Genomic DNA, 54,823 nt, shown 5'->3' on the forward strand with positions numbered 1-54,823 from the left:
GCTATGGCATTGGTGTTGAAACCTTCCGGACCCGCGGTTTCCAGAATGCGAGCCGCAGCCTCGACAATCGCCTCCACCATAGCGGTCGAGCGGGCCTGACGCGGGTATTTTCTGGGGTCGATCTCGGTCATGAAAGGCGAGTACGCAAGGCTATCATCGTGTCTTAACTTACTCCGTATGTAAGGTTAAGCAACAGGAGCCTCTGATGACGACCATTCCCAATCCCTTCAGCATTTTTGTTCTTCTCAAAACCCGGCCGGGCTGGCTCTCCCTAAGCCGGCCGCAGCGCAATGCGATTGCGCAGGCGGCTTTTTCATCGGCACTGGATCAGACAGATGTGCGTGTGCGTCTGTTCGATGCCGAAGCCTTTTGCGGGTTTTGCACCGACATCGCCCTGTTTGAAACAGAGGATATGAAAGCATTTTATGGCGTGATGGAACGGTTGCGCGACAGTCCTTTCTTTGCCGTGCCCTATTTCGATGTGGTGCAGATTCTGCCGTCGATTGAAAACGGTTTTAAAGCGTTTGAAGCTTCGGCTTATTCTTTGACAAAGACGTAATCGGTTTCCTGAAGCAGGATGGAGCCGGGGCGGAGAATGGCAGAGGGAAAACCCTTCTGGTTGATGGCGTCCGGCCAGATCTGCGTTTCCAGACAAAGCCCGGCAAAAGCGCCATAATGGCGGCCTTCAAGTCCTGCTGCGGCAAGGGAAAGCTTGGCGCCGGCGTAAAACTGCACGCCGGGCTCGGTGGTCAGCACCGTCATGCTGACACCGGATTTCATGCTCTTGAGCCGTGCCACCGGTCGTTTGGCAACGCGGTCTTTCGACAGGCAGAAATTATGGTCGAAACCGACCTGTACACCGTCTTCCAGCCGCCGCAAGACACCGCTTTCGCGAAAATCAAAGGGGGTTCCGGAAACAGGGCGTTGTTCTCCTGTCGGGATAAGATCGTCATCGACCGGCAGATAGGTCTCGGCGGCGATCATCAATTCGTGATCGAGAATATCCGGGCTGTCGTCGAGATTGAAGTAAGAGTGCTGGCAGAGATTGGCAAGCGTCGGCTGATCGGTGATGCTTTCATAGGTGACGGACAGGGTGCCGCCCGGTTTCAGCCAATAGGTAACCTGCGCCTCGAGCGTGCCAGGATAGCCGCCTCTGCCGTCGGGATCGGTGATGGTCAGTGTCACCCGGTCGTCGGCAAGATCGGTGATCGTCCAGTTGCGCTTGCCCATCCCGTCGCTGCCGCCATGCAGATGGCTGACGCCGCGCTCATTGCATTCCAGCTGGTAGTCGACGCCGTCAAGCGTGAAACGGCCGCCGGCGATACGGTTGGCGCAACGTCCCGGTGTGGCGCCGAAATAGGGCGAATGCATCGGATAGGAGGGGAAGGTATCGAAGCCCAGAACCAGCGGCGGTGCATGACCTTGCAACCGCAGATCCTGAATGACCGCGCCCCAGGTGAGAATGAAGGCCGTCAGGCCACCGCCATGAATCTGTACCCGCTCAACGGTCTCGCCGCTGGCCGTCGTGCCGAAAATCTCCCGCTGCATTCACCTCTCCTCTGCAATCAGCACGCTCATGTCCGTGACGTATGTGTCGTTTATGCGCGATCCTTGCCGATTTCATCCAGCTCATAGGCCGTTGTCTGGTACATTTCGTTGATCCAGTTGCCGAAGAGAAGATGAGCATGGCTGCGCCAGCGATTTTGCGGTGTGAGACTGTCGTCATTATGGGGAAAATAGTCATGCGGCATGCGGATGGGAAGACCGGCATTGATGTCGCGGAAATATTCATCCGCCAGCGAGGTTGAATCATATTCGACATGGTTGAACATGTAGAGCCGATTGGCAAAGGTCTCCTGCACGAGACAGACACCCATGGCATCCGATTCCATCAGGATGTTCAACTCCGGCACTTTTTCGATGTCGGCGCGGCGCACTTCCGTCCAGCGTGACACCGGCACCTGAAAATCATCGGAAAACCCGTTGAGATAGATGGAGGATGGCGCAAGATTGCGGTGACGATAAACGCCGAATGCCTTTTCGGACAGCGGATGTTTCGGCACCTTGTGGAAATGATAGATCGCCGCCATCGCACCCCAGCAGACATTCATCGTCGAATGGACATGGGTGGTCGTCCAGTCGAAGATCGCGCAGAGTTCATCCCAATAGGTGACCTCTTCGTAATTCAGCGTTTCCACCGGCGCGCCGGTGATGATGAAACCGTCGAACTTGCGCTCCTTCACCTCTTCCCAGGTTTGATAGAAGGACAGAAGATGCTCTTCCGAAGTGTTTTTCGCCTTGTGGCCGCCAATCCGGACCAGAGACAGTTCCACCTGAAGTGGTGACGCGCCGATCAGCCGGGCAAACTGCACTTCGGTCTTGATTTTGTTTGGCATGAGATTGAGCAGGCCGATTTGCAGCGGGCGAATATCCTGGCGCACCGCCACCGTTTCCGTCATCACGCGCACGCCCTCGCTGACAAGGGTTTCAAAAGCAGGCAGCGTATCGGGGATCTTGATCGGCATGGTTTATCGACTTTCCTGTTCTGAACCGACCGGTTCATGCGAACCGGATCTGTTTACGCAAAACACACCCGGCAGCTTGCTTCGCACCGGCCTCGGAAAGTCTTCAACTTGCCTCGGTCCTTTAGCGATTTATTTAACGTGGCTGCAAGCCGACCGGCCAAATCACCACAAAGACAATTGTGATTACGCCAGCTTCCGCCGCATTTCAACCGAAAACCTTGCGGCGGCGCAGCAAAGACGCAGGTTGAGACTTCTGCCCCTATGCTCTTGAATTTGTCAGGTTAATCCTTAGATAATCTTTCGCCGGAAGTTTTGCGCATCCTTTGCGCCTGTTTTGTTTCCGGCTTTCGCTCTCATTGGAAAGCGACATCGACCGTATTCGGGGTCTGCGCGTCTAGCGACCTGCCTGAAGAGGCCCTGAATTTCCTTGTTTTCGTTTGTCTTTCGGGATGGTCTGTCCCGTTTTTTCCCGACAAACCTCAAACCGGGGCGGTTCTCATCCTTTTGTCGAAACCGAGGAGATGACATGCAGGTTATCGTAAGAGACAACAATGTCGATCAGGCGCTTCGGGCGCTGAAGAAGAAGCTGCAACGGGAAGGGGTTTTCCGTGAAATGAAGGCGCGCGCCGCCTATGAGAAACCCTCGGAGCGGCGCACCCGTGAAAAAGCAGAGGCCGTGCGCCGCATGCGCAAGCTGGCGCGCAAGAAAGCCCAGCGTGAGGGCCTGTTGCCAAAACCGGGCAGGGCGCGCTGATTAAGAACACGTCGCGTTTCAACCTCTGTTGCACAGGCTCTTTGATGCAGCAGAGTGATCTCTTCAGGTATTCATTGCGTGATTGGTGAATACCTGCGGAGATCGGCTTTTGCTTTTTGCCCGCAATGCGCTATGGCAAAGCCATGACAGTTTCTGATTTTACCATTCTTCTCGGCGGCCCGATCGAGCCGACGGAGCGGCTCAAAACTGCGGTTGACGCCAGCCGCAGCATAGCCGCCGATGGCGGTATGCGCCATGCTGCCATGCTGTCGCTCAAACCGGAATTATGGGTGGGTGATTTCGACAGTTCCGCCGATCTGCCGCTCGATGCCGCGCCCGATGTGCCTCGCCAGCCCTATCCGGCGCAGAAAAACCTGACCGATGGGGAGATCGCCATCGAGGAAGCGTTGAAGCGCGGCGCGAGCCGGCTCATTCTTGTCGGCGCTCTGGCCGGTGAACGCTCCGATCATGCGCTGATGCATCTTTTAATTGCGCTTTCCCTGTCGAGACAAGGCATTCATGTTGCGTTGAGTTCGGGTTGGGAGGAGGCCTGGCCGCTGGTCCCGGGCAGGTCTCTCACGCTTGATCTGCCGCAGGGATCGCTGTTTTCCGTGCTCGGTTTTTCGGCCCTGACCGGGCTTTCCATTCAGGGTGCGCGTTACCCACTCGACGGTTTCGATCTGCCTTTCGGCTCGTCGCGCACGATTTCCAATGTGGCGGAAGGGCCTGTGACCGTCTCGTTGATGAGCGGTGACGCGATCCTTCTGGCCCGTCCCTATGATTTTACCGGAGCTTGAGCCCCATGGCCCCGCCCATTCTGAAACTTGATGACATCGTCCTGTCCTTTGGCGGCACGCCGCTGCTCAATGGCGCAAACCTGCAGGTGGAACCGGGCGACCGCATCTGCCTTGTCGGGCGCAACGGGTCCGGCAAGTCGACCTTGATGAAGATTGCTGCAGGGCTTGTGGAGGCGCAGTCCGGCGAGGTGTTCCGCCATCCGTCCTCCACCATCCGCTATCTGGAACAGGCTCCGGATTTTGCCGGATTTGCCACGGTGCAGGCCTATGCCGAAGCGGGGCTTGGACCGGGAGACGATCCCTATCGCGTCACCTATCTGCTCTCGCATCTCGGCCTGACTGGTCAGGAAGACCCGCAAAGCCTTTCCGGCGGTGAAGCCCGCCGGGCTGCTCTGGCGCGGGTTCTGGCGCCCGAGCCGGATATTCTGATGTTGGACGAGCCGACCAACCATCTTGATCTGCCGACCATCGAATGGCTGGAAGGCGAATTGCAGAAGACCCGCAGTGCGCTGGTGCTGATTTCCCACGACCGTCGCTTTCTCGAAAAGATTTCAACCGCCACCGTCTGGCTTGATCGTGGGACGTCGCGGCGGCTCGATCGCGGTTTTGCCCATTTCGAGGAATGGCGCGACAAGGTGCTGGAAGAAGAAGAAGTGGCCCAGCACAAGCTTGGACGTGCCATCGAGCGGGAAGAACACTGGCTGCGTTATGGCGTGACGGCAAGGCGCAAGCGCAATATGCGCCGTCTGGGGCAATTGCAGCAGATGCGCGCCGATTATCGTGGCCATAAAGGGCCTCAGGGCACGATTTCGGCAACCGTCAGCGAGGGCAGGGACAGCGGCAAGCTGGTGATTGAGGCGGAGAAGATCACCAAATCCTATGGTGAGCGCGCCATCGTGCAGCCGTTTTCTCTGCGCGTGCATCGCGGCGATTGCATCGGCCTGATCGGCCCGAACGGCGCGGGCAAGACCACGTTGCTGAAGATGCTGACTGGCCAGCTAGATCCCGATGACGGCACGATCAAGCTCGGCACCAATCTGGAGATCGCCGTGCTCGACCAGAAGCGCGAGGATCTGAACCCGGATGACAGCCTTGCCCATTATCTGACCGACGGACGCGGCGAAAACCTGCTGGTCAATGGCGAGCAGAAGCATGTGACCGGCTATATGAAGGATTTCCTCTTTCAGCCGGAACAGGCGCGCACGCCGATCCGCAATCTGTCCGGCGGTGAGCGGGCGCGGCTGATGCTGGCCCGCATCATGGCGAAACCCTCCAACCTTTTGATCCTCGACGAACCGACCAACGATCTCGACATCGAAACGCTCGATCTGTTGCAGGAAATCGTGTCTGGTTATTCCGGCACGGTCATTCTCGTCAGCCACGACCGTGATTTTCTCGACCGCACCGTGACCTCGACCATTGCGCCCGCCAATCCGGATGCGCCTGACGGTCGCTGGATCGAATATGCGGGCGGCTATTCCGACATGCTTGCCCAGCGCAAGGGTGCCGAAGACGAACGCAAGCGGGCGGAAAAGGCCGAAAAAGCCAAGGCGACAGACGCAGCGCCGAGCCAGAAAACGGCCGGAAATCCGGGCAAGGGCAAATTGTCCTTCAAACAGAAATTTGCCCTGGAAAACCTGCCGAAGGAGATGGAAAAGGCTGAAAAGGAAATCGCTGCCCGTGAGGCGAAAATGGCCGATCCCATGCTCTTTACCAAGGATGCCGCGACCTTTCACCGGCTGGCTGGTGAGCTTGAGGCGCTGCGTGCCGATCTTTCGCGGATGGAAGAGGAGTGGCTTGAGCTTGAAATGCTGCGCGAGGCGCTGGAAGGATAGAACGTCGGCTCGATTCCGGTGTCTATCCGATGCTCTGGTGCACGAGAGCATGAAACAAGTGAACAGGTCTGCCCTACTGCATAATTCCTTAAATCGGGTGCGATTGAAGGCGAAAATGATGCAGTACATATAAAGAGCTACAGCGAACCTTTGTGCGTCATATATAGCGCACGGTGCTGCAGGCGCCTCTCAACCGTCAGAACCGGTTGGATTGACGGCGGGCCGTATCGCGTCCGGCTGTTGCTTCCATCCATGATACCGCGACAATGGTGATTGCGGCGATCACGGCGGCACTCATACCCAGCACAATGCCCATATCCAGAACAATCATTGTCTGTTCCTTTCAGTGCTTCAGCTCTGTCGGATCATTCATGCAGGCGCATCTTGCGCGAAGCTGAACTGTCTCGATGGAATACTGAAAGACAAGAATAAATTTTTATTTTGACGCATCTGCCGTTCCTCATCACTTCGTCGTTAACGATCGGTCAAGAAATTAACCATAAAGATTGTTGGACACGTCGGAATGGGACCTTTCCGTTCTCATGGGCATGATGCCACACCGTCGTACCGGCCGGACCGGTATCATCACGACGATGCGGCTTTTACAACGCGTTAACAGTTGCGCAAAACCCGCCATCGACGATGTTTCAATTCAACTTGACGTAGTGAGTGGTTCTTCGTTTGACGAGAGCTGAGCATTTCCAGGGAAATTGGGGTGCCAGTTTCCTGTCCGCAAATGCAAAGCAAGCTTGAGGCATTTCAGGCGAACAGGACCCTCATTACTCCGGTGCATAGCGGCAATGGTTTTTGCCATGGATGTGCACTCTGCTTCTTTTGTGGATCGTTTTCCAAACCCGGCTTACGCCTCAGTCTGGATCGATGCACGGAGAATTGAACTGGCGGGGATCGGCATTGGAGCGGCAGGACGCGGCAGAAAGAGCAGCAGCAGCACAGGCAGGCAGCCTGCGTGGCAGGTTGCAGTTTGCTGGGCTCGACGCTGATGTCTGCGCGGAGCTTCGCAGCTGTCGCCCGGCCCTTGAAGGGGCACTTGCGGAGGGGCTTCGCGATCTTTTTCACCGGCTGCAGACCACGCCCGAGGCCATGCGCCAGTTTTCCAGCGAAAGACAGATTGATCGGCTGCATGATCTGATGCAGTCCCATTGGGAGGTGCTGACGGACGCCCGCTTCGATGCTCTTTATGCCGAGCGGGTGAAGGTCATGGCCGACACGCAAAGCCGGATCGGGCTTGAGCCGCGCTGGCAGATTGCCGGACATGGCGTGGTGCTCGAGCATCTGGTGGGCAGTGTCTTCGCCGACCTCGCCAGCCGGGGTTTCATGCCCTCCTCGCGCAAACGCGCCGAGCAGATGGAGCGGTTGATCCGCGGCCTGATCCGGCTTGTCATGGTGGATGTCGAGATTGCCGTTTCTCTCCGTTTCAATGAATTGCGTCTTCGTCATCAACGGGACCTGACTGCGCTGCGTGAAAAAGAGCGTCAGATGGCCCGCGATCTCTATTCCGGCACGGTTGAGGCGCTTTTGCAGGGCGATCTGTCTGTGCGGCTCGACGAGGATGTGATCGAAGATTATCGCAATCTGGCGGTGCACTTCAATGCGGCGCTGGACGGTATTGCCAGCGCCCTGTCAGTGGTGGGCGATGCACAGACACGGCTTGAGGCAACGGGCTGCGAGCTGCACCATCAGGGAGAGACGGTAAGCCAGCAGGCCGATGAACTCACTCTGGCGCTTGCCGAAGCCGGTGAGCGCCTGCGGCAGGTGACGCAAGCCGTCCATGCAAGCGCCGGCAAGACGGAGGCCACCCAGGCCGCTGTCGTGCGGACCGCCAGGGCGGTCGAGGAAAGCGGTCTTGTGGCGGGAAGGGCGATTGAGGCCATGGCCGATATCGAAACCTCGGCCGAACAGATCGGCGAGATCATCGGTACCATCGATGAAATCGCCTTTCAGACCAATCTTCTCGCCTTGAATGCCGGGATCGAGGCAGCCCGCGCCGGTGAGGCTGGCAAGGGCTTTGCTGTCGTCGCGCAGGAAGTGCGCTTGCTGGCGCAGAAATCGGCAGATGCGGCCCGCCAGATCAAGATGCTGGTGACGACGACAAAGGATCAGGTCGAGGCAGGGGTCGAGATCGTCAACGGCACGCAGCAAAAGATTACCGGCATCATAGCTGAGGTGGGTCATATCGATCAGGCGTTGCGCGGTCTGGCGATTGAAACGGCGGAACAGAAAGAGGCGCTTGACGGACTGGTCAGGGATTTTGCCCAGCAGGATGAACGGTGTGCAACGATTGCCACCGGCACACGCCGCATCGCGGGCGGCAGCGCCGATCTGCACACTGTTATTCTCGAGCTTGGTGACACGGTCCGGCAATTCACGCTGGAGCGGTCGACGAGGAAGACGGCTACCAACTCCGGGGCGGGTCTTCAGCCGCAGCAACAGGCTGAGATGATGCAACCAAGCATTTCCCTTCCGATTGTTCCGGAAGAAGGCATGGAAAGTGATTTTTTACTGCCAAAACAAGCGGGAGGCTTCGGTTTGTGAGCGGTTTGTTTACGAAGCTCTTATACAACGAAAAATGGCCGCGCGTAAAAAATGGTTTTCCGAGCCGGAGTAAAACCAGTTTTTTAACCGGGTTACATTAATAGGGACTGCGAAAGAAACACAGTAGGGAAAGAGCCTATGCCGACCAAGAATGGTGCATCTAACGAGCTGACGCTCGCTTCGGTGCTGGATTTGAATGAAGCATCTCAGCTGAAGGACAAGCTTTTGTCCCTGCGGGGCGGTGCTGTTGAAATCGATGCATCCGGAGTTGAGCGCATGGGCGCCCTTTGCGCCCAGGTTCTGGTCTCGGGTGCGCGTACCTGGGAAGAAGACAAGCAGTCCTTTTCCATCTCGAAGGCGTCTGACGCCTTTACCAAAACGCTACAGCTTATGGGCTTGAATAAAGATCAACTGATCGCGACGGAGATCCGGCAATGAAGAAAAAAGTGCTTACCGTGGATGATTCCAGAACCATCCGCAACATGTTGCTCGTGACGCTGAACAATGCGGGTTTCGAGACCATCCAGGCAGAAGATGGTGTCGAAGGTCTCGAGGTTCTCGAGGAATGCAATCCTGATGTCATCGTCACCGATATCAATATGCCGCGCCTCGATGGTTTCGGTTTCATCGAAGGTGTTCGCAAGAACGAGAAATACCGTGCCGTGCCGATCCTGGTGCTGACCACGGAGAGCGATGCGGAAAAGAAAAACCGCGCGCGCCAGGCCGGTGCGACCGGCTGGATCGTCAAGCCTTTCGATCCCACCAAGCTGATTGACGCGATTGAACGTGTAACTGCTTAAAAAACAGGGTCTCCTGCGATGGATATGAACGAAATCAAAGAGATCTTTTTCCAGGAATGCGAGGAACAGCTCGCCGAACTGGAATCGGGTCTTCTGAAAATGAACGATGGGGATCGTGATCCCGAGACGGTCAATGCCGTGTTCCGTGCCGTTCACTCCATCAAGGGAGGTGCCGGCGCATTCGGTCTCGACGATCTGGTTTCCTTTGCCCACGTCTTCGAGACGACCCTTGATTGCGTTCGATCCAATAAGCTGGAGCCGACACAGGATGTCCTTAAGGTCATGCTCCGCTCGGCTGATGTGCTGGCGGACCTGACCAATGCCGCCCGCGATGGCGGTAGTGTCGATGAGAGCCGTTCCAGCGGCCTTGTCAAGGAGCTGGAAGCGCTTGCCAATGGTGAGATGCCTGCTCCTTCTTCAACGGCAGCTGCCCCTGCGCCCAAGGCTGCCAAATCCGCCGCACCGGTTGCCAAGCCTGTCGCCAGCGCCCCGGCGGCGGGAAAGCCTGCGCCGACCGATGACAGCGGTTTTCAGCCCATTCCTTTCTCCTTTGAGGAATTTCCCGAAGAGGAAGAAGCGGTCATCATTCCGCCGACACTTGAGGTTCTGTTCAAGCCCCGCCGGGATCTTTACGCCAAGGGCAATGATGCCGCCCTTTTGCTGCGCGATCTGTCGCGCATCGGTGAGATGAGCCTGAACTGCAATATCGATTCCGTTCCCACGCTTGATGCCATGGATCCGGAAGATGCTTATTTCTCCTGGAAGATCGTCATCAAGACGGAAAAGGGCGAGGAAGGTGTTCGCACTGTTTTCGAATTTGCCGAATGGGATTGCGATCTCGAGGTGAAGCTTGTGGAAGAAACACCGGCGGAAGGCGCTGAAGAGCTGCCGATGGTGCCGGTTCCCTTCGATCTGTCCATTCTCGATGACGATGTCAGTGAAGCCTCGGAAGACGAGGTTGACAGTGAGGCATCGCTTGTTTCCGAGGCGGTCGAGGCGGCACAAACGGCCTCGAAAGTTGTCAATATGGCGGAGAAGGCAGCCAAGGATAAGAAGGAATCGCCTGCCGCCGCTGCAGCTGCCGCCGCTGCCGCCGCACAAAACCAGGCCAACAATGCCGCTGGCCAGACGATCCGCGTCGATCTTGACCGCGTCGATCGCCTGATCAACCTGGTGGGCGAGCTGGTCATCAATCAGGCCATGCTGTCGCAGAGCGTTATCGAGAACGATAACAACGGTACGTCATCGATCAATATGGGGCTGGAAGAGCTGCAGCAGCTTACCCGCGAAATCCAGGACTCGGTCATGGCCATTCGCGCCCAGCCGGTCAAGCCTGTCTTCCAGCGCATGTCGCGCATCGTGCGCGAAGTGGCCGACATGGTCGGCAAATCCATCCGTCTGGTGACGGAAGGAGAAAATACCGAAGTTGACAAGACTGTTATCGACAAGCTGGCCGAGCCGCTCACCCACATGATCCGCAATGCCGTTGACCACGGGATTGAAACGCCGGAGAAGCGGGCAGCCGCCGGCAAGAACCCGGAAGGCACGGTCAAGCTGACGGCAAAGCACCGGTCTGGCCGTATTGTCATCGAACTGGTCGACGACGGTGCCGGCATCAACCGTGAGAAGGTACGTCAGAAGGCGATTGACAACGATCTCATTCCGGCTGACGCAAACCTTTCGGATGAGGAAATCGACAACCTGATCTTCATGCCGGGCTTTTCCACGGCGGACAAGATCTCCGACATTTCCGGCCGCGGTGTCGGTATGGACGTGGTCAAACGCTCGATCCAGGCGCTCGGTGGCCGTATTTCGATCAGCTCCCGACCTGGCCAGGGCTCGACCTTTACCATGAGCCTGCCGCTGACGCTTGCGGTTCTCGATGGCATGGTCGTTACCGTTGCCGGCCAGACGCTGGTGGTGCCGCTGACGGCGATTGTCGAAACCTTGCAGCCGGAAGCGCAGAATATTCACTCCTTCGGCGCAAACCAGCGGTTGATCTCGATCCGCAACAGCTTCTGCCCGCTGGTGGATGTTGGCCGGATCCTGAATTTCCGTTCGACGCAGGCCAACCCGATGGATGGTGTTGCGCTTCTGGTCGAATCGGAAGGTGGCGGTCAGCGCGCGCTGATGGTCGACGCTATCCAGGGCCAGCGTCAGGTGGTGATCAAGAGCCTCGAAGCCAACTATACCCATGTTCCGGGCATTGCGGCTGCAACAATTCTCGGCGATGGCCGGGTGGCGCTCATTCTCGATGTGGATGCCGTCGTTGCGGCATCGCGCGGTCAATCTCTCAAGCAGGAAATGTCGTTAGCTGTCGCAGGATAATTCATGTCGTATGCGGTCAAAAATCTGGCTCAGGGAGCCCGCGAACTGATCGCCTTCCGCATCGGTGATCAGGAGTTCAGCGTCAATATCATGTCTGTCCGCGAGATTCGCGGCTGGACACAGGCAACGCCCATGCCGCACGCTCCTCATTATGTGATGGGGGTCATCAATTTGCGCGGTGCGGTCCTGCCGATTATTGATCTCTCCAGCCGATTGGGCATGAAGCCTGTGGAGCCGACGGCGCGGCATGTCATCATCGTTGCCCAGGTGCGGGCAAAAGTGGTTGGCCTGCTCGTTGATGCGGTCTCGGATATCCTGACTGTGACAGATGATAGCATACAGCCGGTTCCGGAGATTTCTTCGGATCTGGAACGTCAATATGCCCGAGGCATCCTGTCGATCGACAGGCGAATGATTTGCCTGGTCGAACTCGACAGTCTTTTCTCTGACAGTGAAAGCGAAGCTGCATGACACCGGTTTCCACCACGCATAGCCGTCATGGCGACGACGAGATCATGGCCAGCGGTGAATATCCGCTGACAAGGCGCGATCTGAATGAGATTGCTGCGATGATCTATGCCGATGCCGGCATCGCGCTCAATGACAGCAAGGCGTCGCTTGTCTATTCAAGATTATCGAAGCATATCCGCAATCTCGGCCTGCGTGGATTTCGGGAATACTGCACTCTTGTCTCTTCACCGGAAGGGGCGGATGTTCGCCGTGAGATGCTGTCGCATCTGACCACCAATTTCACCCGGTTTTTCCGGGAAAACCATCATTTCGATCATCTGCGCACCGAGGTGCTGCCGGGACTGATCAACAGGGTGAAAAGTGGAGGACGGGCACGTATCTGGTCTGCTGCGTGTTCCGACGGTCAGGAACCCTATTCGATTGCTCTGACAGTTCTGTCCTTGCTGCCGAATGCTGCCGATTACGATTTTCGTATCCTGGCGACCGATATCGACCCGAAAATTCTGGCCCAGGCGAAGGCTGGCGCCTATGACGAAACAGCGCTTGAAACCGTCAATCCGGCCATGCGCAAGCAATGGTTTCGTGAGGTGGACATCAACGGCCGCCGCAAATTCCAGATTGACGACAAGGTCAAGCGGCTGATTACCTTCAACGAATTGAACCTGATGGCGCAATGGCCACTCAAGGGTCCTTTCGACGTGATCTTCTGCCGCAATGTGGTGATTTATTTCGATGAACCCACCCAGATGAAGATCTGGTCACGGTTCGCCGGTCTGCTGGACGAGGGGGCTATGCTCTATATCGGACATTCGGAACGTGTGTCTGGTGACGCCAAGGCGCTTTTCGACAATACCGGCATCACCACCTACAAATATATCGGCAAACATGGAGGGCGCAGAGCATGACGGTACCCGCTCGCGTTCTCGTGGTCGATGACAGCCCCACAATGCGTGGCCTGATTACGGCTGTTCTTAATTCCGATCCTGAAGTCAATGTGATCGGCCAGGCTGGCGATGCGATGGAGGCGCGTGCCGCCATCAAGCAGCTCAATCCCGATGTAGTGACCCTTGATATCGAGATGCCAAACATGAATGGTCTCGATTTTCTGGAAAAAATCATGCGGCTTCGCCCGATGCCGGTGATCATGGTCTCGGCCATGACCCATCGCGGTGCCGAAGCGACGCTTGCGGCGCTGGAAATCGGAGCTTTCGATTGTGTCGGCAAGCCGATGCCAGGTGAACCACGGCCCTTCGGCGATCTGGCGGACAAGGTCAAGGCGGCTGCCCGTTCGCAGCGTCGCCGCTCTCCGACCGCCGCAGCCAGCGCACCCGCAGCGGTTGCTCCGGCTGCTGATTTTCGGGTGGGACGAAAGATTGTCGCGATCGGTTCTTCAACAGGTGGGGTTGAGGCGCTGATAGCGGTCCTGCAAAAATTTCCACGCAATTGCCCTCCAACCGTGATTACGCAGCACATGCCGCCAGCTTTTACAAAAAGCTTTGCCGACAGGTTGAATAGGCTTTGTGCACCGGTGGTGGAGGAAGCAACGGACGGCGCCAGGCTGCAGATCGGTAAGATCTATCTGGCGCCGGGTGGGGAAAGGCATCTACAGGTGGTCAATGCATCGGCACCCAGTTGCCGTCTGCTGGAGCAGCCGCCTGTGAATGGGCACCGTCCATCGGTCGACGTTCTGTTCGATTCGGTGGCGGAAGTGGCCGGGCGCAATGCTGTCGGCGTCATACTGACCGGTATGGGGCGAGACGGAGCATCCGGAATGCTGAAAATGAGAAGCGCAGGCGCGCGGACCATTGGGCAGAATGAAAAGACCTGTGTGGTCTATGGTATGCCTCGCGTCGCCTATGAACTGGGCGCTGTCGAGCATCAATTGCCGCTTGGATCAATCGGCGAAGAAATTTTAAAACTAACGGCCGCACGGAAAGAAGGTTACGAATAATGTCAATAGCTGAAAAAATCAAAGTCCTGATTGTGGACGACCAGGTTACCAGTCGTCTCCTCCTCAGCGACGCTCTTACCCAACTTGGCTTCAAGCAGATCACTGCCGCCGGCGACGGTGAGCAGGGCATGAAGATCATGGCGCAGCAACCCCATCATCTGGTCATTTCGGATTTCAACATGCCGAAGATGGATGGTCTCGGCCTGCTGCAGGCCGTGCGCAGCAATCCGGCAACAAAAAAAGCAGCCTTTATCATTTTGACGGCCCAGGGCGACCGTGCGCTGGTGCAGAAGGCGGCGCAATTGGGAGCCAATAACGTTCTGGCAAAGCCGTTTACCATCGAAAAGATGAAAGCGGCGATCGAAGCTGTTTTCGGAGCATTGAAATGAGCGATGAAGCTGCGTCACGCAGGGTCCATATTATTCAAGGTGAATACAAGGTGATCAGCGATCCGAATGTGGTCCTGTCCACCATTCTGGGATCTTGCGTCGCAGCTTGCATGCGCGATCCCGTTGCCGGGGTGGGGGGAATGAACCATTTCCTCCTGCCAGGTTCCGCCTCTCCGGGCATGGGCGGGGGCGATGCGACGCGTTATGGCGTGCATCTGATGGAATTGCTGATCAACGGTCTTCTGAAGAAGGGGGCACGGCGCGATCGGCTTGAGGCAAAGATTTTCGGAGGTGCAAAAACCATTGCGACCTTCTCCAATGTCGGTGAGCAGAATGCTGCCTTTGCCATGCAGTTTCTGAGGGATGAAGGTATCAAGGTCGTCGGTTCATCGACAGGTGGCGAGCATGGACGCAAGCTGGAATACTGGCCTATCAGTGGCCGTGCCCGTCAGTATCCGTTGACTGGTGCCGAAACACAGAAGACTGTTGCGCTCGAGCAGCAGAGGTCGCACAAGCCGGCGCCCGCACAAAAGCCGGTCGAAAGTTCGATCGAATTCTTCTAGGTCTGCAATACGGCCTGGCAGCGTTTTGCATCGGAAAGGTGGATGGTTTGAGGGGGCAGATCATGCCCCATACTGACCAGTCGCCAGTGGGATGGGTTGCGCGTTGCTGACTAAGCGGCCTATCCGAAATCCATGGTACGGCGGTCGCCATATTCTTGTATTTGTTTAGCAAAAAGTTCTAATATTGTTAAGGAAAGCAGGCTAGAACAGAAAGTCAACGAGCATCGGCTTGGGGAGATGAAACTGGAAACCACCATTGATTATTGCAGCCCGACAAAAGATATGCTGCAAATGGAGGTTGAGCGTGAATACGAGAACCGATGCTGTTTCGTGGCGTGTATTTGATACGGGCAGCCTGTTGATTTGGATAGGACTGTCCCAGTGTCGTATTCATATCGGAGAGCTCCGCAGCAACCTGATCCAGCACGACAGGTTGAATTGATGAAGAAGCAGGATAAAACGGAGACCACGAACGTGGAAGAATCATTGCCTGAAATTCTGATGCGTGTTGTGACGGAACTGCACGATGTTGCCTATCTGATCGAGCGCATCGAACCGCAAGTCTTGGAAATTTGTGGCCCCAAGGCGATGGAATCGATTGAAACTCTGAAGATATTGCAGGGTATCGATCTTGCCGTGCAGAAATCCCGCGGTCTTGCTGAATTTATCGATACGATCACAGCTGATGTTTCCTCAGAGTGGAAGGTCGACATGACCACGGCGCTGAGCCTGGTGAAACTGAGCGAAATGCAGAAGGCTTTGGGCGACGGTCTGCGCCATGGGCATTCGCAACCCTTGACGAAAGCTTCCGGTGATTTCGATTTTTTCTGATCACTTATGATCAGAGCATACTGCGAGAGCATGTTGGGTGAATAAAGCTTCACGATATGGTCTTGAGGGGTGATTATTGGCAACTCCAGCCGGAAAGCTGGCACGACATGTCTCATTGAAACACGGGAGATGCCTATCAGGCTTATATTGAGCCTGCGAGTCAGTCTTTTCTATATGTTTTTGTTGTTTTTTTAAAAAAACCGTTTCTGTTTTCGTTTGAGACGGGGCTCGTTTTCAACATCCATATTTCTGTATAACGAACCCACCTTCGGTTTAAAAGTCTGCTTCGCTGAGGGAAAAGTGGGGCTGACATATGATAGCAACAACATTCAGGCGGGTTTTCGTGTCGAGCAGCTCTGCTGCGCTGTTCCTTTTTCTTTGAAGGAAACGTTCGCACAAGTTTCAAATCCTAGGGTTGGGTAGAGTAATGCCGAAACCTCCTGTTTGACGGTGCGAGACAGAATGAATCTGTTGAATCAATTGATGCAAGTCCTCAAAAACCTGTCGGCTCTTGGGCCGGCCAAATTGTGGACGATGGCCGGGGTGGGTCTGGTGTCGATGGCTTTGATCATCGGCGGTGCGATCTATGTGAACAAACCCGCTTATGAAACCCTGTATGTCGGGCTTGAACCTTCCGACATCAATCAGATCAGCCTTGCGCTGGCGGAAGCAGGTATCGGATTTCAGACCGGCACGGATGGGAAAAGCATTCAGGTGCAGGTTGGTATGACCGGAAAGGCGCGGCTGCTTCTGGCCGAGCGCGGACTGCCTAACAGCACCACAGCCGGGTATGAACTGTTCGACAATGTCGGTTCGCTTGGTTTGACATCCTTCATGCAGCAAGTCACCCGTGTGCGGGCGCTTGAAGGGGAAATCGCCCGCACGATTCAGCAGATCAATGGCATTGCAGCGGCGCGTGTGCATATCGTCATGCCGGATGTTGGCAATTTCCGTGAGGGCCAGCAAAAACCGACAGCCTCTGTGATGATCCGTGCCAGCAATGCGATCGGACGCAAGGCTGCACCCTCGATCCGGCATCTGGTTGCCTCGGCTGTCCCGGGGCTTCAGGTCGATGATGTGACAATTCTGGATTCAACAGGTCAGCTTTTGGCGACAGGCGATGAGACCGGCGGGATTGCCAATCGTAACCTGACGGCTGCCGAAACCATGCAGAAGGAAGTCGAATCTAACATCGACAAGGCTCTGGCCCCTTTTCTTGGCATGGACAACTTCCGCTCAAGTGTGACGGCGGATTTGAATACGGATCAGCAGAAAATCCAGGAAACGATCTATGATCCCAATTCCCAGGTGGCGCGCTCGACGCGTGTCACCAAGGATGATCAGAAATCGCAGTCGCGCCAGCAGGACACTGCGGCAACTGTTGAACAGAACATTCCGCAAGCAGCGCCGCAGGGTGGCAGCGGCGGTCCGGAATCATCTGACCAGCAGAACAAGAAAGAAGAGCAGACCAACTACGAAATCAATACGAAGACAGTTGCCACGGTGAAAACCGGCTACACTGTCCAGAAACTGTCCATCGCAGTTGTCGTCAACCGCCAGCGCATCGAAGCCATGGTCGGCAAGCCGGCCGATCAGGCCAAGGTCGATGCCTATCTGGCAGAAATGCAGAAGATTGTCAGTTCGGCGGCCGGCCTTGATCCCAAGCGCGGCGATGTCGTCACTGTCACGGCCATGGATTTCCTGGAGAATCAGCTTCTGGATGCGGCACCGACCGGTCCGAGCATCATGGAAATTCTGAGCCGCAACATGGCAGGCATCATCAACTCGGTTGCTTTCCTTGCCGTTGCCTTCCTTGTGGTTTGGATGGGTATTCGTCCGATGGTCCGTTCGATGGGCGGTGGTGGTGTTGCCGCCGAAGGGGCAAGCGAAGGCATGGGCGGTTTGGAACTGCCGGACTTCTCGCCAGGGCTTGATGCTGGCGGCGGCGCGCTGATGGACGGCTTCGGCTCCGACTTCGGCTTTGACAGTGCCGATGATGTGCTGGCGCTGGACAACGACCCGAATGGCGGTTTCAACCGTCGCGTCAAGGAAGGTCCGGAACGCAGGCTGGCACGGATGGTGGAAATTTCGGAAGAGCGTGCGGCGAAGATCCTGCGCAAATGGGCGGTCGAAAACGCTGCCTGATCCTTCCCGGTCGCAACAGGTCGTCCACCTCTTCAAATCGAGAAAGAATCATTGCGCCAGTTCTACTGGCGCAATTTCGTTTTCAAGCCGGGATTTAGGGCATGTCCAGCACAAGTGTGAAACGGTTTTGGTCCCGAAATACGGAAACGCTTTATAGCGCCGAGCACCAAACATGGCGCATAACGGTCGCTCTAACGCTTTAAATCTGCTACATAATTGCTTAAACCGTTTCCGTTTAAGCAATTATGTAGCAGCTGTGAGTTTTAGACAGATTTCGGTGTTCTGCAGGATGTTTGAGATCGAGTGACGAAGGAGTTACACAGCAAATTTATAGCGTTACAGAATCTTATATGCGTTTGATAAAACGCATGATTCTGTAGAAATCTGATCCAAGCTCCTTTCTCATCTGAGTTCCCGTTTGAACTTTTGTGACGGTCTTTCGACAGGAAACCCGTCGTCAGTGAGGCTCTACCGTTATCTAGTCTCTTGTTTTTAAATTAATTTATGTGATTCCGAATATTCGGATATTTTCTGCCGATAATGCAAGCCTGTGGGTCACGCAAAAGCAGGTAACACTTTGCGGTCATATGTTTTACAATCGGATCAGGTGATTCGGCATTATACCCGGATCCTGTGGCGAAACTGCGGAATGGGCGGCTTGCGCAGTAAAGCAGAGAGAAGGGCGGCCGATTTTCCCTTGAAAGGGGAGTGATATGCATATGGAACTCCTTGAGCCATCAGGCGGTCAAGGGATTCGAAATCTGGCGTCGAACAGGTCTGAGGGACAAGCTGTCCGTGATGCCATGATCGGACAGCTATCATCGGCAGCCGCTTTGGGAAATATCCGTAACTGCATGCGCCTATTGGCTGATTATGCCGGTGCGTCGCATTATCTCCTGGCGCGCTATGATCTCATTCAGGACAATGGTCTTGATTTTGTGGTGACGGCAAACTGGCCTTTCGATCTCGTGCGCGGACTTGCCGCAGATATGGTGATCTCAGCGACGCGTGTGACGGAGCTGGAAAAATGCCTGACACTGATGCAGGCCAAATTTGGCATGTTGCCTGACGAGCTTGATGTGCCGGACGGTGTCAGCCGTCAATATTGTTCCGTTCTTTTCAATGTCGGTCGCTCACGGCTGGGATTCGTTCTTCTGCTGCCCGAAGGCTATGTTATTTCGCCAGAACGGCTGCGGGATGTCGGTCTTCTGGCGGCCTATTGTGTCAGTCTGTCGTCGGCAAGGTCTCAAAAAGCGGATCGTGACTTCGAATTGACCGAACGGGAACTTGAATGCCTGTTCTGGATTGCGGAAGGCAAGACCAGCGATGAAATTGCGACCATTCTGGGCATTTCGCGCAACACGATCAACAATTACATCACCAGCGTCATGCGTAAGACGGCAACCAAGACCCGATCCGAGGCAATTGCCTATGCGGTTCGGAACAATCTTGTTTGAGAAAGAGGGAATATGGCGTTTAATGCAGATATATCCAGTGGCCGCATGACGGCCGGGGGTGATCCGCGCGTACGGATGGTTTCTGCCAGAAGCGACCTTTTTCCGCGTTTGATCGCCATGCAGAAAGCCTTAGGCGCCCGCAGTTTTGCCGTCTTCCGGGTCGCAGGCTCCGGACTGCCGCGCAAACGCAGCCTGCATTGCGATTTTGAAAGCTGGACCGTGGGTGTCAACAGCGATGCCTTTATCGGTTGCTATGGTGATCTGTTATTGACCCATCTTGATGACCTGCTGCTGCCGCTGGTCTGGAGTAGCAAGGATGAAGTGGTTTGCTGTGGCAGCAGGAGTTTCACCGCTTTTATGAGCCGTCTTCCCACGACGTCACTGTCTTATGGCGGCATTGCCTTTCCCGTGCGGCTCGGCACTGTGGGCAACGGTTATGTCATTTTTGCCTTTCAGGCGACGGTGGACCTGTCTGCAGATGTGATTATCGACATCCATAATCGCTGCTGCCGTTTAATGGTGGATCTTATTGCTGTCAGTGAACGTAAAAATGCACCCTCGGAGGCTTTGAGCGATCGGGAAATCGCCTGTCTGCAATTGGCAGGCGACGGTCGGATCAGTGAAGAGATTGCCGAAAATCTCGGCCTGTCTGTGCATACGGTCAATGCCTATCTTGGATCGGCGACCATCAAGCTCGATTCGGTCAATCGTATCCAGGCGATCGCCAAGGCCATACGCCTTGGTTATATTACCTGAATAGGGATGATTCAACTGACTGTTCAATCCCGGCGGATTGAAGAGATTATGCCCGGGACTCGTTTTTTGCGTCCTGTGCCTCGATCAGCCATTCCCGCCAGATGGTCACCAGAATGGCCATGATGACCGGACCGACAAACAGGCCGAGCAGGCCCATTGTCTTCACACCGCCGACCAGTCCGAAAAAGGTCGGCAGGAAAGGCAGCTTGATCGGGCCGCCGACCAGGCGCGGACGCAAGGTCTTGTCGACGATAAACAGTTCCAGCGTGCCCCAGGCCAGAAGGCCGAGACCGGCAATCAACGATCCCTTTGCGGCCAGATAGATCGACATCAGCGTAAAGCAAAGTGGAGCGCCACCTGGGATCAGCGCCATGAAACCGGTGATGATGCCGAAGGTAACGGGAGAGGAGACGCCGGCAATCCAGTAGGCGCAGCCCAGAACAATGCCCTCACCAACGGCAATCATGGTCATGCCGGTCACGGTGGAACTGATGGTCATCGGAACAAGGCGTGACACTCTTGTCCAGCGGCTCGGCAGGATCCGCTCGCCGACCGTATCCACCTGCGCCACGATGCGCTCGCCGTCGCGATAGACAAAAAACAGCGAGATCAGCATGAAGAGCAGGGTCAGTATGCCATGGAAGGCGGAACTGCCGATCACGAGAATGCCGCGATAGATGGTGCCGATATTGGCGCCGCTGACCAGTTGCACCACTTCGCCCAAGGAACCGGGATGTCCGACATATTGATCCCAGTGGCCGGCAAGCCACGGTCCGGCAAATGGGATCTGAATGATCCAGTCGGGAACCGGGGCGCCGATTTCATTGGCTTTCAGTGCCCAGGCGCCCCAATGCTTGATTTCGTTGACTGCGTAAAGCCCGGCCAGCGTGATCGGCGTGACGATGAAGAAGACGACAAAGATAATCGCCACGGTCGCGCCGACCGTCCGGTTCCCCTTTGTCAGGGACAGGATACGCCGGTAGAGTGGCCAACTGGCAATGCCGATAACGGTCGCGGCCAGAATAGGCACGACAAAGCCATAAAAGAAGTAGACCCCCGCCAGCAGAATGGCGACGAGCAGCCAGCGGGCGGCCGATGTCGGGCCAATCAGGGCATTACGCTCTGATGGAAGCCTGCGCACGGGATGAGGAGTGGGTTGGTTCGCCATCTCTGTTTTCGCGTTTCTTATGCTCACCTGTTCACTCCAAAATCGAGGGGCTTGCAAGCTTTGCCCTCACCGATGCGCGGTTCGCCCGGCTCTGTCCTCGGGATTTTACGTCTTAAATCCAAAAAGCTCGTGAAAATATGACATCAACACGGCAAGGTGAGGATTTTCTATCCCTAGAGCGCGATTCGATCTGATTGCATCAGATCGGCGCTCCAAGATTTTCTTTTTGAAGCACAATCTTATCGATACTCGTTTCACTCCGTTCGGATTGTGCTCTCAAGCAAAGAAGCTTGGTTTCCTGTACGACAAGCTCTGGGCGATATGGTGATCCCGACGCGATTCGAACGCGTGACCCTCAGATTAGGAATCTGATGCTCTATCCTGCTGAGCTACGGGACCATCATGCTCCTCCATACAAAACCGGCGCATGAAAGCCAAGTCCTTTCATCATGCACTCAGGCAGGGCCGAGCCTTTGCTCGCACAGCTTGGCCCAGTAGGAAATGCCATAGGCGATCGCGTCGTCATTGAAGTCATAGGCAGGATTGTGCAGCCCGGCCGTATCCCCGTTGCCGATCATGATATAGGCGCCGGGGCGGGCCTTGAGCATGAAAGCGAAATCCTCTCCGGCCATAGAGGGCTCGACCGCGGTGTTAACATTGGCCGCGCCTGCGATGTCGATGGCGGCGCGGGCAGCGTAATCGGTTTCCTGCGGATGATTGCTGGTGACGGGGCAGGGGCGCTCATAAACGACTTCGGCGCTTGCTCCGTGGGCGGCGGCGATGCCGGTGGCGATTTCGCGGATGCGCCGTTCGGCGAGGTCCTGCATAGCGTCGTCATGGGTGCGGGCCGTGCCGGTCAGATGTGCTTCTTCAGGAATGATGTTATGGGTTGTGCCAGCCTGAAAACGGGTGACGGAAATCACCAGCGAGTGGACTGGATTGGCATTGCGCGCCGCGATCAGTTGCAGGTTCGTGACGATTTCCGCCCCGATGGCAATCGGGTCGATGGCGCGATGTGGTTCGGCGGCATGGCCGCCCCGGCCCTTGATGGTGATGAAGAATTTGTCGGGCGCGGCCATGATGCCGCCCTTGCGCATGGCAAATGTGCCGACGGCCATGCCCGGCATATTGTGCATGCCATAGACTTCCTCGATGGCGAAGCGTTCCATCAACCCATCCTTGATCATGGCATCGGCGCCGGCGCCACCTTCCTCGGCGGGTTGAAAGATGACCGCCACCGTTCCGGTAAAGCTGCGGGTCTCTGCCAGATAGCGGGCTGCGCCCAGAAGCATGGCAGTGTGGCCGTCATGACCGCAGGCATGCATCATGCCTTGCCGCTGGGATGCCCATGGTTTGCCGGTGATTTCAGACAAGGGAAGGGCGTCCATGTCGGCCCTGAGGCCGATCACCCTGCCGGATGCTCCGCTGCGGCCATGAATGAGGCCAACCACACCGGTTTTGCCCAGGCCTTCGACAATCTCGTCCACACCGAAGCTCTTCAATTTTTCGGCAACAAAGGCGGCGGTGTCGTGGACATCGTAAAGCAGTTCCGGGTTCTGGTGCAAATAGTGCCGCCATTCCCGTACATCGGCTTCCAGTTCGGCGGCTCGGTTCAAAATGGGCATAGGACTTCCTGATCACATGCTTGGGAAGCTGGTGCTTTCCGGCTTTATCCTGCGAAGTTGCGATTGACGCGGCGATGTTGCTTTGCCATTGCTTCGCCATGTCATGTCTTATAGGGCATATGGTGGCGCGTTGCGAGAGACATTCGCCGCAGCCGGAAACATACCCGTCAAGAGAGGTTGCTGTTTCTCATGATCTTGAGTCTCGTCCGGCGCAGCGTTGCCGTTTTGGCCCTGTTCGCTCTGTTGATACCTGCCGTTGCCGCGGCAAATCCCATTCTGGTCGTCGATGTCAACACCATGACGGTGCTGCAGCATCAGGACAGCTTCAAGAAGTGGTATCCGGCTTCGCTGACCAAGCTGATGACGGCCTATGTCACCTTTCGCGCCCTGAAAACGGGCGAGGTGACACTCAACAGCGAAGTGACGATGACGCCGCTCGCCTCGGCACAGGCCCCGTCTAAAATGTATTTCCGCCCCGGCGCGAAGATGACCCTCGACAATGCGCTGAAGATGATGCTGGTCAAATCCGCCAATGATATCGCCATGGCGATTGCCGAACGGATTGGGGGCAGCGAGGCAGGTTTCGTCCAGCGGATGAATGCGGAAGCCGCCCGCCTCGGTCTTGCTTCCACCCATTACGTCAATCCGAACGGTCTGCCGGAGGCGGGGCAATATACCTCGGCCCGCGATCTGGCCGTTCTGGCGGTGACGATCCGGCGCGAATTTCCGCAATATTCCGGCTATTTCCGTATCGAGGCGATCAACACCGGCAAGCATGTCTATCCGAATGTCAACATGCTGATCGGCCGTTTCGACGGAGCAGACGGGATGAAGACCGGTTATATCTGCGCCTCTGGCTATAATCAGGTTACCTCCGCCACCCGCAATGGTCGCACATTGCTGTCCGTCGTGCTTGGTGCCGACAGTCTGATGGCGCGGGCCGATATGTCTGCCGATCTCTTGCAGAAATATTTCGATGAGCCGCAGGCTCGCGGTATTCCGCTTGCCGCCCTTCGTCCCGAAAGCCCGGAAGGGCTGGACGCCGTCAATGATATTTCGGCTGAAATCTGCTCGACGGAAGCGCGCAAGAGACGCAGCGAGACCCGTGATCCGAGCGGTCGTCTCAAGCCGCAATCGCCCTATATTCATGAGATGACAGCACCACCCGTCACCGTCTTTGCCGGCCTCATTCCCGGAACCGAGCCGCCGGCGCCAACACCGGTCAAGAACAAGAAGGCCTCGCTGAAGCAGATGAGTGGTGTGCCCATGCCGTCGCAACGGCCTGGGAATTAAAGAGGCTGAAGACGAAACCACGTTAAGGACGCTCATCTCATGGCCGCCTTTGCCGATCGCATTCCCGTTTCGATCCTGACCGGTTTTCTCGGAGCGGGCAAATCGACCTTGCTCAACCGGCTCTTGAAAGATCCCGCCATGCGGGACGCCGCGGTGATCATCAACGAGTTCGGCGAGGTCGGGATCGACCATCTTCTGGTTGAGTCCTCGGGCGATTCGATGATTGCGCTTTCCGATGGCTGCCTGTGCTGTACGGTGCGCGGTGAGCTGATTGATACGCTTGCCGAACTGATGGATGCCATGCAGACGGGCCGGATTGCCCGACTGTCGCGGGTGGTTATTGAAACCACCGGTCTGGCCGACCCGGCGCCGGTCATGCAGTCGGTCATCGGCCATCCGGTTCTTTCGCAGTCTTTTCAGCTTGAGGGGGTGGTGACGGTGGTCGATGCGATCCATGCGCTTGCCACGCTTGACAGCTATGAAGAGGCGCGGCGGCAGGTGGCGGTGGCGGACCGGTTGGTGCTGAGCAAAACACACGCGGGTGACCGCCCCGCTCTCGATGCCGTTCATCACCGATTACGGGCGCTTAATCCACGTGCTCCGATTGTTATGGCCGAGAGCGATGCCGCCGGACAGGCTGACCTTTTGCAGACCGGGCTTTACGATCCCGCGACCAAATCTGCCGATGTCATGGGTTGGCTTCTGGACGAGGCGGACGATCCAGATCACCATCATGACCATGACCATGACCATGACCATGACCATGACCATGACCATGACCATGACCATGCTCACCATCACCATCACCATCACCATCATGATCATTCGCGTCATGGCGACAGTATTCGCTCCTTTTCATTGCTTCATGATGGTTTGATTGCACCGGTGGCGCTGGAGATGTTCATTGATCTCCTGCGCTCTGCCCACGGTCCGAAGCTTTTGCGCATGAAAGCGATTTTCGCCCTGAGTGACAATCCGGACCGGCCTCTCGTCATTCATGGGGTGCAGAGCATGTTTACCCCGCCTCATCGCCTTGCAGCCTGGCCTGATCAGGCTGACCGGCGCAGCCGCATGGTTCTGATTGTCGATGGTCTGGATGAGGATTATGTCCGTTCCTTGTTCGACAGTTTTACAGGCAAAATTGGTGTTGATCGTGCCGATCGTCAGGCGCTTGACAGCAATCCGCTCGCTATCCCCGGAATGAAATTCTGAGCGGTTCTCGCGCATGCCTGACGTGCTCGGGTTTTCTATAAGGCGTGACGGCACCATTCCTTAAGATCCAGTGAGATTTAAGGAATTATACAGCATATTCAAATCTTTACTTGAATTTCTGTTTAGAGTTGTGCCTTGCACAATAAACCCCTTAAAATTTATGGATTCCTGTTTGAGATGTGGAATAAAATCCTTTATTCATTCTGATTATTTTGAATTTCTATATTAAAATCAATACTCAAGGCATTGTTGCGCTAAAAGTTTATTCACCCTGTTTTTGAGCATTATATGAATAAAATCCTATTTTGGGAGATTTCATTATGCTCGATATTCCATCAGATAGTTCCTTGTCGGCTGATATCGCCACACGTGCCCTTTGCCATAGCGTTAACAGAGTGACCGATGAGGTTATGGGACTTCTTGCGCATCCCGCACTTCAGCGCAGCAATCGCCGTCGGCACAGAAGTCAGGTGCGGCAGATTTCCATGTATCTGTGCCATGTGGTTCTAGGGCTTCCACAAAACGAGGTGGCCCTGGCTTTTGGCTATGATCGCAGCACAGTCAGCTATGCCTGCCATGTGATCGAAGACCGCCGCGATAACAAGGCGCTGGACGAGTTGTTGATAGGGCTGGAGCGGATTGTCTCTGCCATGTCGAGCGTTGCGAAAGGATATCGCTATGAATGAGCGAAAAAGCATGGCGCGGCTCTTGCGTCTGGCCAATCGCAAGGTTGTGGCGCGGCAGGAGGCTGATGACAGTGTCGGAATCTTCCGGCGTGAGGACGACATGCTGCTTGCGCGCTTTCCTGCGGCAATGCTGCGCAAGGCACTTGCCGATGGCTTGCTGCGCCAGCAGGGGGAGAGGCTGGAAACCCTGCCGGAAGCGGCGGCATTCCTCCTGCGCATGGAGCAGGCGCAGGCTCAGGAGGGTTTTTCCGCCCAGCATGGCGAGCGGGCAGAGATCCGCATCGATGGACCGGAAGGCTGGCAGACTGCGACGCATAATCGCGATCACTCGACACTATCAGCTCTATTCCGACTGAAAGATCGGAATGGACAGTCTTATTTCCCGCAGGACGCTCTAGCTGCTGGCGAAAAGCTGGCTGCGGATTTTGAAAAGGGCCAATTGCAACCCCGCATGACCGCCTCTTGGCAGCCAAGGCTTGCGCAAAAGCAGAAAGGCCGTCCTGTCACGCCGGATTTATGCGATACCGCGCTCTCGGCCCGAAACCGGGTGAATGCTGCCATCGATGCGCTTGGTCCTGAGCTTTCCGGCGTTGTGCTCGATGTCTGCTGTTTCGGCAAAGGGCTGGAAAGCGTGGAACGGGAACGGCAATGGCCGGCCCGTTCCGCCAAGCTGATGCTCAAGACCGGGCTTCTGGCGCTCGCTCGTCATTATGAGCCACCGCGATCTCGGTCGATGCCGATCCGTGTTTGGACGGAAGCGGCCATGCGATAGAACGTGTCCTGACGGAAAAGCGGTTGCCATTTTGCCTGGCAAACGCTGCTGCGGCTGTCACGTGAGAGGGATCATGACCGTGGTCTGATAGGCGGGGCGCTGTTTCAGGCGTTCATACCAGGCCGCAAGCGCTGGCAGGTCCGGGCGTTCCAGCGGCAGTTCGAACCAGGGATAGATGAAGCAGCCGAGCGGAATATCGCCCATGCCCAGGTTGGCGCCGGAAAGAAAAGGTTGATCTTCGAGAGCGGCATTGGCAAGGGCGAGCTTCTGGCCGAGCGTCTCCGTCACGGCTTTGATCTTTTCCATGTCCCGTTTTTCCGGCGCGGTGCGCACATAACCGACGATGATTTGCACCATGAGGACGGCGACCGTCCCGGAGGTCCAGTCCATCCATTTGTCCGCCCCTGCTCTTGCGGCGACAGAGGCGAATCCGAAACGCTCGCCGCCATGGGCGTCGGCAAGGTAGCGGACAATGGTGTTGGATTCCCACAAGGTCACATCGCCATCCTGCAAAACCGGAACGAGCCCGTTCGGGTTCATGGCGCGAAAGGCCGGATCGTCGACGACGCCGAAAGCACCGCCCGCATCGATCCTCTCATAGGTCAGGCCAAGCTCTTCGGCCATCCAGAGAACTTTCTTGACATTGGTGGAATTGGTGCGGCCCCAGATTTTCATCATGATCTCGTCTCTCTATCTGAATTCAAAGTGTTTTCAGTTTGGCAATCAGGCTTTTGGCGTCCTCGCTTGCCCAGGCGGCAGGCCCGTTCATCGAGGCAATCAGGCAGCCCTTGCGGTCGAGCACCAGCGTTACCGGCAGACCGAAGGCAAGGCCCTGCTTCTTCAGAGTGTTGAACGAGGCCATGCTGGCGTCGCGATAGGCGGCGAGCTTATCGATATGATAGTCCTTCAGGAAGGTTTTCGGCTTCTCGTCGCCACCCGTGTCGATATTGATGGCGATGATGTCGAAATCCTTGTCTCCCATCGCTGCCTGCAGGCTGTTGAGGGCGGGCATTTCTTCGCGACAGGGAATGCACCAGGTGGCCCAGAGGTTGACCAGCAGGGGTTTGCCTTTGAAATCGGCCAGGGTTTTCGTGTCCCCCTTGGCGTCGGTAAAGGTCAGACCGTCGATCATGCGTGGCGGATTGGCTGCAACAAGGGCCGCCACCTCGCCATGGATCAGCGGATCGAGCGCCTTGATTTCGGCAGTGGTTGCGTGGCAGCCGCCGGAAGAGGCCTGTTCGGCCCCATTGCCAGACCCGGTCTCTTTCACGTATACCGCAACCGCGCCGGCAATCAGCCCGGCAATCGCCGCAATGATAATCAATCTGGCGGAAGGAAGCCCGAGCGGTCTCTTTTTCGTCATCGACGTCTCCAGGATTTTGTCGCCATGGCTGAGGAAATGAAGAACGAAACCTCCTCCAACCAGATGTGGGGCGGTCGATTCGCTTCCGGCCCGGCCGCCATCATGGAGGAGATAAACGCCTCCATCGATTTCGACAAGAAGCTCTATGCGCAGGACATTCGCGGTTCGATTGCCCATGCCACCATGCTGGCCCATCAAGGCATTATTTCGCCTGAGGATAAAGATAAAATTGTCGCGGGGCTGAAAACCATCCAGACGGAGATCGAGGAAGGCCGCTTCACCTTCTCGCGCAAGCTCGAAGACATTCACATGAATATCGAAGCCCGTCTGGCCGAGATGATCGGCCCGGCGGCAGGACGCCTGCATACCGCCCGCTCGCGCAACGATCAGGTGGCGCTGGATTTCCGCCTCTGGGTCAAGGAGGAGCTGCAGAAGGCCGAAAGTCTGCTGAGCGATCTGATCACCGCCTTTCTCGACCGGGCCGAAGAGCATGCCGACAGCGTCATGCCGGGCTTTACCCATCTGCAGACCGCCCAGCCGGTCACCTTCGGCCATCATTGCCTTGCCTATGTGGAAATGTTCGGGCGGGATCGCCAGCGCGTGCGCCATGCCATCGAGCATCTCGATGAATGCCCGATCGGCGCGGCGGCGCTGGCCGGAACCGGCTATGCCATCGACCGGCATATGACGGCCAGGGCGCTCGGCTTCCGCGAACCGACCCGCAATTCCATCGATACCGTCTCCGACCGCGATTTTGCGCTGGAATTTCTCTCGATCTCGGCCATCTGCGCCACCCATCTGTCGCGGCTTGCCGAAGAGATCGTCATCTGGTCGACGCCGCAATTCGGTTTCATCCGCCTGTCGGATGCCTTTTCCACCGGCTCCTCGATCATGCCGCAGAAGAAAAATCCGGACGCCGCCGAGCTGGTGCGGGCCAAGACCGGCCGGATCAATGGCTCGCTGATTGCCCTTTTGACCGTGATGAAGGGCCTGCCGCTTGCCTATTCCAAGGACATGCAGGAAGACAAGGAACAGGTCTTCGACGCTGCCGAAAGCCTCGAACTGGCGCTGGCGGCCATGACCGGCATGATCCGCGATCTCACCGTACGCACCGAGCGTATGCGTGCTGCCGCCGGCAGCGGCTATTCCACCGCCACCGATCTTGCCGACTGGCTGGTGCGTGAGGCAGGCCTGCCTTTCCGCGACGCCCATCACGTGACGGGCCGTGCCGTGGCGCTGGCCGAAGACAAGGGCTGCGATCTTGCCGATCTGACCCTTGAAGACTTGCAGGCGATCCATTCCGCCATCACCGAGGACATTTATTCGGTGTTGACCGTCGATGCCTCCGTCGCCAGCCGCAAGAGCTATGGCGGCACCGCACCGGACGAGGTGAAAAAGCAGATCAAATGGTGGCGTGCACGCAACTGATCTCCTGTCATGTCGCGTCCCGTGGTTTTGATCACGGGCCGGCATGGATCGATCACAAAAATCAGGGTGCACAGACAGCCGGTTTTTGGGTAGGAGAGAATGAAGAGTTTTGCCGGACAGGATAAAATGACCGCTTCAAATGTGAGAGTGATGATTTCCGCCGTCGTTCTGGTCTCGGTCGGTCTTGGCCTGTCCGGGTGTGGCCGCAAGGGTGAGCTTGATCCGCCAAGCCCGGCGGCAGCCCCGCAGGGGCAGGCAGGCACGGCCAAACCGGCCCAAAAACATTTTCTCCTCGATCCGCTGCTTTGACGGGGCCTTTTCGTGAATCATTTCCAGTATCGTGACGGCGTGCTCCACGCCGAAGATGTGTCGGTGGCCGAGATTGCCAGGGCTGTTGGCACACCGTTTTACTGCTATTCCACCGCAACGCTGACCCGCCATTATCAGGTCTTTGCCGAGGCGCTGTCCGGCCTGGATGCGCTGGTCTGCTATGCGGTGAAGGCCAATTCCAATCAGGCAGTGCTGAAAACGCTGGCAAGGCTCGGCGCCGGTGCCGATGCGGTGTCGGAAGGCGAGGTGCGCCGGGCGCTTGAGGCGGGCATTCCGGCCAGCCGCATCGTGTTTTCCGGTGTTGGCAAGACGCCGCAGGAAATGGATTTTGCGCTTGAAGCGGGTATTTACTGCTTCAATGTCGAATCCGAGCCGGAGCTGGAAGTTCTGAACCAGCGGGCTTTGAAAGCGGGTAAAAAGGCGCGCGTTTCCTTTCGCATCAATCCCGATGTCGATGCCCGCACCCATGCGAAAATTTCCACCGGCAAGAAGGAAAACAAGTTCGGTATTTCCTTCAAGCGTGCCCGTGCCGTCTATGCCCGCGCGGCCGAGTTGAAGGGTATCGAGGCCTGCGGCATCGATATGCATATCGGCAGCCAGATCACCGAGCTTCAGCCTTTTGCCGATGCTTTCCGGCTGATGCGCGAACTGGTCGAGACCCTGCGCGCGGATGGACACCGGATCGATCACGTCGATGTCGGCGGCGGTCTTGGCATTCCCTATAAGAGCGACAACAGCCCGCCGCCGGAACCTGCCGCCTATGCGGCGGTTCTCAAGGAGCAGCTTGGCGGTCTCGGCTGCCGTGTCGTGGCGGAGCCCGGACGTCTGATTGTCGGCAATGCCGGTATTCTGGTCACGGAAGTGATTTACGTGAAGGATGGCGGCGAGAAGCGTTTCGTCATCGTCGATGCGGCGATGAACGATCTGATCCGCCCGACGCTCTATGAAGCCTATCACGATCTGCGCCCGGTTGAGCTGGCCACAGCAGAGACGCCACGGATCAAGGCGGATGTTGTCGGTCCCGTATGCGAAACCGGCGATTATCTGGCGCTCGACCGGGAGATGGCCGAGCCGAAGCCCGGCGATCTTCTCGCCATCGGGTCCGCCGGTGCCTATGGTGCAACGCAATCGTCCAGCTACAATACCCGCCGTCTCGTGCCGGAAGTGCTGGTCAAGGAGGCTGATTTCCATGTCATCCGTCCGCGCCAGACGTATGAAGAGCTGATCGGGCTCGATAAAATTCCGGACTGGCTGAACGATCAGGCTGGATAATGCAGCCTTCCCCTCGTCTTCGCCATAAAGAATGCTATCCTGACCGGTAAGGATCACCGATCCGTGAAGCGGCAGTGAGCAGCCCGACCGGCGCAAGACCGGAAAGGATGCGGAGAGGATGCATGGCCTTGCCCGGCAGGAAACAGGATGAGCAGAACAAGGGCGGGACGGAGCGCGCGCTCAACCGTCGTATAAGCGTCAACCGCGTTCTGGCGCAGCTGGTTCTTCTCAGCGAAAGTCTGGCCCCGCTTCTGCTCTGGCCCTTGAGCCTTGCGGCTGTTTTCCTTTCCCTTGCCTGGTTCGGCCTGTTTCGCGAGATGCCTGCGCTTATGCGCTGGCCTGTGGTTTTCTGTCTGGTTTTCGGCTTTGTCGCTTCGCTCCTGCCGTTATTGAGACTGCGCTTTCCAACGACATCGGCCGCCGACCGTATGCTGGAAGAGCGCAATCGTCTGCCACATCAACCTGTTCTGGCGCAGACGGATCCGCTGGCACTGGACACGCCCTTTGCCAGAGCGCTTTATGCCGAGCACCGGCGGCGTATGGCGGAGACGATTTCCAGGCTCGATCCGGGTTTTCCAAGGCCGGATATTGCCCGTTTTGACCGGATGGGGTTGCGCGCCATACCGGCGCTGATGCTGGCGGTGGCCTTTGCCTATTCCGGCTCGAACGGGGCGGGTGAGATCGCCGATGCCCTGCGCTTTGACCGTGTCAGCGCTGATCAGCCGGGGCTGCGGCTCGACGCCTGGATCACGCCGCCCGCCTATACGGGCCGTGCGCCGATTTTCCTGACAGGTACACAAGGGGTGGGAGCGCAAGGGGCGGGAACGCAAGGCGAAAGCGCTGCATCGCTTTCTGTGCCGTTCAAATCGCAATTGACAATCCGCGTCAGTGGCAGTGTCGAAGATGCGGATGCTGCCTACAGACTGGACTCCAGCGGCAAGACAGTGGCCTTTCAATCGCCGCAAAAGCAGGATGCACAGGAGAATGAGGGGCAAAGTCTGGCGCTGACGCTCGCCGAAAGCGGCAGGCTGACGGTCGGCAAACGGCAGTGGGCCGTGACGGTCGTGCCCGACAGGCCGCCGGTGATCGCCTTTGACGGCAAGCCGAAAGCGACGGTCAACGGCGCGCTGGAGATCGGCTTTACCGCAAGCGACGATTACGGCCTGCAGGAGGCCCATGCCGAAATCGTGCCTGTCGATGCGGATGCCAATGCCAAGCCGCTTTATCCGTTGCCGGACTACCGGCTCGATCTGCCGGGCCATAATGAAAAGAAGGTCAAGGCCGTTACCAGCCGCAATCTCTCCGACAGTCCCTGGGCGGGCCAAAAGGTGCGCATCACCCTCGTGGCCAAGGACGGGCTTGGGCAGGAGGGACGCAGTGCGCCGGTCGAGATGATCATGCCGAGCCGCAATTTCGTCGAGCCGCTGGCGGCAGCGGTGGCGGAGGAGCGGCAGGTTTTTGCCCGCGATACACGGCAGTTGCCGCGCGCCATTGCACTGAACGAGGCTTTGACGCTCAGGGCCGATGAAACCATCCCCAATCTGTCCCATTACCTGTTGATCACCTCGGCGCGGATGCGGATGAAGCTTGCCCGCAACACGGATGATCTCAAGGACACGGCCGATTATCTCTGGCAGATTGCCCTTGGCATCGATGGCGGAGAACTGGCCGAGGCCGAGCAGAAACTCGCGCAGGCGCAGAAGGATCTCTCAGATGCTCTCAACCGCAATGCGTCGGATGCGGAGATCAAGCAGCGCATGGATGCTTTGCGCAAGGCGATGCAGGACTATCTGAAGGCGCTTGCTGCCCGCCAACCGCCGCAAAACAGCCAGCAGGCCGAGCGCAATGCGCAAAACCGGGTGTTGAGTGAGCAGGACCTGAAGACGATGATGGACCAGATTGAAAATCTGGCCCGCTCCGGCAACAAGGATGCCGCGCAGCAGATGTTGTCGCAATTGCAGCGGCTGATGAACAATCTGCAGACCGGACGTCCGAGTCCGCCCTCACCGGAAGAGCAAAGGCAGGCCCGGGAAACCCGACAGCAGATGGAAAAGCTGGGCCGGATCATGCGCGATCAGCAGAAGCTGATGGATGAGACCTTCAAGCTCGATCAGGCCTTGCAGGACCGGATGCAGATGAATGATGGCCTGGATCATGATGGCATGGACGGGCTTGATCCCGACCAGCAGCAGGATCCCGGTTCCGGGGCTAAAAAACAGCCATCGCCGGGCGACGGGATGAGCGATGAGCAATTGCGCGAGGCGCTGAAAGGCTTGCGCGAGCGGCAGGATCAATTGGGCAAGCAGTTGGGCGAGGTGCAAAAGGGCCTTGGCAAGCTCGGTATCGATCCCGGCCAGAAATTTGGCGATGCGGGCAAGGAAATGGGGCGTGCGGGTCGCTCCCTCGGTGAGGGAGATGGAGAGGGCGCTGTGCAATCGCAGGGACGGGCACTGGAAGCCTTGCGGCAAGGCGCAAGAGAGATGATGAACCGGATGATGCAGGCTATGCGCGGCAGTCAGGGCCAGCCGGGTGGCAATCAGGCCGGGCGGGACCCTCTTGGTCGTCCGCGGCCCAATTCCGGCCCTGAAACCGGTGAAGAGGTCAAGATCCCTGATAATATCGATGTACAGCGGGCCCGCGAGATTCTCGACGCCATCCGGGAAAAGCTGGGTGATCAGGCAAGTCCCGAGGAAGAGCGCCGCTATCTGGAGCGGCTGCTCGATCTGCAGTAAGATCGTTGAATGGTTGAGATCCTCTTGCCCTTAGAGTCTGTCAGGTTCAGATTGAACCAGACAGACTCTACAGCGCCGTGCGCCATATATGGCGCACAAAGGTCGCTGTAGCACTTTTAATTTGCTGCATAATTTTATCCTTAAATCGATTCCGATTTAAGGAATTATGCAGTACCATTCTTTGTTTTCGTTTGTCTTTGCGGGAAAACCGGTAACCACTTTTCCCTGACAAACTCTCGTGGTCTGATCGTAACATTTGCTACCGATTGCTGCACCGTTGAGTGCCAATGTTACGATCATAAAGACCGCTCGCTATCACTATGTTTCTATTGGATTTTTAAGAATTTGACATTTGATCTCAGAGGGTGCCGCAAATGGGTATCAAATGTCAAATTCAATCCACTAGGAGGCGAGCGCGACGGCCACGGCCCTGCGGATATCGGGCAGGGCAAAGGGTTTGGCCACGACATCGATGACCTTTTCCATCAGGTCCTCGGCGCGTTCGCGCTGTTCGGCATAGCCGGTCATCAGCANGAGGCGAGCGCGACGGCCACGGCCCTGCGGATATCGGGCAGGGCAAAGGGTTTGGCCACGACATCGATGACCTTTTCCATCAGGTCCTCGGCGCGTTCGCGCTGTTCGGCATAGCCGGTCATCAGCAGGATTTTCAGGCCGGGAAAGCTTGAATGGGCGCGATGCGCCAGTTCGATCCCGTCCATCACCGGCATGCGGATGTCGGAGAGCAACAGGTCGAAATCGGTGGTGGCCAGAAGTTCCAGTCCTTCGGCGCCGTCGGCGGCCTCATGGGTTTCATGCCCATCCAGCCTCAATGCTCTGGCAACGAAGGATCGCAACGAATCCTCATCCTCGGTGATCAAAATCCTGGCCATACCCACATTCCCTTGATGAGCCGTTCCCGCACCGTCATGGTTTGGAAAGTGTAAATGTCTTTTTTCAGGACAATCCAGCAGGCAGATTGCCTGAAGCGTTTTTCGAATCGCTTATATTTCTCATCCTGGCGATCAAATCACCAGTTTTTCCTTTGCGATCGGTAAACAAGTCCCGGCCTGGACGATGGTATGGTTAATAATATACTTGAATCTGCGTCGGAAATGTTTCGCTTTGACGCAAATTTCACGACTTGTCTTTTGAGGCCTTTAACGAAATTGAAAGATCTTCGCCTTTGTCGGTTTGCATTCAGGCAAAGCCGGACCCGGTCAGGGTCCGGCTGATTCTCAGGCGGCATCGCCGGTGACGACACCGACAAAGGGCAGTTCGCGGAAGGCATAGGCGACATCCATGCCATAGCCGACAACGAAATAGTCGGGGCATTCGAAGCCGACATGATCGGCTTCGAAATCTTCCTGCCGCTTGACCTTCTTGTCGAGCAGGACGGCAATCGAGACATGGGCTGCGCCGCGCTCATACATCAGGTCGCGGGCGAATTTCAGCGTCCGACCGGATTCGAGAATGTCGTCGATGAGCAGGATATTGCGGCCTTTGACGTCGCTGTCGATGTCCTTGATGATTTTCACCCCGCGCGACACCGTGCCGGCGCCATAGCTGGAAAGCGTGATGAATTCCACTTCCGGCGCAAGACCGGCATGATGCAGCGCCCGGATCAGATCGGCGGCAAAGACGAAGGAGCCCTTGAGCACCGAAATCACCAGAAGATCGTCAGAGGGACCTTTGGCAATCTCTGTCGCCAGCTCGATGTTGCGGGCGGCAATGGTTTCGGCGGTGAAGAGGGGTTCAATGGTTTTTCCGCGCACGATAGGCATGATCACTCCGGTTTTTGTGGTGGTTGCCCATATCACATTCTGGCAGCCTGTGCAGTCTCCTTGCCGAAAGACAGTTTGAGTTCCGGTATCTTGCCGCCGGGATGGCGCAATCTTGCGGAAAATCCGCGGCTTTCTCCTGGGCCGAGCCCAAGGGCAGGGGCTGCAATCACTGTCGTGGAGATCAGGTGTCCGTCATCGTAAAGCTCGGCGCGGATGGGTTTCAGCGGCTCATAGCGGTCCGTCTGGTTCAGGATGATGGCATTGATGCGCAGGACGGGCATTCCCGCCGCCTGCTGCCGTGTCAGGGTCACATGGGTAAAGGCCAGCGGGTTGATGGCCACTGCCGCAGGCGGGGGGCTGAGAAAGAGACCGGCCCCGCCAGACAGGAGAAACACCACCAGACAGGCCACGGCAAGCCAGGACAGAAAGAAGCGTCTTGGCATGCGCCGCAACTGTCTCTCTGCCGCCGTCATCATGTTGCTCAGCCGATGATGCCACACAAGTGCCGGTGGCTTTGTCACGCTTTTCCCGTGCCAACCGGTTTCGATGCGGCTCCGTATATCCTCAACCGGATTTTTCAGTGTTACGAACCGGGCATCCTCAAAATCGGCGCTCAGATGCAGGGCCGGGCGGGTGCGCGCTGCGGGCCGCTCGGGCGGCAGGAGGTCGATGTCCGGTTCGGCGTTTGCCCGACGGGAGCGAAAAACAGCCATGCACGCCTCCTCTTGCGCCAATCGGCGCTGGTTTCAACATCCGCAGGCGTCTCGGCGCGGGCCGAAACCTCTTTTACAAGAGGTAAATTTTAATGGTTAACGATCCTCTAAGGTTGAGCCGAAAGGCTTGAAATGCTGAGCAAGAGACTTGCCGGCCTCAACCTGAGCAGCCATTGCAAGGTGCATGGAGGGCGCAGATGCAAAGCGGTTCTGTTATGATGACTGTTGCCGCTCATCGTCGAATCATGTTTTTGATGAGTCGTGATCGTGTGGATGGGCTATTCTTGGTGTCAGACAGCGTCTGACAGAGACAAAACGAAAATCCATCTGCGGCAAGGATGTAAGCTTTAAGCCATGAACCGGTTGCGTCCGATCGTGATGCGTTGGTAAAAAGTGCTTTGACGGGCTAAGAAGAGCGGGTGTCTCTTGATTCACTTCGAGAATGTCGGGTTGCGATACGGAATGGGACCGGAAATTCTCCGCGACCTGACCTTTGACATCCCGAAACGCTCCTTCCAGTTCCTGACCGGGCCTTCCGGTGCGGGCAAGACCACGCTCCTCAGGCTGCTGTTCATGTCGCTGAAGCCTACCCGTGGGCTGATCCGCAGTTTTGGCCGCGATATCACCCAGATTCCGCGTGATGAGTTACCGCTTCTGCGCCGGCGCGTCGGCATTGTCTTTCAGGATTTCCAGTTGCTCGACCATCTGACCACCTATGAGAATGTCGCCCTGCCGCTTCGGGTGCGCGGCAAGGAGGAGTCGTCCTATAGGCAGGATGTGCTGGAACTGTTGCGATGGGTCGGGCTTGGCGAACGGATCAATGTCCTTCCGCCCATTCTCTCCGGTGGAGAAAAGCAGCGTGTCGCCATCGCCCGCGCCCTGATTGACCGACCGGAACTCCTGTTGGCCGATGAGCCGACCGGCAATGTCGATCCACCGATGGCGCGCCGCCTGCTCAGCCTGTTTCTCGAACTCAACCGGCTGGGAACGGCGGTGGTCATCGCCACCCATGATCTTGTGCTGATGGATCAGGTCGATGCCCGGCGGATGATCCTGACGGAGGGACGGCTCGATATTTATGAGTGAGCGTGATCCCATTCCTGCTTCGCTTGCCATGCCGCCGCCCGGTCAGGCTCGTGCCCGCCGCCCGGATCTTGCCGTGCGCCCGATCGGGCCTATCCTGCCGCCCTCCAATATTCAGGGCAATGCGCTGATGGTGGTGATTGCCATCATGGCCTTTCTGGCCTGTCTGACGCTGGGTGCGGTGTCGATGGTCAGGGCGACGGCGGCCAGCTGGCAAAGCCAGATTTCGCGGGAGATCACCATCCAGATCAAGCCGGACGACACGCTGGATATGAATGCGGCACTCGAAAAGGCCAAGACCATCGCCCTGAGCTTTGTCGGCACCAAGAGCGGTCAGATCGTTGATGAGGCGGCGACCGCCCGTCTGCTGGAGCCGTGGCTGGGCAGCGGTCTCGACATTCACGACCTTCCGGTGCCGCGGCTGGTGATCATTACCATTGACGAAGACCACCCGCCGGATTTTCAGGCGATGCGCGATCTTCTGACGGCGCAAATTCCGCAAGCGTCTCTGGACGATCACCGCACCTGGGTGGACAGGCTGGTCTCCATGGCGCACACCACGGTGCTGATCGGCTTTGCCATTCTGTTGCTGGTGTTTACCGCCATGATCCTGACGGTGGTATTTGCCACGCGGGGGGCGTTGTCCGGCAATCGGCACATCATCGAGGTTCTGCATTTTGTCGGGGCCGAAAGCCTGTTCGTCGCGCGCGAATTCCAGAAACATTTTCTGAAAATCAGCCTCAAGGGCTCGGCTGCGGGCGGGCTTGTCGCCACGAGCCTGTTTGCGCTGGCGAGTTTCTGGCAGAATCATACACTTGCCACACCGCAAAGCGATCAGGCGGCAGCACTTTTCGGTCGGTTTGAAATCGGCTGGACCGGTTATCTCGGGATTTTCGCCACCATGCTGGTGATTGCGCTTTTGACCACTGTCACCGCTCGCCTGACGGTGATGCGGGCAATCGATGAAATTGATCTCATCCGATCCGATCCGAGCCGCAGCGGCGGTCTGCCCGCTGATTGACATGGTGTATGCCGCTGCCGACTTCCGCATTTACAGGAAAACCGCGTACGGTTTTCCTGTAAATGCGGAAGAACAAAGAGTGAGAACGTTTCCGTGAAACACTGAAACGTTCTCACAGAGGCGGTTGCGTTGTGGCGGACCGAAAAATAAGAGGATGGGAAGCGCCTTGCTCCCTTTTGCTGCCGCTATTGCATGGTCGGTGGGGGCAATATTCCAATGCAGATCCGAAGAGAATGAATGTGCGGGCCATGAACATGCGCCACAGAAAGACAGAGACGGAAAAGCCCGGCACCACTGCGCAGGGTTTTCGTCGGCTGTTCAACCGAAAGGACAGGCTGCGCCGTCTTTTGCGGTTCGGCGGCTATGTGGTCATTCTGCTTGTGGCGGGTTTTATCGGCGGATTTCTGCATTTTGCCGATATGGTCTCGACGATGAAGCCGCCTGTCGATCCCAAGGCCGATGCCATCGTTGTGCTGACCGGCGGCTATCAGCGGATCGATCAGGCGGTGGATCTGCTCCGGCGCGGCGCGGGCAAGCGTCTGCTCATTTCCGGCGTGCATCCGACGACCACGCCGGCGCAAATCCGCCGCATGACGCAAAGCTCGGCCGATCTCTTCGCCTGTTGCGTGGATATGGGCTATGAGGCAATCGATACGATCGGCAATGCCAATGAGACGGAACGCTGGATTCACGACAAGGGCTATAAATCGGTTCTGGTCGTCACCAGCAATTATCACATCGAGCGCAGCCTGATGGAGTTGCGCCGCATCGATCACCAGACACACTTCATTCCCTATCCGGTGGTCAATGGCGATCTGCTGGTCAAGGCCTGGTATACCGATCCCAACGCCTTGCGGACCCTTCTGTCGGAATATGCCAAGATCATCGTCGCCAGTCTGCGTGACCGGATCGGCTGGGGTGCATGGCAGGGTCTGCGCTCGCCCGCCGATGTCGAGCGTAGCCAGAAACATGCCTTTGCCCATCATGGCCGTTCTCATGGCGATGAGGAAACCTCCGGCAAGGCCTGATGTTGTCTTTCGCTTGACAGCAGTTTCCTGTAAGTGTGATCTTCGGAAAAATGGAACCAGATTTTCCGAAAAGATAAACGAAAACAAGGTAATCCGAAGCCTCATTCGCCGATTTACTCCTTTTCAGACACACTCCAGCCGATGGCCCTTTCATGCTTGCTTTGCGCTCCCTGCTGTTCAATCTTCTCTTCTATGCCAATCTCATCGTGCGAATGATCGTGCTGTCGCCGATCTATTTTCTATTGCCGCGCAAGAGGGCCTATGACAGCATCGTCAAGGCTTGGGCACGCTCCAACCACTGGCTGATGCGGGTGATCGTCGGTATGACCTTCGAGATCGAAGGTCTGGAGAATATTCCAAAGGGCGGCTATATTCTTGCGCCGAAGCATCAATCCTTCTGGGATACCTATGCGCTGCTGCCTGTTCTTGACGATCCTGTCTATATTTTGAAACGCGAGCTGATGGCGATCCCGCTTTTCGGCTGGTATGCGAAAAAGCAGAGGATGATCCCGGTCAATCGCAGCGCGCGCGGTCGTGAAATGCTGAAAGTCATGAAGCGCACGGCCGAGGAAATGAAAAGCGGTCGCCAGCTGATTATCTATCCCGAAGGCACCCGCCGCCCGCCGGGAGCCGAGCCAGATTACAAATACGGCATTGCCCGGCTCTATCGGGATCTGAAGGTGCCGGTCGTGCCGGTTGCGCTGCATGCCGGCCTGTTCTGGCCGCGCCGCAGCCTGATGCGCTATCCGGGCCATTACAAGGTTCGCATCCTGCCGCCGATTGCGCCAGGCCTCGATCCGGACACTTTTTTCGCAAGGCTGATTGAAGAGCTGGAGGCGGCAAGCGACGCCCTGCTCGTCGATATGGTCAAGGACAATCCCGGTCTTGAACTGCCTGAAACGGTCAAGGCGCGGCTTGCGATATTATCTGCGGGGAATGCGCCGGTTCAGATGTCGGTGTGAAGAGAGTCTGCCAGTCTCTCCAGCCATCGGTCGCGAATGCCCATGCCCTTGAGGTGGGCAACGGTATTTTCGACATAGGCGCGGTTCGGGCCGGAGCGACCCGTGGCGCGGAGCACGATTGCGGCAGCCTCTTCGACGGTGATTGCGCCGGCATATTGGTGATGGCTGCGGTCCACCACATAGCCGAGCGCTTGGATGCGTCGTCCATCGGCAAGGGTCAAGGGCAGGTGTCGTTCGAGATAGACCGATGTGACAAGCTCACGCTCGCGCAGATAGGCGAGCGTTTGCAGCCATGTCTCGTTGCTGACGCGGAAGGCCAGCCCCTGGCAGGAGCCGCCCCGATCGAGCCCCAGTACCAGACCCGGCACGGCTTCGGTGCCGCGATGGACGAAGGAGCGGATGCACAGCGACCGGTGAAAACCGTGGGCACGCGCCCTGATCTGCTCTTCATAGGGAAAACCCGGATTCCACATCAAAGATCCGTAGCCAAACACCCAAAATTCGTCCATATCGCCTGTAAACTCTTGTCTGGGGAAGGTGCAGACCCGACGAAAATTGGGTTCATGCTGGCTGCCTTCCTGTTTCATGCTGTTTGAAGCCGAATCTCGCTCAAGGGGAAACAGGTCTTGTTCAGAGCGGCTTATCGTCGCCAAGTGTCAGTGACGGCGCGCGGCGCTATATAAGAGTTGAGTGGCATGGCGCACAAGAGGCGTCGATGTAAAACCATGGCGGACAGAGGAGACATCCATGGGAATGGCAGAGCGGGTGGACGGGTCCTCGAAAGGCGTTCGAAAAGGCAAGACCGTGTTATTGGGTCTTTTGGCCATTCTTGTCTTCGTGGTGATCTATTGCGTCGCCTGGCTTGCGGCCGCCCATTACGCCACGCTGAAGCTTGAAAAAGCCTTCAATGGGAAAAATCCTGTTTCGGCATCGCTGACCTGCTCGAAAATGCATATGAGCGGGTTTCCGCTGCATATCGGGTTGAATTGCGCCAAGGTCACCTTTGCCAACAAGACCAATGGACTGAGCGGCTCCTTTGGCGCTTTCCGTTCTGCGGCGGAAATTTTTCATCCCGGCATGGTGCGTCTCAATATCAACAGCCCGGCCATTATCCAGACAGGCGGCGGTGCTTCCATGTCCTTCGACTGGGGTAGTCTCTATTCCAGCATGACGACGGGGATTGGTGGCATCGATTCCCAGGAGCTCACCATTGACCGGCTGCGCTCAACTGTGGCCCATGCTCTGACGGGCAAGATCATGCAGATCAATGCTGCCCGTATCCATACGAGTCTGGAGCGCGAGGGAGACGATCTTGCAGCCTCCGGTCAGGTGCAGAACATGGATTTCGGGGCAACGGAAAATATGCCGCCGCTGCCGCCTCTGTCGATCGATCTCGATGTCAAGCTTTTAGGGCAGGCAGGCATTCTGGATATCGACAATCCGAAGCCGATCGAACTGCACGGTCTGACCGGTACCGTCAACGGGCTTCAGCTGAATGCCGGAGAAGGACGCTCGATTACCGCCAGTGGTCCCTTGAGCATTGATGAAAACGGTCTTGTTTCCGGCACGCTGAAACTGTCGGTGAACAAGCTGGATGGCTGGCGTGATCTGGCAATGGGAGCCTATCCCGATGAACAACGAACAATCAAGACGGTGGCCAAGGTGATCAAGGCATTATTCCTCGGTCAGAACCAGGGGCAGGTGACCTTGCAGATCACCCGCGGCGTCGTGGTGCTGGGCTTTATCCCGATCGGCAATATTCCACCGGTGTAAAACGAGGTCACTCTTTTTTGTCGAGCGCGTGGCGACCGAAATCCGGCACGTCGACATCCTGACCGGCTTCGACGATGGAGCGGCGGATGGCGCGGGTGCGGCTGAACAATTCGTAAAGCTTGTCACCTTCGCCCCAACGGATGGCCCTTTGCAGGTAGGCGAGGTCTTCGGAAAACCGCGCCAGCATTTCCAGAATGGCATCCTTGTTGTGCAGGCAGACATCGCGCCACATGGTCGGGTCGGAGGCGGCCAGACGGGTAAAGTCGCGGAAACCGGAGGCGGAATATTGGATCACTTCCGATTCCGTCACCGTCTGCAGATCGTCCGCCGTGCCAACGATATTGTAGGCGATGATATGCGGCAGATGCGAGACGATGGCCAGAACCTTGTCATGATGTTGCGGGTCCATCTCGTCGACCCGCGAGCCCAACGCCTCCCAGAAACCGCGCAGGCGGGCAAGCGCTTCGGCATCTGTGTCCGGCAGGGGCGTGAAGATGCACCAGCGGCCCTTGAACAGGCCGGAAAATCCGGCATCGGGGCCGGATTTTTCCGTGCCGGCCAGCGGGTGTCCGGGAATGAAATGCACATGGCTCGGCAGATGGGGCTGCATCTGGGCAATGACCGAGGCCTTGGTCGAGCCGACATCGGTGACGATGGTGCCCGGGCGCAGATGCGGGGCAATCTGTAAGGCCACGCTTTCCGAGGCGCCGACCGGCACCGAGACAATCACCAGATCGGCGCCCTTGACGGCTTCTGCCGCCGAGGTGGTGTAAAAATCGCCAAGCCGCAGTTCCTCGGCCCGCTCCAGCGTTGCAGCCGACCGGGTGGAGACGACGATTTCACTGGCAAGTCCCAGCTTGCGCACATCGCGCGCAATCGATGAACCGATCAGGCCAATGCCGATCAGGGCGATGCGTTTGAACGGCTGGATGCTCATGCGGCCTGTCCCATAAAATCTGTAAGGGCGGCAATGACGCCGAGATTGGCCTCTTGCGTGCCGATCGACATGCGCAGGGCATTGTTGAAGCCGTAAGCGCGCACAGCACGCAGGATAAAGCCGCGCCTCGTGAGAAAGTCATCGGCCTCTGCTGCCCGCTTGCCATCCTCATCGGGGAAGTGGATCAGCAGGAAATTGGTGACCGAAGGTGTGACCTTGAGATCCAGAGCCGTGAATTCGTCCGTCAGCCGATGGATCCAGCTGACGTTGAAATCAGCCGCCTGATGGGCAAAATCGCGGTCGAGAATGGCTTCAGCGCCTGCGGCAATCGCCGGAGCGCTGAGATTGAAGGGGCCGCGCACCCGGTTGACGGCATCGATGACGGCGGCAGGCGCATACATCCAGCCGATGCGCAGCGCCGCCAGCCCATGGATTTTGGAGAAGGTACGGGTCATGACGACATTGCGGTTTTCCGAAACGATTTCCAGCCCGGCTTCATAGTCGTTGCGGCGAACATATTCGGCGTAAGCGGCATCCAGCACCAAAAGCACATGCTTCGGCAGACCGGCAACAAGACGACGGATTTCCGACCCCGGCAGATAGGTGCCGGTCGGATTGCCGGGATTGGCGATGAACACCATTTTCGTGCGTTCCGTCACGGCGGCGAGAATGGCGTCGACGTCAACGTGGCAGTCATGCTCTTTGACGGTCACGGGTGTGGCGCCAGCCGCAGTGATCTGGATCTTGTAGACGAGGAAGCCGTGCTCGGTGATGATCGCTTCGTCGCCTGCGCCGAGATAGGTGTGGGCGAGCAATCCCAGAAGTTCGTCGGAACCGTTGCCGCAGAGGAGATTGCCCGGATTGAGGCCGTAAACGCTGGCGATTGCTTCGCGCAGCTTCATGGCCTGGCCATCGGGATAGAGTTCCAGACTGGAGGCTGCCTGACGAAAGGCGTCAATGGCGCGGGGGCTCGGTCCGAGTGGCGTTTCGTTGGAGGACAGCTTGTACACCTTCTCGACACCCGGCGCATGTTCCTTGCCCGGCACATAGGCGGCAATATCGAGAATGCCCGGACGCGGAACGGGCTGGTTCATGTCGCTGACCATGATTGTCATCCTGCTGATCGACTGGAAAAGAATGGGATCGCTTACCCCGGAACAGTTATTTTGTCGAGGGTGCGCCGCAGCGCTGATGAAGCCTCGCGGGTGCTGGGAATGCCCTGTGGCGCAAGCACCGGGGCAAAGACCCGGCGTGAGGCGCGCACGGCAAGCGGCAGGCCCTGATAGAGCCGTTTTTGCGCTTCCACGATGATCACGCCGGCAAAAACAGGCGATACGACACGACCGAAGCGCTCGAAAGCGCCGCGCAACCCCAGCACGGTTTTCGAGCGTGAGGGCGGAAAAAACAGCGCCTCCGCCGTTGCTCCCGGTGTGAAATTGGTTTCCCGCAACAATTCCGTCAACTGACCGCGCGAATAGGGACGCCCCGAACCGAAGGGCGTATGTTCCATGCGCGCCCAGACCCCGCGCCGGTTCGGAACGACGATGACCAGACGTCCGCCGGGGGCGAGAATGCGCCAGATTTCCTTCAGCGTCTCACGCGGATTTTCAGCAAATTCCAGCGAATGCACCATCAGCACCCTGTCGATGGAACTGTCCGGCAGCGGCAATTCCTCATCGAAGACCAGCGCCGTTGCCGATAGTTCGCCCGGTGGCCAGTTCACCGCACCTTGTCCTGCGGGCATGAAGGCAAATGTCCGTTCGGTATCGGCGCGAAAGTGGTCGAGATAGGGAATGGAATAGCCAAGGCCGACCAGCCGCTCTTCCGGCAGTGGCGGCCAAATCGAGGCGAGCGCCATGGTGATCGACTGCCCTGTCAGTCTGCCGAGGGGCGAATGATAAAACTGGCGTAAATCGACGATATCCACATGCATGGGCATATTGTTAGCATCGGGCGGTTGGACATCAAGTCCCCGATGACTAGATTAGGGCCTATCTACAGGCAGTCAGGGAGATAGTACCGATGCAAACACCGGAGATCGAAGTTTTTTCATGTCGCTCGGACAATTATGGCGTGTTGGTTCATTGCCCTGAAACCGGTCTGACGGTCTCTATCGATGCGCCGGAAGAAGGGCCAATCATCGCCGCCGCCGAAAGACGCGGCTGGAAACTGACCCATATCTTCACCACCCATCATCACATTGACCATGTCGAGGCCAATCTGGCGCTGAAGGAGCGTTACGGTCTGGAGATCATCGGGCCGGTCAACGAGGCGGTCGCCATTCCTGGCCTTGACCGCAGCGTGGCCGATGGTGACGAATTTCTCTTCGGCCCGCACCGGGTGCAGGTGATCGAAACGCCCGGTCATACTGCCGGTCATATCTGCTATCATTTCCCCGATGCCAAGTTGCTTTTTGCCGCCGATACGTTGTTTGCCCTTGGCTGTGGCCGCTTGTTCGAGCGTTCTGCCGCCGATATGTGGCGTTCCCTGCAGAAGCTTTGTGTGCTGCCGGATGAAACGACGATCTATTTCGGTCACGAATATACGCTGTCCAATGCCCGTTTTGCCTTGACCATCGATCCGGACAATGAACGGCTGAAGACGCGCGCTGCCGAGATCGAGGCTCTGCGCGCCGAGGGCAGGTTTACAATTCCCACCACGCTTTATCTGGAAAAGGAAACCAATCCTTTCCTGCGCGCTGCCGATCCGAAGATCCGTCGCAACCTGATCATGGAGACGAAGACGAATGAGGAGGTCTTTGCCGAAATCCGCAAGCGCAAGGATAATTTCTGATGGTCACGGCCGCTGAGATCATCGCTGCCCTCGACATGCTGCCGCATCCTGAAGGCGGCTGGTATAAGGAAACATTTCGCGACAGAAGCGGTGATCTGCCGCGCGGCCATTCCACCGCCATCTATTATCTGCTGGAAGCGGGGCAACGCTCTCATTGGCACAAGGTGACGGATGCGGCCGAAGTCTGGCATTATTATGCCGGTGCGCCGCTTTGCCTGCGCAGCAGCATTGACGGCCATGCTGTTGAAACCGTGACGCTGGGGCCGGATCTTCTCAAGGGTGAGCGGCCGCAGGCTGTCATTCCCGCCGGTCACTGGCAGGCGGCTGAAAGCCTTGGCGCCTTCACCCTTGTCGGCTGCACTGTCGCGCCCGGCTTCGATTTTTCCAGTTTCGTCATGGCTCCGCCCGGCTGGCAGCCGGGGTGATGTCATGCGGGTTTTTGCCGCCGCATCATGCCGCTGGCGGCAAGGGCCGCCCCGCCGGTGATCAGCAGGCAGGCAATCAGAATACGCGGGCTCGGTTCACCAAAACCGAAGAGGATGAGGATCAGGGTGGAGAGAAGCGGAGCGGTGTAGCTTGCCGTGCCCAGAAGCTGGATATCGCCGTTCTTCACGCCATAATCCCAGGCATAGAAGGCTGCACCCACCGGCAAGAGGCCGAGCCCGGCAATGGCCAGCCACTGGCTGCCGCTTTCGGGCCAGACCGTGGTTTCAAGCCCGATATGGCTGATCAGCGACAGGATTGCTGTCGCCATGCAGTAAATGGTCACCACATCGGTGGAGACCGCGCCGAAGCGGCGGGTCAGCAGCGAATAACCGGACCAGGTGAAGGCGCAGGCAAAGGCGGCCCCATAGCCCAGCGCATAGGCAGGATTGAAGGCGACGCCCTCGCGCGCCACAATCAGTACGGTGCCGCCGAGGCCCGCCAGTGCGCCAGCCATATGATACCATCGCAGTTTTTCTCCCGGCAGCAGTGCCGAACCGAAGACGATCAGCAGCGGCCAGAGATAGGCGATCAGCCCGGCTTCGACGGCTGGTGCATTGCGCAATGCCGTGAAATAGAGAAAGTGATAGCCGAAAAGGCCCGCTATGCCGGTTGCCCAGACCGGCCATGGCTGGCGAAGATTGTTCAGCCGGGCCGGGCTGGCGACGAAGGTCACGATCCCGGGCAGGCTGCCAATGGCAAAGCAGATGGCGGACAGCTGAAATGGCGGCATGGTACCCGAGGCTGCCGTCAACAGCGCCAGAAGCGACCACATGAGAATGGCGGAAAAGCCGATCAGCGTTGCCTTGACCTTCATTATGCTTCCTGTCAGGGGCCGAATTTGGTTGCGGTAATCGAAAGCGGTCCGATGCGGGTGGGAATGCGCGCATAGACAGGCGCATATAAGTTCATTGTGCCGGTCGGCGCAAACCAGATTTCCATGGAGGTGGCCTTGCGCAGATACTCGATATCGTCGCGGCCACGGCTGTAGCCGGATTTCGGCACATAGCGCACGCCGCAGACGATGGCCTCGCCAGAGGTTTTTCCCGCGCTGAAGCTTGCCTTGCCCTTGGGCGAGAGCACAAGATCGAGACGGCTTTCGCCATCATAGATCGGCAGGGTCTGGTGGCAGAGATTGGCATTGCCGGGCAGGATCAGTCCGCCCAGCGGATCAAGCACACTCTTGAGGTCGGCAGGGCTGACCGGGATCCAGCGATCGGGATCGCGATGCGGTTCGGGTGCGATGGTTGTTCTGGTTACGTCGCCATGGCTATAGCCGACGTCATAGATGCGGGTTTTCTTGCCGCGGGTATAAACCAGCCGATAGGTGCTTGGAGAAAGCCGGTCGCCTACGATCTGGCCCTTCACGGTGGTGGTGGCCAGAAGGCTGACAAACAGAGTGGTGATCCCGGCAGACGAAATCGTGCCGGTGATGGAGTAGGACGGCGTGTCTATGTCCGTGGCGAAGGCTGCGCGCGCCACGGGAATACCGAGAATGGTGACGCGATATTCGGTGGTTGTCCGCGTGGCCGCCCAGACCGGTGACGATGTCTGGCCGATGGTCATGGCGAGGAGGCAGGCCGTCAGGTGGAAGCGAAAAACACGCATGGCAAGACACCGGAGTGAAACAGAAGATGGTATGATTATGCCTGTCACTGTGGCAGGACCATAACCGAAAGACAGGCCAAATACGGCAAATGCTGACGTTTGGCCTGAAGTTTGGCTTGACGTGGGGCCGCAAGCTGACTATAGAACCGCAACTTTCCAATCAGACCGCGTTGGATTGCGACCCCGCATTGATCGGGCTGCATTCCGATTGCCAAGAAGAAAATAGGTGCACAATGTCCCGTGTTTGCGAATTGACCGGCAAGGGCGTCCAGTCGGGCAACAATGTCAGCCATGCCAATAACAAGACCCGTCGCCGGTTCCTGCCGAACCTGTGCGATGTCACGCTGATCTCCGACGTTCTCGGCCAGCGTTATCGTCTGCGCGTTTCCGCTGCTGCTCTGCGTTCTGTCGAGCATCGCGGTGGTCTCGATGCCTTCCTGCTGAAGGCTGACGAAAAGCAGCTGTCGATGCGCGCCCGCCTGCTGCGTCGCCAGATCGTCAAGAAGGGCGCTGAAGCAGCAGCCTGATTGTCGAACTTCGGTTTGCCAGACTTTTGATTGCAATGAACCTGAATGGCCTGCCGTTCAGGTTTTTTGCGTTTTATCGTCTCGTCTGCCTCTGCCTGTGACTTAAGTCAAAAGCAAGTGGCCAATCCTCGCTTATCTTGCGTTCAGACACTGTCTTGAGCCATTTTTTAGAGGATAACGCCATGATGACAATCGATAGATCGACCCAGGCCGAACGCATTCTGCTGGCCCTTATTCGCATTTCCATTGGCTGGGTATTTTTGTGGGCCTCGATCCACCATTTCGGCAATAACGCCTATGTTGGAAATTTTCTGTCCGGCACCAAGACCTTCCACTTTCTCTATGGCCCGCTCGCCCAATCGTCTTTTCTGCCGGTTGTGGCCTTCCTGGTGGAATATGGCCATATGCTGATCGGCCTGTCGCTGATCTCCGGCCTGTTCGTGCGCGCCAGCGCCCCCTTCGCCATCCTGATCATGGTGACCTATTGGACGGCGCATATGGATTTTCCCTATATCGACAATGTCAATGACTTCATGATCGATTATCATCTCATCTATGCGCTTGCGCTGGGTGTGTTGATCCTGCGGCGTGCTGGCCACTATTACGGTCTCGACGGTCTTGTGGCCCGCCTGCCTGTCTATGAGCAGAACAAGGCACTGCATTGGCTTGCTGCCTAGAGAATTTGCAGGAAAACTGCATAGCGGTTTTCCGTCCGGAAATGCCCTAGCAGGTCCACAACCGCTGCTTTGGTCAGCGGTTGTGCCATGATCAAAACGGTGTGGCGCTGTCGCCGGATAGCAGGCAGGGGCAAAGCATCTGATAGGAAAAGCTGCTGTCTCCGGCTTTGCGGTCGAACTGCAGGACGACATCGTATCGGTCTCCCGGCCATGTCGTCGGGGGGCTGATGCCGGATTTCAGCGGCAGCTGCGGAATGATGGCATCGACAATCGCCTTGTGCTCCCAGGAGACGAGAACAGCACCGCTCAAGCCCAGCAGGTCCGTCACAAGAGCGGCTTCTTCTCCCTTGGCAAAACGATCGTCCGGGCCTGCAAGGCCGAGCCGCTCGGAAAAGGGCAGGGCGGTTTCATAAGGGCGGCTGCTCTCTTTGGGATTGTCGACTGTCGCCGGTTTGGCGGCATAGACGGTTTGTGGAATCTGGCCCGCTCCGCCATTGATAAAAAATGCAGCCCAGGCACCGGCGCGCTGCCAGCCGCGAATGACCAGAGAGTGTTTGTCCTCAACACCGTCGGCGTTCAGGCCCGGTCCTGGCCAGGACTCCCCCGGTTTTTCGCTGTGGCGGATGATGTAAAGGGTCAGCGCTGTTTCGGCCATGCTTCATTGCCCTTTTCCGAGAGTATCAAAAAAATATCCGCATCGATGGAAAGCCATCCATGCGGATTGTAAAATCTTAAATTGTGTATTTTTCTTTGAAACACTTATCAAGTGTTGTTTTCGTTGTCAGAGCGGTTTCAGCCGGTCCGACGGTAGGTACCGAGCGGGCTTCTGGCGGGCTTGTCGTCAAAGAGCGAGGCGAGCTGTTCGGTGATGGCGCCTGCCAGTTCATCGGCATCGACAATCGTGACGGCGCGGCGATAATAGCGTGTGACGTCATGGCCGATGCCGATGGCGAGCAGTTCCACCGGCGAGCGCGTCTCGATCTGATCGATCACAGCACGCAGGTGCCGTTCAAGATAATTGCCCGGATTGACCGACAGCGTCGAATCGTCGACCGGGGCGCCATCGGAAATCATCATCATGATCTTGCGCTGCTCGCGCCGACCGATCAGGCGGTTATGCGCCCACATCAGCGCTTCACCGTCGATATTTTCCTTGAGCAGACCCTCGCGCATCATCAGGCCGAGATTGCGGCGCGAGCGCCGCCAGGGGGCATCAGCGGATTTATAGACGATATGGCGCAGATCGTTCAGCCGTCCGGGCATGGGCGGCTTGCCGCTTGCCAGCCATTGTTCGCGGCTCTGCCCGCCCTTCCAGGCCTTGGTGGTGAAGCCCAGAATTTCGACCTTGACGCCGCAGCGTTCCAGCGTGCGGGCGAGAATATCGGCGCATGTGGCCGCCACTGTGATTGGCCGTCCACGCATCGAGCCTGAATTGTCGATCACCAGCGAGACAACCGTGTCGCGGAATTTCGTATCTTTTTCCAGCTTGAAGGAGAGCGGCTGCATCGGATCAATGATCATCCGCGTCAGCCGGGCCGGGTCGAGATAGCCTTCTTCCAGATCGAAATCCCAGGAGCGGTTCTGCTGCGCCATCAGGCGGCGCTGCAGGCGGTTGGCCAGTCGTCCGACCGCGCCCTGAAGATGAGCAAGCTGCTTGTCGAGAAAGGCGCGCAGCCGGTCCAGCTCAGCTTCGTCGCACAGATCCTCCGCGCCGACCTCCTCGTCGAAGGCTTCGGTGAAGACGTGATAATCGACCTTTTCGTTGAAATCGTCGAAAGGGCTTGCCGGACGGCGCATCTCGCCGGGGGTTTCGCTGTCCTCGTCGCCCTCGTCGCTCATATCGTCGTCGGAAATTTCGGCGCCGTCCATCTCGCCGTCTTCCATCTGCTCTTCCGCCGCTTCGCTTTCATCGGCGGGGGCGCTTTCGGCTCCGGCTTCCTCCTGAGAGTTTTCCTGCTCTTCCTCGCCGCTGCGCTGCTGATCTTCCTCGGAGAGATCCTCGTCCTCGGCTTCGTCCGCCTCATCGCCGAAATCCTCGGCCATCTGCATGGCCGACAGCATATGACGGATCACTCGGGCAAAGGCCTGCTGGTCTTCGACAACATCGGCGAGACCGGCAAAATCGCCAGCCGCCTTTTCCTCCAGGAAAGGCCGCCACAAATCGAGCACCTTGCCAGCGCTTTCGGGCGGTTTCTGACCGGTCAGTGCCTCGCGCACCATCATGGCAACCGCTTCGGAAAGCGGTGCATCCTCGCGCTTTTCGATGCCGGAGAAATTCGCCTTGGCGTATTTTTCGGTGTTCATCGAATGAAGATTGTTGGCAACGCCCTTCATCCGCATGGCGCCGATCGATTCCACCCGCGCCTGTTCCACCGCATCGAAAACGCTGCGGGCATCGGTCCCTTCGGGGGCCATGGCGCTGTGAATTTTCTGATCATGGCAGGCAAGGCGCAACGCCATGGAATCGCCCAGCCCGCGGGTGACGGCCAGTTCATGGGCGGTTGGCCGTTTCGACAGTTCCGGCAGGCGCATGCGTTCGCCAGCAAGCCCCGGACGCTCATTGGCGAAGGAGACTTCCACCGCAGCGTCTCCGGCAATGGAGCGCACACAGCCGGTTATCGCCCGCTTGACCGGCTCCATATCCGGCGCAGCACCGGGCCTTGCTTGTGAATTGTCACCGCGACCTGCCATGATCCCTTCTCCGCTCAGGCGCCGAGAACGATATTGGCGGCGCTTTCCTTGAGCTCGACACCGAAGGCGCGCTGATATTGCTCGGCCACCAAGGTGCGCTCCAGCTCGTCGCATTTGTTGAGGAAGGTGGCGCGGAAGGCAAAGGCGATATCGCCGAAGATCTCGGCATTTTCCGCCCAGGTGATCACCGTACGCGGGCTCATCACCGTGGACAGATCGCCATTGATGAAGGCAGCGCGGGTAAGATCGGCCAGACGCACCATCTTGTTAACGTTGTCACGCCCTGCCTCGTTTGCGGCAAAGCTCTTGACCTTGGCAAGAACGATATCGACTTCCTTCTGGTGTGGCAGATAGTTCAGCGTGGTAACGATTGACCAGCGATCCATCTGCGCCTGGTTGATCTGCTGCGTGCCATGGTAAAGGCCGGTCGTGTCGCCAAGACCGACCGTATTGGCGGTGGCAAACAGGCGGAAGGCCGGATGCGGGCGGATGACCCGGCTCTGATCGAGCAGCGTCAGGCGACCTGAGCTTTCCAGCACGCGCTGGATCACGAACATCACATCCGGGCGACCGGCATCATATTCGTCGAAGACCAGCGCAACATTGTGCTGATAGGCCCAGGGCAGAATGCCGTCCTTGAATTCGGTGACCTGCTTGCCATCCTTCAGAACGATCGCGTCCTTGCCGACCAGATCGATACGGCTGACATGGCTGTCGAGGTTGACGCGCACGCAAGGCCAGTTCAGCCGGGCTGCAACCTGCTCGATATGGGTGGATTTGCCGGTGCCGTGAAAGCCGGACACCATCACGCGGCGATTATGGGCAAAGCCCGCCAGAATGGCCAGCGTCGTTTCCCGGTCGAAAAGATAGTCGGGATCGAGATCGGGCACGTAAGGGTCGCCCTTGGAATAGGCCGGTACGCGAATGTCGCTGTCGATGCCGAACACCTCCCGGACGGATACGGTCGTATCGGGCATGTTGGCGATATCAAGATCAATTTTGCTCATCATGTCTCCATGCCGGACGGACCGACCGGCGCATTCTTCAGGCAAACAGGCTAGGTTATCCAACTACTCCTAGCAGAAACCGGCTTGCTTTAACAATTGATATGCCTGGATCACTTCACGAAAACGATCTTCCGATCCACGGTCTCCGCCATTTGCATCCGGATGGTGTTTCTTGACAAGCTCTTTATAGCGACTTTTGATCGCATCGGCGCTGGCGCCGCCGGTCAATCCCAGTGTGTCGAAGGCTTTTGCCTCCAGAGTCTTGAGCTTGCGACCCTGCTGCTCAGGGCGCGACCCATTGCCGCGCGCCTGATGGACGAAGCCAAACGGGTCCTTCATCCGGGCCTGGGAGGCGGCTGAGCCGGAGCGGGCGTTGGACTGCAGGGGTGCCGAGCGGGCGGCCTTGTTGACGCCCACCGTCCAGGTTGGGCGATGGCCGGTGATCGCTTCTTTCTGGTAACGAGCGATCTCGCCATCGGACAGGCCGGAAAAATAATTATAGCCTTTGTTGTATTCCTTGACGTGCTCGAAACAGAACAGAAAAAACTGTCCTTCGGCATTGCGTCCGACGGGTGCGCGATGCGCACCAGGTTTGTCACAGCCGTCCCACTGGCAAGTGGCGATCGGCTGTTGCGGTTCGTCGGCCTTCTTGCGCCGTGTCCGGATCTTGTCGAAATATCGTGAGTCGAGTTTCATCCGCAAATTATGGGGTGAGACGGGCCTCACGACAAGAATTGACAAATCAGATTGTTATTGCCTTTTAGGAGGGTTGAACCCGTCAATGGAAAATGAGGTCTGTTCATGTCGCTGCGCCAGAGGATCGAAGACAAGCTGACGGCGGCTTTTTCGCCTGAACGGCTGGCCGTCATCGATGAAAGCCATCTGCATGCCGGGCATCAGCCGGATATGACAGGCACGGGCGAAACCCATATGCGGGTCAAAATCGTTGCCGCTGCCTTTTCCGGCATGAACCGCCTTGCCCGTCACCGCTCGGTGACGGAACTATTGAGGCCAGAGCTTGATGCGGGTCTTCATGCGCTGGCAATCGAGCCTGCCGCGCCGGGAGAAGCCGTTCTTTGGTAAAGATCGGGGCCGATCAAGAGAAAGTGAAGGCGGGGTTTCGGCTCAAAGCATTCAGAGTTTTTCGCTGAGAAAACTTTGCACTTCCGCCGAAGGCACGTCATCGGCGACGAAGGACTGGCCGATGCCGTGGGTGAGGATGAAGGTGAGCTTGCCGCTCTTGACCTTCTTGTCCTGACCGATGGCCGCCATCAAGGTCTCCACGCCGGGCATATCGCCGGGAATGTCGCGGATGCTCGTCGGCAAGCCGACCTCCCGCAGGTGGCGTTCCACGCGTCTGGCGTCATCCGGGCTTGCCAGATTGAGCCGTGCGGAAAAATCATGGGCCAGCACCATACCGATGGCGACACCCTCGCCATGCACGAGGCGGCGGCTGTCATAGCCGGTGGCAGCTTCCAGCGCGTGGCCGAAGGTGTGGCCGAGATTGAGCAGTGCGCGACGGCCCTGTTCGCGCTCATCGGCCACCACGACATCGGCCTTGGCCTGACAGGACACGGCAATGGCCTGCGTCCGTGCCGGGCCGCCGGCAAAAATCTCGCGCCAATTTTCTTCCAGCCAGGTGAAAAAGTCCGGTCGGTCGATCAGACCATATTTGGCCACTTCGGCATAGCCGGCGCGAAATT

At 57.5% G+C, this 54,823-nt stretch carries 58 protein-coding genes, 1 tRNA gene and 1 riboswitch (2 of these 60 cut by a window edge); of the genes, 35 read left to right on the forward strand and 24 right to left on the reverse strand.

Going from position 1 to position 54,823, the window contains the following annotated elements:
- On the reverse strand, positions 1-131 hold the start of the coding sequence (locus NAC44_RS14075) for a TetR/AcrR family transcriptional regulator (RefSeq protein WP_250941727.1). Its footprint begins 478 nt before the window's first position; only the first 131 of its 609 coding nucleotides appear in the window; it begins with the start codon at positions 129-131; the stop codon falls past the left edge of the window.
- 74 nt (positions 132-205) lie between these two features.
- Between NAC44_RS14075 and NAC44_RS14080 the strand changes: the two genes are divergently transcribed.
- On the forward strand, positions 206-559 hold the full coding sequence (locus tag NAC44_RS14080; RefSeq protein ID WP_250941728.1) for a darcynin family protein: 354 nt from the start codon (positions 206-208) through the stop codon (positions 557-559).
- Here the strand turns inward: NAC44_RS14080 and NAC44_RS14085 are convergent.
- Both NAC44_RS14085 and metA read right to left on the reverse strand, forming a co-directional pair.
- The gene (locus tag NAC44_RS14085) at positions 538-1,548 is read right to left on the reverse strand and encodes an aldose epimerase family protein (RefSeq protein WP_250941730.1); all 1,011 of its coding nucleotides are present in this window, start codon (positions 1,546-1,548) and stop codon (positions 538-540) included. The two genes, NAC44_RS14080 and NAC44_RS14085, sit on opposite strands and share 22 nt — an antisense overlap.
- Positions 1,549-1,598: 50 nt before the next feature.
- Positions 1,599-2,525 carry a homoserine O-acetyltransferase MetA gene (metA, locus tag NAC44_RS14090; protein WP_250941732.1) on the reverse strand — a complete coding sequence of 309 codons (927 nt, stop codon included), beginning with the start codon at positions 2,523-2,525 and terminating at the stop codon, positions 1,599-1,601.
- 101 nt (positions 2,526-2,626) lie between these two features.
- A riboswitch (SAM riboswitch) is annotated at positions 2,627-2,704 on the reverse strand.
- A 347-nt stretch (positions 2,705-3,051) separates the two neighbouring features.
- Between metA and rpsU the strand changes: the two genes are divergently transcribed.
- From rpsU to NAC44_RS14105, 3 genes are all read left to right on the forward strand, one after another.
- Positions 3,052-3,279: a 30S ribosomal protein S21 gene (gene rpsU / locus NAC44_RS14095; RefSeq protein WP_250941734.1), complete on the forward strand. Its 228-nt coding sequence runs from the start codon at positions 3,052-3,054 to the stop codon at positions 3,277-3,279.
- 143 nt (positions 3,280-3,422) lie between these two features.
- On the forward strand, positions 3,423-4,076 hold the full coding sequence (locus tag NAC44_RS14100) for a thiamine diphosphokinase (RefSeq protein ID WP_250941736.1): 654 nt from the start codon (positions 3,423-3,425) through the stop codon (positions 4,074-4,076).
- 5 nt (positions 4,077-4,081) lie between these two features.
- Entirely contained in the window at positions 4,082-5,911 is a 1,830-nt protein-coding gene (locus tag NAC44_RS14105) for an ABC-F family ATP-binding cassette domain-containing protein (RefSeq protein WP_250941738.1), read from the forward strand.
- 196 nt (positions 5,912-6,107) lie between these two features.
- Here NAC44_RS14105 and NAC44_RS21240 read toward each other — a convergent pair whose 3' ends face one another.
- Positions 6,108-6,242 carry a hypothetical protein gene (locus NAC44_RS21240; RefSeq protein WP_274706901.1) on the reverse strand — a complete coding sequence of 45 codons (135 nt, stop codon included), beginning with the start codon at positions 6,240-6,242 and terminating at the stop codon, positions 6,108-6,110.
- Between the two features lie 548 nt (positions 6,243-6,790).
- On the opposite strand from NAC44_RS21240, the gene NAC44_RS14110 reads away from it, so the two are divergent.
- The 13 genes from NAC44_RS14110 (at position 6,791) to visR (ending at position 20,155) form a co-directional block, all read left to right on the forward strand.
- Positions 6,791-8,464 carry a globin-coupled sensor protein gene (locus tag NAC44_RS14110; RefSeq protein WP_250941740.1) on the forward strand — a complete coding sequence of 558 codons (1,674 nt, stop codon included), beginning with the start codon at positions 6,791-6,793 and terminating at the stop codon, positions 8,462-8,464.
- 138 nt (positions 8,465-8,602) lie between these two features.
- Positions 8,603-8,902 (forward strand): STAS domain-containing protein, encoded by a 300-nt coding sequence (locus tag NAC44_RS14115; protein ID WP_250941742.1) that lies wholly within the window; start codon positions 8,603-8,605, stop codon positions 8,900-8,902.
- Positions 8,899-9,264 carry a chemotaxis response regulator CheY1 gene (gene cheY1, locus NAC44_RS14120; RefSeq protein WP_027486933.1) on the forward strand — a complete coding sequence of 122 codons (366 nt, stop codon included), beginning with the start codon at positions 8,899-8,901 and terminating at the stop codon, positions 9,262-9,264. The genes NAC44_RS14115 and cheY1 overlap by 4 nt, the downstream gene beginning before the upstream one ends.
- An 18-nt stretch (positions 9,265-9,282) precedes the next feature.
- A complete protein-coding gene (locus NAC44_RS14125) occupies positions 9,283-11,592 on the forward strand; it encodes a chemotaxis protein CheA (RefSeq protein WP_250941745.1) in 2,310 nt (769 codons plus the stop codon).
- A gap of 3 nt (positions 11,593-11,595) precedes the next feature.
- On the forward strand, positions 11,596-12,063 hold the full coding sequence (locus NAC44_RS14130; RefSeq protein WP_250941747.1) for a chemotaxis protein CheW: 468 nt from the start codon (positions 11,596-11,598) through the stop codon (positions 12,061-12,063).
- Positions 12,060-12,968, forward strand: coding sequence for a protein-glutamate O-methyltransferase CheR (cheR, locus tag NAC44_RS14135; RefSeq protein WP_250941748.1), 909 nt, complete (start codon positions 12,060-12,062; stop codon positions 12,966-12,968). The genes NAC44_RS14130 and cheR overlap by 4 nt, the downstream gene beginning before the upstream one ends.
- Positions 12,965-14,014: a protein-glutamate O-methylesterase CheB gene (gene cheB, locus NAC44_RS14140; RefSeq protein ID WP_250941749.1), complete on the forward strand. Its 1,050-nt coding sequence runs from the start codon at positions 12,965-12,967 to the stop codon at positions 14,012-14,014. The genes cheR and cheB overlap by 4 nt, the downstream gene beginning before the upstream one ends.
- A complete protein-coding gene (locus NAC44_RS14145; protein ID WP_027486928.1) occupies positions 14,014-14,403 on the forward strand; it encodes a response regulator in 390 nt (129 codons plus the stop codon). Before cheB ends, NAC44_RS14145 begins: the two co-directional genes overlap by 1 nt.
- Positions 14,400-14,966, forward strand: coding sequence for a chemoreceptor glutamine deamidase CheD (gene cheD, locus NAC44_RS14150; protein WP_250941750.1), 567 nt, complete (start codon positions 14,400-14,402; stop codon positions 14,964-14,966). The genes NAC44_RS14145 and cheD overlap by 4 nt, the downstream gene beginning before the upstream one ends.
- Positions 14,967-15,407: 441 nt before the next feature.
- The gene (gene cheT / locus NAC44_RS14155) at positions 15,408-15,797 is read left to right on the forward strand and encodes a chemotaxis protein CheT (protein ID WP_250941907.1); all 390 of its coding nucleotides are present in this window, start codon (positions 15,408-15,410) and stop codon (positions 15,795-15,797) included.
- Positions 15,798-16,259: 462 nt separating this feature from the next.
- Entirely contained in the window at positions 16,260-17,942 is a 1,683-nt protein-coding gene (gene fliF / locus NAC44_RS14160) for a flagellar basal-body MS-ring/collar protein FliF (RefSeq protein WP_250941751.1), read from the forward strand.
- A gap of 713 nt (positions 17,943-18,655) precedes the next feature.
- Entirely contained in the window at positions 18,656-19,399 is a 744-nt protein-coding gene (gene visN, locus NAC44_RS14165; protein WP_250941752.1) for a transcriptional regulator VisN, read from the forward strand.
- Positions 19,400-19,411: 12 nt separating this feature from the next.
- Positions 19,412-20,155, forward strand: coding sequence for a transcriptional regulator VisR (gene visR, locus NAC44_RS14170; protein ID WP_250941753.1), 744 nt, complete (start codon positions 19,412-19,414; stop codon positions 20,153-20,155).
- Positions 20,156-20,201: 46 nt separating this feature from the next.
- On the opposite strand, the gene NAC44_RS14175 is transcribed toward visR, so the two are convergent.
- From NAC44_RS14175 to NAC44_RS14185, 3 genes are all read right to left on the reverse strand, one after another.
- Entirely contained in the window at positions 20,202-21,323 is a 1,122-nt protein-coding gene (locus tag NAC44_RS14175) for an AI-2E family transporter (RefSeq protein ID WP_250941754.1), read from the reverse strand.
- A 322-nt stretch (positions 21,324-21,645) separates the two neighbouring features.
- Positions 21,646-21,722 (reverse strand) — tRNA-Arg (locus NAC44_RS14180).
- A gap of 56 nt (positions 21,723-21,778) precedes the next feature.
- The gene (locus tag NAC44_RS14185) at positions 21,779-22,948 is read right to left on the reverse strand and encodes a M20 aminoacylase family protein (RefSeq protein WP_250941755.1); all 1,170 of its coding nucleotides are present in this window, start codon (positions 22,946-22,948) and stop codon (positions 21,779-21,781) included.
- 189 nt (positions 22,949-23,137) lie between these two features.
- On the opposite strand from NAC44_RS14185, the gene NAC44_RS14190 reads away from it, so the two are divergent.
- The 4 genes from NAC44_RS14190 (at position 23,138) to NAC44_RS14205 (ending at position 26,911) form a co-directional block, all read left to right on the forward strand.
- Positions 23,138-24,241: a D-alanyl-D-alanine carboxypeptidase family protein gene (locus NAC44_RS14190; protein ID WP_250941756.1), complete on the forward strand. Its 1,104-nt coding sequence runs from the start codon at positions 23,138-23,140 to the stop codon at positions 24,239-24,241.
- Between the two features lie 39 nt (positions 24,242-24,280).
- Entirely contained in the window at positions 24,281-25,453 is a 1,173-nt protein-coding gene (locus NAC44_RS14195) for a CobW family GTP-binding protein (protein ID WP_250941758.1), read from the forward strand.
- Positions 25,454-25,773: 320 nt separating this feature from the next.
- Positions 25,774-26,139, forward strand: a complete 366-nt coding sequence (locus NAC44_RS14200; RefSeq protein ID WP_250941759.1) for a helix-turn-helix domain-containing protein — start codon at positions 25,774-25,776, stop codon at positions 26,137-26,139.
- Positions 26,132-26,911, forward strand: coding sequence for a DUF6456 domain-containing protein (locus NAC44_RS14205; protein ID WP_250941760.1), 780 nt, complete (start codon positions 26,132-26,134; stop codon positions 26,909-26,911). The genes NAC44_RS14200 and NAC44_RS14205 overlap by 8 nt, the downstream gene beginning before the upstream one ends.
- Positions 26,912-26,968: 57 nt before the next feature.
- Here the strand turns inward: NAC44_RS14205 and NAC44_RS14210 are convergent, their stop codons facing one another.
- Together NAC44_RS14210 and tlpA are read right to left on the reverse strand one after the other, a co-directional pair.
- Positions 26,969-27,589, reverse strand: a complete 621-nt coding sequence (locus tag NAC44_RS14210) for a glutathione S-transferase family protein (protein ID WP_250941762.1) — start codon at positions 27,587-27,589, stop codon at positions 26,969-26,971.
- Positions 27,590-27,611: 22 nt separating this feature from the next.
- Positions 27,612-28,274 (reverse strand): thiol:disulfide interchange protein TlpA, encoded by a 663-nt coding sequence (gene tlpA / locus NAC44_RS14215; protein WP_250941764.1) that lies wholly within the window; start codon positions 28,272-28,274, stop codon positions 27,612-27,614.
- 24 nt (positions 28,275-28,298) lie between these two features.
- Between tlpA and argH the strand changes: the two genes are divergently transcribed.
- From argH to NAC44_RS14235, 4 genes are all read left to right on the forward strand, one after another.
- Positions 28,299-29,702, forward strand: coding sequence for an argininosuccinate lyase (gene argH, locus NAC44_RS14220; protein ID WP_250941766.1), 1,404 nt, complete (start codon positions 28,299-28,301; stop codon positions 29,700-29,702).
- Between the two features lie 126 nt (positions 29,703-29,828).
- Positions 29,829-30,011, forward strand: coding sequence for an LPS translocon maturation chaperone LptM (gene lptM / locus NAC44_RS14225; RefSeq protein WP_250941768.1), 183 nt, complete (start codon positions 29,829-29,831; stop codon positions 30,009-30,011).
- A gap of 12 nt (positions 30,012-30,023) precedes the next feature.
- Positions 30,024-31,304: a diaminopimelate decarboxylase gene (gene lysA, locus NAC44_RS14230; protein ID WP_250941769.1), complete on the forward strand. Its 1,281-nt coding sequence runs from the start codon at positions 30,024-30,026 to the stop codon at positions 31,302-31,304.
- A 122-nt stretch (positions 31,305-31,426) separates the two neighbouring features.
- The gene (locus NAC44_RS14235) at positions 31,427-34,036 is read left to right on the forward strand and encodes a TIGR02302 family protein (protein WP_250941770.1); all 2,610 of its coding nucleotides are present in this window, start codon (positions 31,427-31,429) and stop codon (positions 34,034-34,036) included.
- A gap of 402 nt (positions 34,037-34,438) precedes the next feature.
- Here NAC44_RS14235 and NAC44_RS21245 read toward each other — a convergent pair whose 3' ends face one another.
- From NAC44_RS21245 to NAC44_RS14250, 4 genes are all read right to left on the reverse strand, one after another.
- Entirely contained in the window at positions 34,439-34,564 is a 126-nt protein-coding gene (locus NAC44_RS21245) for a hypothetical protein (protein WP_274706903.1), read from the reverse strand.
- Positions 34,564-34,926 (reverse strand): response regulator, encoded by a 363-nt coding sequence (locus tag NAC44_RS14240; RefSeq protein ID WP_250941773.1) that lies wholly within the window; start codon positions 34,924-34,926, stop codon positions 34,564-34,566. Before NAC44_RS14240 ends, NAC44_RS21245 begins: the two co-directional genes overlap by 1 nt.
- A gap of 345 nt (positions 34,927-35,271) precedes the next feature.
- Complete coding sequence (gene hpt / locus NAC44_RS14245) at positions 35,272-35,817, reverse strand: hypoxanthine phosphoribosyltransferase (RefSeq protein ID WP_250941775.1); 546 nt, start codon at positions 35,815-35,817, stop codon at positions 35,272-35,274.
- Between the two features lie 32 nt (positions 35,818-35,849).
- The gene (locus NAC44_RS14250; RefSeq protein ID WP_250941777.1) at positions 35,850-36,530 is read right to left on the reverse strand and encodes a hypothetical protein; all 681 of its coding nucleotides are present in this window, start codon (positions 36,528-36,530) and stop codon (positions 35,850-35,852) included.
- A gap of 426 nt (positions 36,531-36,956) precedes the next feature.
- On the opposite strand from NAC44_RS14250, the gene ftsE reads away from it, so the two are divergent.
- The 4 genes from ftsE (at position 36,957) to NAC44_RS14270 (ending at position 40,624) form a co-directional block, all read left to right on the forward strand.
- Positions 36,957-37,616, forward strand: a complete 660-nt coding sequence (gene ftsE / locus NAC44_RS14255) for a cell division ATP-binding protein FtsE (protein ID WP_250941778.1) — start codon at positions 36,957-36,959, stop codon at positions 37,614-37,616.
- A 28-nt stretch (positions 37,617-37,644) separates the two neighbouring features.
- Entirely contained in the window at positions 37,645-38,634 is a 990-nt protein-coding gene (locus NAC44_RS14260) for a cell division protein FtsX (RefSeq protein ID WP_420839950.1), read from the forward strand.
- A 248-nt stretch (positions 38,635-38,882) separates the two neighbouring features.
- A complete protein-coding gene (locus NAC44_RS14265; RefSeq protein WP_420839944.1) occupies positions 38,883-39,662 on the forward strand; it encodes a YdcF family protein in 780 nt (259 codons plus the stop codon).
- A gap of 152 nt (positions 39,663-39,814) precedes the next feature.
- Complete coding sequence (locus tag NAC44_RS14270; protein WP_250941784.1) at positions 39,815-40,624, forward strand: lysophospholipid acyltransferase family protein; 810 nt, start codon at positions 39,815-39,817, stop codon at positions 40,622-40,624.
- On the opposite strand, the gene NAC44_RS14275 is transcribed toward NAC44_RS14270, so the two are convergent.
- On the reverse strand, positions 40,609-41,133 hold the full coding sequence (locus tag NAC44_RS14275) for a gamma-glutamylcyclotransferase (RefSeq protein WP_250941909.1): 525 nt from the start codon (positions 41,131-41,133) through the stop codon (positions 40,609-40,611). The two genes, NAC44_RS14270 and NAC44_RS14275, sit on opposite strands and share 16 nt — an antisense overlap.
- 238 nt (positions 41,134-41,371) lie before the next feature.
- Here NAC44_RS14275 and NAC44_RS14280 point away from each other — a divergent pair, with 238 nt between their 5' ends.
- A complete protein-coding gene (locus tag NAC44_RS14280; protein ID WP_250941786.1) occupies positions 41,372-42,397 on the forward strand; it encodes a DUF2125 domain-containing protein in 1,026 nt (341 codons plus the stop codon).
- A 7-nt stretch (positions 42,398-42,404) separates the two neighbouring features.
- Here the strand turns inward: NAC44_RS14280 and NAC44_RS14285 are convergent, their stop codons facing one another.
- From NAC44_RS14285 to NAC44_RS14295, 3 genes are read right to left on the reverse strand one after another with little or no spacing between them, the layout of a single operon-like run.
- Positions 42,405-43,334: a prephenate/arogenate dehydrogenase family protein gene (locus NAC44_RS14285; RefSeq protein WP_250941788.1), complete on the reverse strand. Its 930-nt coding sequence runs from the start codon at positions 43,332-43,334 to the stop codon at positions 42,405-42,407.
- Positions 43,331-44,440 (reverse strand): histidinol-phosphate transaminase, encoded by a 1,110-nt coding sequence (gene hisC, locus NAC44_RS14290; RefSeq protein WP_250941790.1) that lies wholly within the window; start codon positions 44,438-44,440, stop codon positions 43,331-43,333. Before hisC ends, NAC44_RS14285 begins: the two co-directional genes overlap by 4 nt.
- A gap of 41 nt (positions 44,441-44,481) precedes the next feature.
- Entirely contained in the window at positions 44,482-45,267 is a 786-nt protein-coding gene (locus tag NAC44_RS14295) for a class I SAM-dependent methyltransferase (protein ID WP_250941792.1), read from the reverse strand.
- Positions 45,268-45,356: 89 nt separating this feature from the next.
- Between NAC44_RS14295 and gloB the strand changes: the two genes are divergently transcribed.
- Together gloB and NAC44_RS14305 are read left to right on the forward strand one after the other, a co-directional pair.
- Entirely contained in the window at positions 45,357-46,127 is a 771-nt protein-coding gene (gloB, locus tag NAC44_RS14300) for a hydroxyacylglutathione hydrolase (protein WP_250941794.1), read from the forward strand.
- On the forward strand, positions 46,127-46,552 hold the full coding sequence (locus NAC44_RS14305) for a cupin domain-containing protein (protein WP_250941795.1): 426 nt from the start codon (positions 46,127-46,129) through the stop codon (positions 46,550-46,552). Before gloB ends, NAC44_RS14305 begins: the two co-directional genes overlap by 1 nt.
- Before the next feature lie 2 nt (positions 46,553-46,554).
- On the opposite strand, the gene yddG is transcribed toward NAC44_RS14305, so the two are convergent.
- Entirely contained in the window at positions 46,555-47,427 is an 873-nt protein-coding gene (gene yddG / locus NAC44_RS14310) for an aromatic amino acid exporter YddG (RefSeq protein WP_250941797.1), read from the reverse strand.
- Positions 47,428-47,438: 11 nt separating this feature from the next.
- Positions 47,439-48,218 (reverse strand): DUF3108 domain-containing protein, encoded by a 780-nt coding sequence (locus tag NAC44_RS14315; RefSeq protein ID WP_250941799.1) that lies wholly within the window; start codon positions 48,216-48,218, stop codon positions 47,439-47,441.
- Between the two features lie 233 nt (positions 48,219-48,451).
- Here NAC44_RS14315 and rpmB point away from each other — a divergent pair, with 233 nt between their 5' ends.
- Together rpmB and NAC44_RS14325 are read left to right on the forward strand one after the other, a co-directional pair.
- Positions 48,452-48,745 carry a 50S ribosomal protein L28 gene (rpmB, locus tag NAC44_RS14320; RefSeq protein ID WP_250941802.1) on the forward strand — a complete coding sequence of 98 codons (294 nt, stop codon included), beginning with the start codon at positions 48,452-48,454 and terminating at the stop codon, positions 48,743-48,745.
- Positions 48,746-48,927: 182 nt separating this feature from the next.
- Complete coding sequence (locus tag NAC44_RS14325; protein ID WP_250941804.1) at positions 48,928-49,422, forward strand: DoxX family protein; 495 nt, start codon at positions 48,928-48,930, stop codon at positions 49,420-49,422.
- Positions 49,423-49,513: 91 nt separating this feature from the next.
- Here the strand turns inward: NAC44_RS14325 and NAC44_RS14330 are convergent, their stop codons facing one another.
- The 4 genes from NAC44_RS14330 to NAC44_RS14345 form a co-directional block, all read right to left on the reverse strand.
- Complete coding sequence (locus NAC44_RS14330) at positions 49,514-50,077, reverse strand: histidine phosphatase family protein (RefSeq protein WP_250941807.1); 564 nt, start codon at positions 50,075-50,077, stop codon at positions 49,514-49,516.
- 137 nt (positions 50,078-50,214) lie between these two features.
- Entirely contained in the window at positions 50,215-52,113 is a 1,899-nt protein-coding gene (cobT, locus tag NAC44_RS14335; protein ID WP_250941808.1) for a cobaltochelatase subunit CobT, read from the reverse strand.
- 14 nt (positions 52,114-52,127) lie between these two features.
- A complete protein-coding gene (cobS, locus tag NAC44_RS14340) occupies positions 52,128-53,120 on the reverse strand; it encodes a cobaltochelatase subunit CobS (RefSeq protein ID WP_250941810.1) in 993 nt (330 codons plus the stop codon).
- A 69-nt stretch (positions 53,121-53,189) separates the two neighbouring features.
- On the reverse strand, positions 53,190-53,816 hold the full coding sequence (locus NAC44_RS14345; protein ID WP_250941911.1) for a J domain-containing protein: 627 nt from the start codon (positions 53,814-53,816) through the stop codon (positions 53,190-53,192).
- 105 nt (positions 53,817-53,921) lie between these two features.
- Between NAC44_RS14345 and NAC44_RS14350 the strand changes: the two genes are divergently transcribed.
- Entirely contained in the window at positions 53,922-54,203 is a 282-nt protein-coding gene (locus NAC44_RS14350; protein ID WP_250941811.1) for a BolA family protein, read from the forward strand.
- A gap of 51 nt (positions 54,204-54,254) precedes the next feature.
- Here NAC44_RS14350 and aroB read toward each other — a convergent pair whose 3' ends face one another.
- A protein-coding gene (gene aroB, locus NAC44_RS14355; protein ID WP_250941812.1) for a 3-dehydroquinate synthase crosses the window boundary here: on the reverse strand, positions 54,255-54,823 show its 3' portion. Its footprint extends 553 nt past the window's final position; only the last 569 of its 1,122 coding nucleotides appear in the window; the start codon falls outside the window, past its right edge — the gene reads right to left on this strand; it ends in the stop codon at positions 54,255-54,257.

Source organism: Allorhizobium sonneratiae (genome assembly GCF_023700755.1).
Taxonomy (GTDB): Bacteria; Pseudomonadota; Alphaproteobacteria; order Rhizobiales; family Rhizobiaceae; genus Allorhizobium; species Allorhizobium sonneratiae.

What these genes read in the sequence shown, in the direction of transcription:
- NAC44_RS14210 (WP_250941762.1), bottom strand. Translation starts at nt 27,589, where the DNA reads ATGATGAAAATCTGGGGCCGCACCAATTCCACCAATGTCAAGAAAGTT.
- NAC44_RS14330 (WP_250941807.1), bottom strand. Translation starts at nt 50,077, where the DNA reads ATGGCCGAAACAGCGCTGACCCTTTACATCATCCGCCACAGCGAAAAA.
- NAC44_RS14235 (WP_250941770.1), top strand. Translation starts at nt 31,427, where the DNA reads ATGGCCTTGCCCGGCAGGAAACAGGATGAGCAGAACAAGGGCGGGACG.
- rpmB (WP_250941802.1), top strand. Translation starts at nt 48,452, where the DNA reads ATGTCCCGTGTTTGCGAATTGACCGGCAAGGGCGTCCAGTCGGGCAAC.
- cheD (WP_250941750.1), top strand. Translation starts at nt 14,400, where the DNA reads ATGAGCGATGAAGCTGCGTCACGCAGGGTCCATATTATTCAAGGTGAA.
- NAC44_RS14175 (WP_250941754.1), bottom strand. Translation starts at nt 21,323, where the DNA reads ATGGCGAACCAACCCACTCCTCATCCCGTGCGCAGGCTTCCATCAGAG.
- NAC44_RS14325 (WP_250941804.1), top strand. Translation starts at nt 48,928, where the DNA reads ATGATGACAATCGATAGATCGACCCAGGCCGAACGCATTCTGCTGGCC.
- visN (WP_250941752.1), top strand. Translation starts at nt 18,656, where the DNA reads ATGCATATGGAACTCCTTGAGCCATCAGGCGGTCAAGGGATTCGAAAT.
- NAC44_RS21245 (WP_274706903.1), bottom strand. Translation starts at nt 34,564, where the DNA reads ATGACCGGCTATGCCGAACAGCGCGAACGCGCCGAGGACCTGATGGAA.
- fliF (WP_250941751.1), top strand. Translation starts at nt 16,260, where the DNA reads ATGAATCTGTTGAATCAATTGATGCAAGTCCTCAAAAACCTGTCGGCT.
- NAC44_RS14100 (WP_250941736.1), top strand. Translation starts at nt 3,423, where the DNA reads ATGACAGTTTCTGATTTTACCATTCTTCTCGGCGGCCCGATCGAGCCG.
- tlpA (WP_250941764.1), bottom strand. Translation starts at nt 28,274, where the DNA reads ATGACGAAAAAGAGACCGCTCGGGCTTCCTTCCGCCAGATTGATTATC.
- NAC44_RS14085 (WP_250941730.1), bottom strand. Translation starts at nt 1,548, where the DNA reads ATGCAGCGGGAGATTTTCGGCACGACGGCCAGCGGCGAGACCGTTGAG.
- NAC44_RS14265 (WP_420839944.1), top strand. Translation starts at nt 38,883, where the DNA reads ATGAACATGCGCCACAGAAAGACAGAGACGGAAAAGCCCGGCACCACT.
- NAC44_RS14105 (WP_250941738.1), top strand. Translation starts at nt 4,082, where the DNA reads ATGGCCCCGCCCATTCTGAAACTTGATGACATCGTCCTGTCCTTTGGC.
- cheY1 (WP_027486933.1), top strand. Translation starts at nt 8,899, where the DNA reads ATGAAGAAAAAAGTGCTTACCGTGGATGATTCCAGAACCATCCGCAAC.
- NAC44_RS14205 (WP_250941760.1), top strand. Translation starts at nt 26,132, where the DNA reads ATGAATGAGCGAAAAAGCATGGCGCGGCTCTTGCGTCTGGCCAATCGC.
- NAC44_RS14080 (WP_250941728.1), top strand. Translation starts at nt 206, where the DNA reads ATGACGACCATTCCCAATCCCTTCAGCATTTTTGTTCTTCTCAAAACC.
- NAC44_RS14270 (WP_250941784.1), top strand. Translation starts at nt 39,815, where the DNA reads ATGCTTGCTTTGCGCTCCCTGCTGTTCAATCTTCTCTTCTATGCCAAT.
- visR (WP_250941753.1), top strand. Translation starts at nt 19,412, where the DNA reads ATGGCGTTTAATGCAGATATATCCAGTGGCCGCATGACGGCCGGGGGT.
- cheB (WP_250941749.1), top strand. Translation starts at nt 12,965, where the DNA reads ATGACGGTACCCGCTCGCGTTCTCGTGGTCGATGACAGCCCCACAATG.
- NAC44_RS14200 (WP_250941759.1), top strand. Translation starts at nt 25,774, where the DNA reads ATGCTCGATATTCCATCAGATAGTTCCTTGTCGGCTGATATCGCCACA.
- cheT (WP_250941907.1), top strand. Translation starts at nt 15,408, where the DNA reads ATGAAGAAGCAGGATAAAACGGAGACCACGAACGTGGAAGAATCATTG.
- hpt (WP_250941775.1), bottom strand. Translation starts at nt 35,817, where the DNA reads ATGCCTATCGTGCGCGGAAAAACCATTGAACCCCTCTTCACCGCCGAA.
- NAC44_RS14195 (WP_250941758.1), top strand. Translation starts at nt 24,281, where the DNA reads ATGGCCGCCTTTGCCGATCGCATTCCCGTTTCGATCCTGACCGGTTTT.
- NAC44_RS14280 (WP_250941786.1), top strand. Translation starts at nt 41,372, where the DNA reads ATGGGAATGGCAGAGCGGGTGGACGGGTCCTCGAAAGGCGTTCGAAAA.
- hisC (WP_250941790.1), bottom strand. Translation starts at nt 44,440, where the DNA reads ATGGTCAGCGACATGAACCAGCCCGTTCCGCGTCCGGGCATTCTCGAT.
- NAC44_RS14345 (WP_250941911.1), bottom strand. Translation starts at nt 53,816, where the DNA reads ATGAAACTCGACTCACGATATTTCGACAAGATCCGGACACGGCGCAAG.
- NAC44_RS14145 (WP_027486928.1), top strand. Translation starts at nt 14,014, where the DNA reads ATGTCAATAGCTGAAAAAATCAAAGTCCTGATTGTGGACGACCAGGTT.
- metA (WP_250941732.1), bottom strand. Translation starts at nt 2,525, where the DNA reads ATGCCGATCAAGATCCCCGATACGCTGCCTGCTTTTGAAACCCTTGTC.
- NAC44_RS14350 (WP_250941811.1), top strand. Translation starts at nt 53,922, where the DNA reads ATGTCGCTGCGCCAGAGGATCGAAGACAAGCTGACGGCGGCTTTTTCG.
- NAC44_RS14305 (WP_250941795.1), top strand. Translation starts at nt 46,127, where the DNA reads ATGGTCACGGCCGCTGAGATCATCGCTGCCCTCGACATGCTGCCGCAT.
- rpsU (WP_250941734.1), top strand. Translation starts at nt 3,052, where the DNA reads ATGCAGGTTATCGTAAGAGACAACAATGTCGATCAGGCGCTTCGGGCG.
- NAC44_RS14295 (WP_250941792.1), bottom strand. Translation starts at nt 45,267, where the DNA reads ATGCATGTGGATATCGTCGATTTACGCCAGTTTTATCATTCGCCCCTC.
- NAC44_RS14250 (WP_250941777.1), bottom strand. Translation starts at nt 36,530, where the DNA reads ATGGCTGTTTTTCGCTCCCGTCGGGCAAACGCCGAACCGGACATCGAC.
- NAC44_RS14275 (WP_250941909.1), bottom strand. Translation starts at nt 41,133, where the DNA reads ATGGACGAATTTTGGGTGTTTGGCTACGGATCTTTGATGTGGAATCCG.
- cobT (WP_250941808.1), bottom strand. Translation starts at nt 52,113, where the DNA reads ATGGCAGGTCGCGGTGACAATTCACAAGCAAGGCCCGGTGCTGCGCCG.
- cobS (WP_250941810.1), bottom strand. Translation starts at nt 53,120, where the DNA reads ATGAGCAAAATTGATCTTGATATCGCCAACATGCCCGATACGACCGTA.
- NAC44_RS14115 (WP_250941742.1), top strand. Translation starts at nt 8,603, where the DNA reads ATGCCGACCAAGAATGGTGCATCTAACGAGCTGACGCTCGCTTCGGTG.
- NAC44_RS14125 (WP_250941745.1), top strand. Translation starts at nt 9,283, where the DNA reads ATGGATATGAACGAAATCAAAGAGATCTTTTTCCAGGAATGCGAGGAA.
- argH (WP_250941766.1), top strand. Translation starts at nt 28,299, where the DNA reads ATGGCTGAGGAAATGAAGAACGAAACCTCCTCCAACCAGATGTGGGGC.
- NAC44_RS14110 (WP_250941740.1), top strand. Translation starts at nt 6,791, where the DNA reads ATGCACGGAGAATTGAACTGGCGGGGATCGGCATTGGAGCGGCAGGAC.
- lptM (WP_250941768.1), top strand. Translation starts at nt 29,829, where the DNA reads ATGACCGCTTCAAATGTGAGAGTGATGATTTCCGCCGTCGTTCTGGTC.
- NAC44_RS14285 (WP_250941788.1), bottom strand. Translation starts at nt 43,334, where the DNA reads ATGAGCATCCAGCCGTTCAAACGCATCGCCCTGATCGGCATTGGCCTG.
- NAC44_RS14315 (WP_250941799.1), bottom strand. Translation starts at nt 48,218, where the DNA reads ATGCGTGTTTTTCGCTTCCACCTGACGGCCTGCCTCCTCGCCATGACC.
- yddG (WP_250941797.1), bottom strand. Translation starts at nt 47,427, where the DNA reads ATGAAGGTCAAGGCAACGCTGATCGGCTTTTCCGCCATTCTCATGTGG.
- NAC44_RS14190 (WP_250941756.1), top strand. Translation starts at nt 23,138, where the DNA reads ATGATCTTGAGTCTCGTCCGGCGCAGCGTTGCCGTTTTGGCCCTGTTC.
- NAC44_RS14260 (WP_420839950.1), top strand. Translation starts at nt 37,645, where the DNA reads ATGCCGCCGCCCGGTCAGGCTCGTGCCCGCCGCCCGGATCTTGCCGTG.
- cheR (WP_250941748.1), top strand. Translation starts at nt 12,060, where the DNA reads ATGACACCGGTTTCCACCACGCATAGCCGTCATGGCGACGACGAGATC.
- NAC44_RS14185 (WP_250941755.1), bottom strand. Translation starts at nt 22,948, where the DNA reads ATGCCCATTTTGAACCGAGCCGCCGAACTGGAAGCCGATGTACGGGAA.
- NAC44_RS14130 (WP_250941747.1), top strand. Translation starts at nt 11,596, where the DNA reads ATGTCGTATGCGGTCAAAAATCTGGCTCAGGGAGCCCGCGAACTGATC.
- gloB (WP_250941794.1), top strand. Translation starts at nt 45,357, where the DNA reads ATGCAAACACCGGAGATCGAAGTTTTTTCATGTCGCTCGGACAATTAT.
- NAC44_RS21240 (WP_274706901.1), bottom strand. Translation starts at nt 6,242, where the DNA reads ATGATTGTTCTGGATATGGGCATTGTGCTGGGTATGAGTGCCGCCGTG.